Consider the following 56,360-nt stretch of genomic DNA (forward strand, 5'->3'; position numbering starts at 1 on the left):
GTACGCCACCTACCGCGCTACGCCGCTGGAAGACGACGAACGGGCAGCGGGAGACAAGCTTGACCTGCTCTGGCCCAGCTACATCAGCAACTCCGAAAGCATCATGGCGATGCTCGACGGCGGCCAGGTCGATCAGGCCCGCACCCAACTCAACACCAGCAATAATGAACTCTTCCGCCAGGCACGCGAGCTGATCCGCGTGATGATCGAGTCCAACAACCGCCAGATCAAGGAAGGCGCCATCGCTGCCGAGGAACTGCGCAACAGTGCCTTGACCTGGATGATCAGCGGCATTGTGCTGGCCTTCATCATTGCGGTCATCATCGGTGTGTTGATCACCCGCCTGATCACCCGCCCCATCGCTCAAGCCGTGCAGAACGCCCAACGCATTGCCCAGGGCGACCTGACCCAGGCCATCGTCACCGAGCGTACCGACGAAGCCGGGCAACTGCTGATGGCCCTCTCGGATATGCAGGGCGGCCTGAAAAGCACCCTGGTGGAAATCGCCAACGCGTCCGACCAGCTTGCATCGGCGGCTGAAGAACTGAGTGCGGTCACCGATGAAAGCAGCCGTGGCCTGACCCGCCAGAACGATGAGATCCAACAGGCGGCCACCGCCGTCAACCAGATGACCGCCGCCGTGGACGAAGTGGCCAGCAACGCCGTCTCGACCTCTGAAGCCTCGCGCCAGGCCACCACCGAAGCCGAAGAGGGTCGCCAGCAAGTGGAACAGGCCGTGTCCGGCATGAGCTCGATGGTGGTTGAGATCAATGACTCCACGCAGTCGGTGGCAGACCTCGCCGGGCAGGTACGGGAGATCGGCAAGGTGATCGATGTGATCCGTGGCATCGCCGACCAGACCAACCTGCTGGCGCTCAATGCGGCCATTGAAGCGGCCCGTGCGGGTGAGCAAGGTCGCGGTTTTGCCGTGGTCGCCGATGAAGTGCGCGCCCTGGCCCATCGCACCCAGACGTCCACGGTCGATATCGAAAAGATGATTGGTGAAGTGCAGACCGGTGCCGACGACGCCGTCGCGGCGATGAACAAGAGCCTGACCTGGGCTAACAACACCCAGACCCTGGCGCAGAACGCCGGCGAAGCGCTGCAACGGATCACCACCAGCGTGGCGAAGATCAATGAACGCAACCTGGTGATCGCCTCGGCCTCGGAGGAACAGGCCCAGGTGGCCCGCGAAGTGGACCGCAACCTGCTGAACATCCAGGACCTGTCCACCCAGACGGCCGCCGGCGCCCATCAGACCAACGCCTCCAGCCAGGACCTGTCGCGCCTGGCCACCTCGTTCAACGTGCTGGTCAGCAAGTTCCAGCTCTGAGTGGCCTGGGCGGGGACGGCCCTGTATCGTACAGGGCCTGGCGGAATCATCCGCAACCTTGCCCGAACCAGCCCATGACCACACCCACCCTTTGCCCCGCCTGCGGTGCACGCAACGACTGCAGCCTGGCTGACCCACGTACGGTTGACCAGGCCTGCTGGTGCTACAGCGTCACCATCGACCCGGCGGTGCTCCAGGCCCTGCCCGATGAACTGCGCAACCAGGCCTGCCTGTGCCCGCGCTGTGCCCAGGTCGATGAGCAACTGCGTAGGGTTGAGCCGACGTAATGCGGGTGGATCGTTTCCTCAGTAACCTGCCGCGCTTCAATCGCAAGCAAGTGCGCCTGCTGTTGGTTGAGCGGCGTGTGGCGGTGGATGGCGTGGCCGTCAGCGACCCCCATCACGAGGTGCGGGAATTCAGCCGAGTGAGCGTTGACGATGAGGTGCTGCAGGCAGGCAAACCGGCGCGTTACTTCATGCTGCACAAGCCCCGGGGGTGCGTGAGCGCCACCTCTGATCCGCAACATCCGACGGTTCTGGATTTACTCGATGAGCCGGACAAAGGCGAATTGCACATTGCCGGTCGTCTGGACTTCAACACCACCGGCCTGATGCTGATCACCAACGACGGCCAATGGTCGCGGCGCCTGACGCAACCGCAGACCAAGTTGCCCAAGGTCTATCTCGTCGAGACCGAACAGGCTATCGGCCCCGAATACGCAATGACATTTGCCAAGGGGATGTACTTCGCCTTCGAAGACCTGACCACCCAACCTGCCGAGTTGGAGTTGCTCGGGCCGAGACGCGCTCGCTTGAGCATCATCGAAGGGCGTTATCACCAGGTGAAGCGCATGTTCGGGCACTTTGATAACAAGGTCATCGGCCTGCACCGCGAGCGCATGGGCCCCCTGGTGCTGGATGCGACCCTTGCGCCTGGCCAGTATCGGGCGCTGACTGACGACGAAATCCGACAGGTCTGACGACCGTTCAGCCGCTGATAGCAAAAAACCGCCAGGTCACCTTGCGAGGTACCGACTCGACTGCTTGAATCAGGATCACCAGTTCAAATATGACTGGCGAGTCGCCTATAACCTCCAAGAAACACCTTGCCCCGCCCGCGCTTGATCTACGGGCCTTCCAGGCAAACAGCCCGTCACAACAACACCCGTCGGCCAGCCGTCATCGGATCGACATGGGCCCTCCTTTTCCAGGCGTATGCCTACCTGTCACAAAGCTCGTGCAGAGTGATCTGCGCGCCCTACCCGCTTGCCAGGAGTCTTACGACATGAGGCCAGAAATCGCTGTGTTGGATATACAGGGTCAGTATCGGGTTTACACGGAGTTCTATCGCGCGGACGTTGCTGCAAAGACCATCATCCTGGTCAACGGCTCCATGGCCACCACGGCATCCTTCGCCCAAACCGTGAAAAGCCTGTACCCGCAGTTCAATGTGGTTTTGTACGACCAGCCCTACGCCGGTCGCTCCAAAATCCATAACCACCATGAGCAGATGCTGACGAAGGAAGTCGAAGGCCAGATCCTGCTGGAGCTCATCGACCACTTTGCCGCTGAACATGTGCTGTCGTTTTCCTGGGGCGGTGCCGCCACCCTGGTCGCCCTCGCCCACCGGCCACGTCGCGTGGAAAAAGCCGTGATCAGCTCGTTCTCCCCAGTGATCAACGCGCCCATGCGCGACTACCTGGAACGCGGCGTCGACTACCTCGGCAACCTCGACCGCGATCGCGTCGGCCACCTGGTCAACAGCACCATCGGCAAACACCTGCCGTCACTGTTCAAGCGCTTCAACTACAAGCACGTGAGCAGCCTGGCCGAGCACGAGTATGGGCAGATGCACTTCCACATCAGCCATGTGCTCAACAGTGACCGCCTGTGCTACCTAAAGGCGGCCAGGCAGATCGACATCCCGGTGTTGTTTTTGAACGGTGAATGGGACGAATACACCAGCGCCCAGGATGCCAAGCTGTTTGGCCAGCATGTGGCAAAAAGCAGCTTCAGCACGATCCAGGCCACGGGGCATTTCCTGGACATGGAGCACAAGGCCGCCTGTCGGGACAGCCGGGATGCGGTGGTGGGCTTCTTGAAACCGGAGCGCCAGGTCAGCCGATTGCGTTATCAGACCGGCCCGGCACAACATGCCTTTGCACTCTGAAACACGCCCCCTTGCAAGAGCGGGCTTGCCCGCGAAGAACGTCAACGATAACGCTCGTCTCCTGAGAGAACGTGGCGCTCTTGAGTCTTTCGCGAGCAAGCTCGCTCCTGCAACGGGTTCGCTTGTCGATGTGTGAGACATCTGTAACCCACACATTTTTTTGAAGAAAAACTTCAAATCCCGGCGAACTTCTGGTACAAAGTCAGCCGCTCTGAGCGGGTATAGTTTAATGGTAGAACAGTAGCTTCCCAAGCTTCCGACGAGGGTTCGATTCCCTCTACCCGCTCCACTCAGACTCTCGTTCCGCGTCAGGTTGTCTCTGACGAGGGATGCAAAAAACCGGTCCTTTGGTGGCCGGTTTTTTTATGCGTTGAATTCGATGACTCGGGAGGGTGGCAACTGCACGCAGGCGAGTGAACCGGGTAGCTTTCGGGATACCGGCACACTTTATGCGTTGCGTGCAGTTGCCATCGAGCATGTAGCGGCTGACAAACCATAAATAGCCTTCCCATGGTGTACAACCTAACGCGTTCCGATGAGCGTGTAGGCAACTTCGCAAGATCAGACTTCAGCGGTCAACGCGTAGATGCACATTGTGTTTTTCGGCTTTCCTCCCCCGTGGTATGGGCGGCCTGGAGTCTGTACAAGGCGTTTTCTCCTGGAGCAACGCCGCCCGAGCTGGACGTACCGCCAGACACTCAATCGCTTGAGTGAATCCCCCTCTGCACCACCCACGCCAACGGCAACGTCACCCCCAACATCCCGGCCAGCAGCATCACCGCCACCGTCACGCCCAGCGCATCTCCCACCCCGCCGAACACCACCGGCGCCAGTGCCCCGCCACCAATCGTGCCGGTGTAGAACACGGCGAACGCCTGTTCGCGTTTCTCTGCTGGTGCCAGATCGGGCACCGCACCGTACAACACCGAAGACGTGCCGTTGAGCACCAGCCCCAGCACCGGCAACATCACCATCAACCCGCTCAACGGCAGGTACACCGCCGCCACGATCAGCAGTGCCGTGCTGCCCTCCGTCAACCACACCGTCTTCATCATGCCGATGCGTGCGCCCAGGTAGCCGCAGAATAATTTGCCGAACGCACCGCCGATAAACAGCAGGGTCAGGGCCAGGCCAATACCGGCGGTGCCGGCCCCCTTGGCCTGCAGCAGAAACGGCAGGAAGGTGAGAAAGCCCATGCGCACGGCACTGTCGAGGGTGCCGGTGAGGATCAGTGCGCGCAGGCCGGTGACGGAGCCTGTTCCGGTGAAGGGTTTGGCTTTTTTGGTCGAGGACGCTTCGGATGTTTGCGTAGGAATAAGCCACCACAGCAACCCCGCCGCCGCCAACCCCAGCACCCCCAGCAACGTGGCACTGGCGCGCCAACTGATCAGCGTGAGCAACAGGCCGACCAGACCGGGGATCAGGGTTTTGCCGATGTCGCCGGAGAAGTTGTACTGGGACAACGCCAGCTTGATTCCGCCACCGTCTTCGTAGGCATCGCTGATCATCGAAGACGCCAGCGGGTGTTGGCTACTGGCCCCCAGCCCACCGAGCAGCAGCGCCAGCAAGAGCATCACCAGCCCGGTGGCCTGGCTCACCAACAGGTAAGCCGTGCCGGCGAGCGCGGTTCCGCCGACCAGCATCGGCACTCGACCCCAGGGTTTTGCGGCGCGGCTGGCCATGAGCTGGAACACCGCCATCATCCCGGAATAGGCACCGCGAAACAGCCCGACCTGGGCGTAGGACAAGGCGAACTGTGTTTGCCAGATCGGCAGCAGCACGTAGATGACATCGGTCAGGCCATCATGCACGGCGTGGGCGCTGCAGCCGGCGATCAGCGTGCGACGGCGGGGTGGGATGGCATTCATGGCGTCGGGATCAGTTGGGGTTTGGCGGGCCTCCAGCCGGTCAGGGCGATCAGCAAGGTCAACACCTGGAAGGTGATAATCAGCGCCACACACCCGGCCCAGCCCCAGCGTTCCCAGATCAATGCCGGGACAATGGCGCCGCAACTGCCGCCCAGGTAGTAACACGTGAGGTACACCCCCACAGCGCCTGCCTTATTGTCACGGGCCGTTGCCGTGGTGAACGCGTTGACTGCCGACTGCGCGAGGAATACGCCGGTAGAACTGAGGGCCAGGCCCACCACGATGCACCACAAGGAAGGCACCAGCGTCAGCGCCGAGCCGCTGATGCCCAGTAGCGCAGCCACACTCAGCAGTTCGGAGTGGGGCCGGGATTTGCTGAGGCGCCCGGCGATGGGGATCACGATCAGCGCCAGCAAAAACACCATATACAGCGCGCCCAATGCCGCAGGCCCCAGGCTGAAGGGCGGTAATCCAAGGTACAAACCTGCGTAGGTAAACGCTGCGACCTGTGAGAACAACACACAAAATCCTACGGCGTAGGCAGCCAGCAAAGGCTTGCTAAAAACCGCCGAGAACGAGGGTTGAACCTTCTCTGATCGCGCACGACTCATCGGCAACAGAAACTGGATAAACCCACCCACCATCAGGCTCAGCACCGCCAGCCATTCAAAGGCTTCGCGCCAGCCGACATATTCAGTCACGACGCCGGTGATGAAACGCCCGGCGAACCCACCCAGCACGGTCCCTGCCACATACAGGCTGGTGACCTCCGTCAGCGTACCGCCACGCCAGCGGTCGCCGATATACGCCACGCTGGTGGCGAACACCACCGGGATCAACACCCCCGCCACACACCGCCACACCAACACTTCGGCAAAGCTGTCGGCCCAGGCGGTCATCAGTGACGGCAGCGCCAACAGCAAAGCCGCTGTGCTGATCACCGTGCGTGGTTCGAAGCGCCCGGTCAGGCGGCTGACGAACGGCGCAGTGATCGCCACGGCCAGCGTCGTCACGGTGATGCTCCACCCCGCCGCCTTGGCGCTGATGTGAAACTGCGTAGCAAATGTCTGGAGAATGCTCTGTGTGGCATACAGGTTGAGGAACGCCGCGCAGCCACACAGGAACAGGGCAAGACGGGCACAATGCAGGCGCGGTTTCATGAAACCTCTCGTTTTATTTTGTGAGGTCTTTATAGAATGGCCGGCAGGTCTTGAACCAATACCGATTTCGGACCGATCGATACCCAAGGACCAGGATGCTCGACCTACGCAAGCTGCGTTACTTTCTGACCGTCGCCGAAGAATTGCACTTCGGCCGCGCAGCCATTCGCCTGCACCTGGCGCAACCGCCGCTGACGCGACAGATCTCGGCGCTGGAAACCGAGCTGGGCTTCAAGCTGTTCGACCGCACCAGCCGCACGGTCACCCTCACCGCGCAAGGCCGCTCATTCCTGCCCTATGCACGCGGCGTACTGGAGCAGGTGGAATTGGCACAGGTGATCGCCGGCAAACTCGCGGCAGGTACGGCCGGGCAACTGGCGTTAGGCTATGTCAGCTCGATCGCACTGTCGGACCTGTTCAGCCAGGCGATCCAGGCGTTTGCCCAACGCTTTCCCGATGTGCAATTGACCCTGGTGGAATGCGCCTCGGGCAGCCTGGGTGCGCAGGTGGCAGATGGGCGGCTGGATATCGGCCTGAGTCGCCTGTTGCCCCAAGGCGAAGCGGTGCAAGCGCTGTCCCTGGGTGAAGAACGCCTGGTGGCCGCTGTGTCCAGCGACAGCCCGCTGGCCAGCCTTTCTAACGTCAGCCTGGCGCAGCTCTGTGCCTACCCGTTGATTCTGTTTCCAGCGGATTATGGCTCGGGGCTCAACCAGTCCATCGAACAGCTTTACCGGCACCACGGCCAGCCGCTACGCCCAGGCCCGACCGGGCGGCAGATCACCTCGATCATTGCGCTGGTGGCCGCCGGACAAGGCGTGGCGTTGGTGCCGGCGTGTACGCAGAGCCTGATGAATAAAGGCGTGACGTACAGGCCCTTGGTGGAAGCGGATGCGTGTGCGCAGCTGTTGGTACTGACCCGGACAGAATCAAAAAGTGTACTGGTTGATGCGTTTCTCGCAGTCATTGCACAGACGCTAAAGGTCCGGTAACGCCGCTGCAAAACCTCGCAATACCTCCTTGCGGCGCCATTCCGCCGCGCTCATACACTCTCTTGACCACCTGCCAAAACGCCGGTCATCGACCACTGGTAGGTAGAGTGTTGATAATTTCATTTCAGTGGTTATAGTCACCACCATCACACACCACAAGGAGGTGTTGTGGATAGCCGATATTTGATAGGTCACATCGTTGCGGACGGTTGGTATCTGGTACGCATCAGAGGCAGCCATCACCACTTCAAGCACCCGACAAAACCGGGGCTGGTGACGATTCCCCATCCAAAGAAGGACCTGTTGGACAAGACCGCCAAGAGCATTTTGAAACAGGCTCTGCTGAGTTAACCGTCCGTGGAGGACAACAGACATGCTTTACCCGATTGCAATTTCAACCGGCGACGACGACCACGCCTGGGGCGTGGAAGTCCCGGATATTCCCGGCTGCTACTCCGCCGGCGATGACCTGGACGACGCCATGGCCATGGCCCGCGAAGCCATTGAAGGACACTTCGAGATCCTGGCGGAAGACGGTGCACCGATTCCCAGCGCGCAAAAGGTCACCTTGCACGCCGCCAACCCTCAATATGCAGGTTGCACCTGGGCGGTGGTGGACATTGATGTCACCAAGTACCTGGGCAAGGCGCAGAAGCTGAACATCACGCTGCCCGGTTATCTGCTGAACCGCATCGATGAATATGTGCTGCACCACCCGGAAGAAAAAAGCCGTTCCGGCTTTCTGGCTTCAGCGGCACTTAAAGTGTTACAGCAGGACCACTGAACAAATCGAATTCAATCGCAAGAAACGTAGTTTCCAGTTGGGCGGCGTGGTCTAGATTCAACGCTACCCCGCCTACCCAGGAGCCCGCTCATGTCCTACGAATACAAGCTCATGCCTTCGCCTGTCGGCGTACTCACCCTCGTGGCGCGTGCTGGCAAACTCAGCGCCATCCTCTGGGCAGAAGAACGCGCCAACCGCGTGCGCCTGGGTGAACTGCACGAGGCCAATGACAGCCCGGTGTTGCTGGAGACCGAACGCCAGCTGCACGAGTACTTTGCCGGCAACCGCAACCAGTTCGAACTTGAGCTGGACTTTACCGGCACCGATTTTCAGAAGCAGGTCTGGCAGGCGCTGCTCACCATTCCCTTTGGCGAAACCCGCAGCTACAGCCAAATTGCCCAGCAGATCGGTAACCCTAAAGCCGTTCGCGCAGTGGGCGCGGCCAATGGACGTAACCCGATTTCGATCATTGCGCCGTGCCATCGGGTCATTGGCGCGTCGGGCGGCTTGACCGGGTTTGCCGGAGGGTTGAAAGCCAAGCAATATTTGCTCGCGCTTGAAGGTACTGGCCAGGTCGAATTGGCGTTTTAAGAAGCGTCGGTCAAATGTAAAAAGAAATTTCAAAGATTCCCTGCGGTCCATAACTTCATCACCCTTCCAAGGAAAACGGTCATGAAATTCTCCGCAGTCTCCCAATCCCTGTCCCGCTGGGCCGGCAGCCCGCGCACGTTCTACGCGGCAGTGGCGCTGATCCTGGCGTGGAGCTTGAGCGGGCCGTATTTCCACTACAACGACACCTGGCAACTGATCATCAATACCTCGACCACCATCATCACCTTCTTGATGGTGTTCCTGATCCAGAACACGCAGAACCGCGATAACGACATCCTGCATATCAAGATCGACGAGCTACTGCGTGTGTCCAAGGATGCACAGAATGCGGTACTTAGCCTGGATGGGCTGGATCGCAAGGAACTGGAAAAACTGCGCCAGGAATATCGCAGCATCGGCAACGCCGGCACGGTAAGCCTGAACAGCAGTTGTGGTCATGCCGCCGACGATGCGGCAGCGACCAAGACCGATTTGAACCAGGCATGAAAAAACGGCGGTTGGAGAAGATCCAGCCGCCGTTTTTTCAGTTCAGGAGACAGGCTCAACCGTCGCCTTGATGACCTTTGCCATAGGTCGACGCCAATTCACGGGCTTTTTGCAGACGCTCCTCCAGCTTGGGCAGCGTCTCATCGACCAGGGCTTTGATTTCCGGCACATCCGACGCCGCACCTTCCTGCTTGAACAGGGCGATGGCGTCTTCGTTTTCCTTCACTTGCTGCGCAGTGTAGGCCGCATCGAAGGAGTCGCCGTCCTTGAGTTCGGGCATCAGGGTTTCGGCTTTATCGACAATCTTTTCGCGCGGTGCCACGGGCAGGTCGAGCTTCTTGGCGATGGCCGCCAGGTGCTGGTTGGCCAGGGTGCGCTCGTTGATCACCTCGATGGTGTAGTCCTTGATTTCCTGGGACGAGGTCTTGGCGTGGGCCATGCGGCTGGTTTCGATATCGGCCATGCCTTTGGCCGAAGCCTGCTCGATGAATTCAGCAGGCGACTGGGCGAAAGCATTGCTGGCGCCGAGGCCCAGCAGCATCGCGAAACTGGCGGTGCGTAACCGGATAGCCATGCGGCTCATGATGGGTTCCTCCAGGGCAAAAATAGGGGCGGGGAATACACCCCGCCCTCATTTCGAATTTTGAGGGCGGTAAAGGTTTAGAAAAAACTTGTCAGTGCGACGAACGGTCATCACCGAATCAGGCGGGCTTGCCACCGTTGCAGTGTTCGCCCTCAATGGGCCGATCAGCCTTTATCGAGGGTGCGCAACTTCTGCGGCAGCCCCCACAGCAACAGCGCCGCCGCCAACAGCGCACACACACCGATCACGTAAAGCGCCGGGGTGGTGCTGCCGGTGAGGTCCTTGATCCGCCCTACCATCACCGGGCTGACAATGCCGCCGAACTGCCCGAGGGTATTGATCACCGCAATGCCTCCCGCCGCGCCTGCACCGGCGCCGGCCAGCAACTTGGGTGGCAGGGTCCAGAAGGTCGGGATCGAGGCGATGATACCCGCGCCCAACATGCCCAGGGCGATGATCAGGAAGGTGGTGTGGTCGGCAAAAATCCCGGCACTGAAAAAGCCTATCGCCCCCAGCACCACCAGGCCGCAGACAAACTTGCGCCGCTCGCCGGTGGCATCCGACAGCCGCCCGATTACCACCATGCTGATGGCGCCGCACACATAAGGAATCGCTGTGAGCAGGCCGATCATCACCGGGCTCTGGGTGCCGGCGCTGCGGATCAATTGCGGCGCCCAGAAGTTGAGGCCGTAGGACGCCACCTGAATCAGGAAGTAGATAAAACCGAGCATCAGGAACCCGGGGATGCGGATCGCCGACAGCAGCGAACCGCCGTGCTGGTTCGGCTCGTGCTTGGCGATACGGCTTGCCAGCAACGTCTTCTCCGCCGGCGTCAGCCAATGGGCGTCTTCGATGCGATCCTTGAGCAACGTCAGCACCAGCAAACCCAGGCCAATGCAAGGCAAGCCGCCGAGCAGGAACAGCCAGTGCCAGCCGCGCATTTGCAACACGCCGTCGAGGTGTTCCAGCACCAGGCCGGAGAACGGTGCACCGACCAGACCGGCAAACGCCGAGGCCAGGAACAACATCGACGTGATACGCCCACGGAAGTGCTGCGGGAACCATAAGGTCAGGTAATACAGCACGCCTGGCGCAAAACCCGCCTCCATCGCGCCGATGATGAAGCGCAGGCCGTAGAACTGCCACTCGGCCGTGACAAACACCATGGCCGCCGTCGCCAGCCCCCACGACATCATGATCCGCGCAATCCAGCGCCGGGCGCCGACCTTGTACAGCATCATGTTGCTCGGCACTTCGAAGATCACATAACCCACCACGAACAGCCCGGCGCCCAGGCCATAGGCGGTGTCGCTCAGGCTCAGGTCGGCTTGCAGCTGGAACTTGGCGAAGCTGATGTTGATCCGGTCAAAAAACGCGAACAGGTAGCACACCATGATCAGCGGCATCAGGCGCCAGGCGACCTTGCTGACCAGGGCTTTTTCGGCATTGATTTCTGCGGCCGGGCACGCGCCGGCCTGCAACGTATGAGTGCTCATGGTTTCTCTCCAGCGGGCTGCTCAGCGGCGCCCGATTGTTTTTGTTGTCTGGTACGGCGTTACAGCGTGGCGATGTAGGCCGGCGGCGCATGCAGGTCGCCGTTGCGCCCGGCCTTGGCGACCTGGCCGGGCAGGTCGTGGCCCAGCAGGGCCGGCAAGCGGCGGGACATGTGCAGCAGGTGCGGCAGATCGATCCCGGTGTGAATCCCGACTTCGTCGCACAGGTTCACCAGGTCTTCGGTGCAGATATTGCCCGACGCCCCCGGCGCAAACGGGCAGCCGCCCAAGCCGCCGAGCGCCGCGTCAAAGCGACGGGCACCGGCCTCATAAGCGGCCAGCACATTGCACAAACCCAGACCGCGAGTGTTGTGGAAATGCAGGGTCAGGTCACGGGCGGATACGCGCTGCAACACGCGCTTGACCAGGCGTTCGACCTGACGCGGATTGGCCATGCCCGTGGTGTCGGCCAGGCTGATGCCCTGGATGCCCAATTGGAGATAAGCGTCAACGATGCGCAGCACGCGGTCTTCATCGATCCTGCCCTCGAACGGGCAACCGAAGGTGGTGGCGATGCTGCCGTTGAGCCTTACCGGATGGTCGGCGGCAAAGCGCGTGATATCGCCAAACGCCGCCAACGACGCTTCACAACGCATACGCATATTGGCCAGGTTGTGGGTCTGGCTGGCGGACATCACCAGGTTCAATTCATCGGCGCGAGACGCGACGGCACGCTGCGCGCCCTTGAGGTTGGGGATCAGCGCCACGTAGATCACACCCGGTTTACGGTCGATGCCCTGGAACACCTGCTCGCCATCACGCAACGCCGGGATGGCCTTGGGCGACACGAATGAACCGGCTTCGATCCGTGAGAAACCAGCGAGGGAAAGCTGATCGATCAAGGCGATCTTGTCCGCTGTTTCGACCCAGGTCGGCTCGATTTGCAGGCCATCGCGCGGGGAGACTTCCTGCACGATCAGCGGGTCGCAATAGTCTGAAATCATTGCACCACTCCCGAGGTTTTCAGGCGTTGGATATCGGCACCGGCCAGGCCCAGGCTGCCAAGAATTTCGTCGGTGTGCTGGCCCAGGGTCGGGCCTTGCCAGTTCACGCCGCCTGGGGTTTCCGACAGTTTGGGTACGATGCCCGGCATCTTCACCGATACACCGCCGGGCAGCTCGGCATTGAGCAACATCTCACGCGCCTGGTAATGCGGGTCGCTGACGATATCCGCCACGGAGTAGATGCGTCCGGCCGGCACTTCGGCGGCTTCCAGGGCGCTGAGCACCTGCTCGATGGGCAGGTTGCTGGTCCAGTGGGTAATCGCGGCGTCGAGCAAACCGCTCTTGGCGGCGCGGCCATCGTTGTGGGCGAACTCGGGCGCTTCGGCCAGGTCGGCGCGGCCGATGGTGTGCATCAGGCGCTTGTAGATCGGGTCGCTGTTGCCGGCGATCACCACGTAGGCCCCGTCGGCGGTCAGGTAGGTGTTGGACGGCGCAATGCCCGGCAAGGCGCCGCCGCTGCGTTCACGCACATGGCCGAGCATGTCGTATTCCGGCACCAGGCTTTCCATCAGGTTGAACACGCTTTCGGCCAGGGACACATCGACAATCTGCCCATCGCCCTGGCCGGTCTTGACCCGCAGCAGCGACATCAGTGCGCCGATCACGCCGTGCAGTGAAGCCAACGAATCCCCCAGGCTCACGCCGACCCGCGCCGGTGGCGAGTCCGGGTTGCCGGTGGTGTAGCGGATGCCGCCCATGGCTTCGCCGATCGCGCCGAAACCCGGACGGTCGCGATACGGGCCGGTCTGGCCATAGCCGGAGATACGCACCAGGGTCAGCTTCGGGTTGAGAGCGTGCAGCACGTCCCAGCCGAGGCCGAGCTTTTCCAGGCCGCCGGGGCGCAGGTTTTCGATGAGCACGTCGGCGTCGCCGAGCAATTGCTTGATCAGGTCCAGGCCTTCCGGGGACTTGAGGTTCAGCGCCAGGGACTTCTTGTTGCGCGATTGCAGGTACCACCACAGCGACGTGCCTTCGTGCAGCTTTCGCCATTTGCGAAGTGGGTCGCCCTGGCCCATGGCTTCTATCTTGATCACCTCGGCGCCAAACTCGGCCATCAGCCGGGCGGCGAACGGCGCGGCAATCAGGGTGCCGATCTCGATCACCTTGATACCGCTCAGGGGAGCCGTCATCGGGTGTACCTCTTATTCTTGGAATGTGCGGCCAAGACTAGAGGGCCGATGCAGGAGAAATCCAACCGTCAGTTGGCAAGCAGCGTTCGCTAAACGCGAACGCTCAAATAATCGAACAACAATCGACTGACCGGTGACAGCTGGGTTTCATCGCGCACCACCAGGATCAGGCTGCGATCCGACCAATCGTCCGTCAGCGGTACGGCATGCAAACCCAGTGCGCGACCAAATAATTCATAGGCTTTCTGCGGCAGGATGCCGATGCCCATATTGGCCTGCACCATCCGACACATCGCATCAAACCCCGGCACGTGAATGCGCAGGCGCAGCAGCTTGCCCGCCTCGCGTGCAGCCGCGTGGGTGCGCATATTGATGGAGCTGGCGGCGTGCAGGCCGACGTAGTCGCTGTCGAGGGTTTCGGCGAAGGCCAGGCTTTCGCGGCTCGCCAGTGGATGATCCTTCGGCATCAGCACCACCAGTTTGTCGTGGCGATAGGTCACGCTGGGCAGGCCTTTGGTGTCGGTGTCACTGGAGCAGATCCCCAGGTCCGCGACGCCATCCAGTACGCCCTGCACCACGCCTTTGCTGGGGCGTTCTTCCAGATCGGTTTTGACTGCGGGGTGCAGTTCGGAAAAGTCCCGCAGGTCTTCCGGCAGGAACTCAATGATCGCCGACAGATTGGCCAACATCCGCACATAGCCGCGCACGCCATGGCTGTGTTCGCCCAGTTCCAGGCCCATCTTCTCGACGTTGAACAGCATCTGCCGCGCATGGTGCAGCAGGGTTTCACCGGCGGCCGTCAGGTCCATGCCCTTGGCCCGCCGCACGAACAGGCTCACGCCCAGCACCTGCTCCAGTTCCATCAAGCGCTTGCTGGCGGCGGACACGGCGATGGCTTCGCGGTTGGCGGCACGGGTCAGCGTGCCTTCCTCGAACACCGCGACGAACAACTGCAGCGTGATCAGGTCCAGCCGACGCACCAGACTCTTGTGCAGCATCAGCGACGCTCGCTGGCCAGCCGGTTGATCCCGGCCTGTTCCACCACCGGCTGCGGTGCGCCGTGGCTGGCCGCCTGCAACATGGCCCGGCCCACCGTCTCGGTACTCACTACCCAACCCGGTTTCAGCCGCCGTACAAACGACAGCAACGGCCCAAGCACGGAATAAAACCACTGATACAACGGCGTCTTCGAGCGCACGCCATGCAGCGGCTGGATCACCCCCGGCCGAAACACATACACCGCCTTGAACGGCAGGCGCAGCAAAGCGTTCTCGGTCTTGCCCTTGACCCGTGCCCACATCGACTTGCCCGCCTCGGAACTGTCGGTACCGGCGCCGGACACATAGATAAAGGTCATCTGCGGGTTGAGCCGCGCCAGGGTGCTGGCGGCGACCAGGGTGAGGTCGTAGGTGAGGTGGGTGTACCTGGCTTCATTCATGCCCGCCGATGAAACGCCGAGGCAGAAGAAACACGCATCAAAGCCTTGCAGCAGGTTTTCCAGGGGTTGGAAATCCAGCATGTCGCTGTGCAACACCTGGTGCAGCTTGCCGTGTTCCTGGGTCAGGGGCGTGCGACCGACGGCGACCACTTCCTGCACGTCGGCGGCCAGCAGGCACTCCCGCAGCACGCCCTGGCCGACCATGCCGGTGGCACCGAATAACAGAACTCTCATCCACTACTCCCTTCATCCCGCTGGTTTTGACTACCTGAGAGACAGGTCTTCGGAGGCTATCGTCACATTAGGCCCTTGCACTACCACCTTACTCAATATGGTGACAGGTGACTTCATCAAATCGTACGACGCCTCTGGGTATAGCTCGAAACACCACGATAAAAAACGCCTTGATCTCGTTACCCATTCAGTGCAGATGAATACACGCCAATGAAAATGGTAGGAAGTTACACACATCAAAATATCCGCCGACTGTCACCTCAAAAAGAAAGTCCTGACTTAACCTTCAAAAAAATTCCCATTAGTGTTATTTCTCTCCATCGCCAAGGACAGAAAAATGGAAAGCTCCAGGTCAACCAACAAATTCTCAAACTATAAAAAATCATTCAAACCTCCAACCAAGACTGGGAATCGGCCAAAGAAGGACTAACCTGTGAACTTAATGCAATCATCAAAAGCAACAACTGCTTTGTCGACCAATACGGCCGTGAACTTCAACATTTCTGCACCACCTCCTACCTCGGACTTGATTACAACCAGCAAATACTGGATGGCGCTATCGAAGGGATACTCAAAGCCAAGACCCTGCGAGTAGCGAACTCAAAAAATAGATGCAAGCTGGACATGCTCGAACAATATGAAACAGCGCTTTCAACGCTTTTCGACTCAATCTGTCTGAGCACCTTATCTTGCAGCGCGGCCAGCGCTGGATTACTGCCCTTACTTGCCAGCGGAGCGTTTACCAAAAACGTCCCCCCTACGATGATATTCGACAGACATTCTCACTATTCAATGAACTATATGAAGGCCTCCTGCGCGGATGAAACAGAAGTAATAACAGCGCCGCATAATGACATAGACTTCATTGAAGAATCATGTAAGAAACACAAGAAAGTCGCCTACGTAGCCGATGGCATCTACAGCATGGGTGGAAAAGCGGATATTGACGGTTTGATCTACCTTAAATCCCGCTATGGTCTATTTTTATATCTGGACGACTCGCATGCTCTGTCGGCTTTTGGGGAGAAAGGAAAAGGCTTCATCCGCCCTAATTTTCAAACGCTAGACGATCAAACCTTAATCGTTGCAAGATATGACCCATGAAACAATACGTTTATTTTGCTCAAGGTTCCTGAGTCTGATAGAAGAAAATAAACGTGCTCGCTGAATTACACACGTTTCAAAAATGAAGAGTTTCAAACGGCACGATTCATATAACCCGACTTCCGACGATTTGTTCAGAACTCACGCTGGCGGTTTCCTCGTCTTGAAAAATACCACCACCCTTGTCATAGCCTGCAGTGCCGCCTTCCTCGCCCAAGTCGGCATCAGCAGCTACCTGCCCGCCGTCCCCACGATTGCACATGCACTCCCCGCCGCCGAAGACCACGTCGCGCTGGCGCTGGCGATCTACTTGGTCGGCATGGCATTGCCGATGTTGCTGTGGGGCAGCCTGGGCGAACGCTTTGGGCGTAAGCCGGTGCTGTTGGCGGCGCTCTGCGTGTATGCGCTAGCGAGTGCGGCGATTCCCTCGGCGTTCAGCGTTGAAGTCTTCTTGGCGTTGCGGCTGGTTCAAGGGTTGGGGGCAGGCGGTGTTTCGGTGATGGCGCGGGTGTTGGTGCGTGACAGCTTCAGCGGTGCATTGCTGGCAAAAGCGTTGTCATGGCTGGGCATGACTTTCGTGATTGCTTTGGGCATCGGTCAATTCGTTGGGTCGTTGTTGCAGGTGGTCTTCGGCTGGGAGGCGATCTTCTACGGATTGGCGATTGGCGCAGTCGGTTTGATGCTGGTGTTGAACCGGGTGATATTCCCTGCACGGGTAAAGGTCGATACATCGGCATCTGCCTGGCGTATCTACGCCATGATCATGCAGCATCCGCCGTTTCTGCACGTGGCGTTGGTCGGTGGCCTGGGTTATGGGGTGATCATCGCCTTCAACACCTGCGCACCGTTGATTCTGCAAGGGCGTTTCGAGTGGAGCGCGGCGCAATATGGCTGGCTGGGTTGGCCAATCAGCGTGGCGTATCTGGCGGGGGCATTAATGGTCAATCGCTTCGTCGCTCGCACGGGGCGGCTGAAAATGATGGGTTGGGGCATGACCCTGGTTCTAACGGGAACGGCTGTGATGTTGCTGAGCAGTGTGTTTGCTGGCGGAATCGCTGTCTTGCTGTGGCTGCCTTACTGCGTGGCGGTGCTGGGGCAAGCGATGAGTTACCCGATCAGTTTGTCCCTGGCCAACGATGCCTCACCGGTGAGCGGCTCCTACGCCATGGCGTTGAGCGGCTTCATGCATCAGTTGATGGCCGCGTTGATCGGCGGCGTGGCGAGCCTGCTGGTGAGTCAACAGGCCTGGCCGTTGGCGGTTTTATGTGTGGTGTTGGCGGGCGCCGCATCGATATGCGTCGCCCGTTGTCGGATGGATTAAAACGCGCTGCGAAAGATCTCCTCGATCTGCCGCTGGTCCGCGCGGCGTGGGTTGGTGAGGCCGCATGCATCCTTCAACGCGTTGGTCGCCAGCAGTGGAATGTCCTGCAGTTTGGCGCCGAGTTCGCGCAACCCCGCCGGGATTTCGACGTCGTGGGCCAGGCTGCGAATCGCGGCGATGGCGGCCTGGGCGCCCTCTTCATCGGTGATGCCCTTGATGTCCGCACCCAACGCTCGGCCTACGTCGCTCAGGCGTTTGGCGCTGACGCTGGCGTTGAAGCTTTGTACGTGGGGCAACAACACCGCGTTGCACACGCCGTGGGGCAGGTCGTAGAAACCGCCCAGTTGGTGGGCCATGGCGTGTACGAAACCCAGGGATGCATTGTTGAACGCCATGCCGGCGAGGAACTGCGCGTAGGCCATGTTTTCCCGTGCGGCCTTGTCGGTGCCGTCGCGAACAGCCAGGCGCAGGTTGGCGCTGATCAGTTCGATGGCCTTGATCGCACAGGCGTCGGTGATCGGTGTGGCGGCGGTGGACACGTAGGCTTCGATGGCGTGGGTCAACGCGTCCATGCCGGTGGCTGCGGTGAGGCCCTTGGGCATGCCGACCATCAGCGCCGGGTCGTTGACCGACAGCAGCGGCGTGACGTTGCGGTCGACAATGGCCATTTTCACGTGGCGGCTTTCGTCGGTGATGATGCAGAAGCGGGTCATCTCGCTGGCGGTGCCGGCGGTGGTGTTGATGGCCACCAGCGGCAGTTGCGGTTTGCTCGATTGGTCGACGCCTTCGTAGTCGCTGATATGCCCGCCGTTGGTGGCGCACAGCGCAATACCCTTGGCGCAGTCGTGGGGCGAGCCGCCGCCCAGGGACACCACGAAATCGCAGGCACTCTGCTGCAACAGCGCCAGGCCTTTCTCGACGTTGTCCACATTGGGGTTGGGCTTGGCGCCGTCGTAGATCACCGAATCGATGTCCTGCATCGCCAGTTTCTCGGCGATCATGCTGGCTACGCCGGCCTTGGCCAGACCGGCATCGGTGACGATCAACGCCTTGCGAAAACCATAGTTGCGGATGGCGATCATGGCTTCGTCGAGGCAGTCGGTGCCCATGATGTTGACGGCGGGGATGAAGAAGGTGCTGCTCATGGTCAATCCTCAGAGGCTTTATGCCTACAGAATCAACCGATCACGCGGTCTGCATCTTGATCAGGATCAACGCTCGCTCGTGATAAAGTCACCGTCCAGCCGATTTCGAGTAGACCCGCCCCGATGAAGGATTTCCAGGATATAGACGCCCACCTTGAAGACTGGAGCGCACTGCGCGCGAGCCTCGACTTCAGCGGGATTCTGATCGGCAACGGCGCCAGCCGCACGATTTGGGAAGACTTTGCCTACGACTCGCTGTTCGAAAACGCTCGCACCGTCGAAGAAAAACCCCTCGGCCAATCCGAACTCAGCGTGTTCGATGCCCTGCAAACCCGCAGCTTCGAGCAGGCCCTGGGCGCGTTGAAGACCACCAGCCGGGTCAACAAGGCCCTGGCCGTCAGTTCGGCGGCACCGCGCAACCGCTATTACGCGATCAAGGAAGCGTTGATCAATACCATCCACGCCGTGCATATCCCCTGGCGCCTGGTGCAACCGTCGACGCTGGCGACCCTCAACACGGAGTTGCAGCACTACGCGACGGTGTTCACCAGCAACTACGACTTGCTCAACTACTGGGCGACCCTGCACGCGCCGGGCATCGACGATCTGTTCCGCAGCGCCGACGCCAGCTTCGACCTGCGCAACACCCGTACCGACGCCACGCGTATTTTGTACCTGCACGGCGGCCTGCACCTGGTGCGCAACCTCGACGGCACCGCGCGCAAACTGCCGACCACCGACAGCACCTTGCTCAGCAGTTTTGCGATCAACAACACCATCAAGACCCTGGACGATGTGCCGCTGTTCGTCAGCGAGGGCAAGGTGCAAGAGAAGCTCAAGACCATCCGCAGTTCGGATTACCTGTCGTTCTGTTATGAGCAACTGCTGAACCACCAGGGCGCGCTGTGCATCTTTGGCCACGAGCTGGGGGCGCAGGATCAGCACTTGGTGGATGCGATTCGCCAGGCCGATGTGACAACCCTGGCAATCTCGGTGTCGGGGCGCAGCGATGGGTTTATTCGTCAGCAGAAGCGGCGGTATTCGCAATTGTTCGACGGGGCTGGAGTGGCGCTGAAGTTCTTTGCGGCGCGTACCCATCCATTGGGTAATCCGGCGCTGTCAGTCCCTGTCGAACGCTGATCACTCTTCGCCGCTGTGCACCACCACCAATAGCTGCGCCTGCACCGGCCCCACCGAACGCAACCGATGGGGCTTCTGCGCATTGAAGTGCAATGCATCGCCCCGCTCCAGGATCACCCGTTCATTCATGAAGTCCACCTCCACCTGGCCTTCATGCACGAACAGAAACTCTTCGCCCAGATGCTCCTTGAAGGTCTTGTCGGTGAACTCCGCCGGCGGATAGATGATGAACGGCAGCAGGCTGCGTTCACTGACCTGATGGGCCAGCACCGCATAACCGGGCGAGGTGTCGGGCCGCTCATGGCTGCGCACCAGGCTGTAGCTGTCCAGGCTGACGCTGTCTTCGCTGAACAGTTCCTCGACCTTCACGTTCAATGCCTTGGCCAGTTTCAGCGCGGCGGCAATCGATGGCGTGTTGAGCCCGCGCTCGACCTTGGACAGATAACTCTTGGTCATCCCGGACTTTTCGGCCAGGGCCTCCAGGGTGACGCCAAGTTTTTTTCTCAATAATTTCAAACGGATAGACATGCGCTGCGGTTAATCCATGCAGTAAGCGATGAGCTGTGCTTGCCAATGACACAAAGTGTCATATAGCATCTTTAGTGTCATTTGCCTTCACCCAACGACCTTGCGAGCAGCGGGAGACAGCAAATCCGACGTCCATTGAACCCTCCAAAGGACACCGATATGGCCAAGACATTAGCACTCCCGAAAGACCAACTGGTCAAGCAAGCGCTGACCCAGATGCAAAACACCCTGGCGGATAATACGTGGACCGACCGGCAAAAGCTGGCGCTCACGTGTCGCATCCTGTTCGAGAACGGCCACGACTCCGGCCTGGCCGGGCAGATCACCGCGCGCGGGCCGGAACAGGGCACCTATTACACCCAGCAACTGGGCCTGGGGTTTGACGAGATCACCGCCAGCAACCTGTTGCTGGTGAACGAGGATCTTGAGGTGCTGGAAGGCCACGGCATTCCCAACCCGGCCAACCGTTTTCACAGCTGGGTGTACCGTGGGCGGCCGGATGTGAACTGCATCATCCACACGCACCCCACGCACATCGCCGCGCTGTCGATGCTGGAAGTCCCGTTGCAGGTGTCCCATATGGATCTCTGCCCGCTGTACGAAGACTGCGCGTTCCTGGAGACCTGGCCGGGTGTGCCGGTGGGCAACGAAGAAGGTGAAATCATCACCACGGCTTTGGGTGACAAACGCGCGATCCTGCTCTCGCACCACGGCCAGTTGTCCACCGGGGCGAGCATCGAGGAAGCCTGTGTGATCGCGCAGTTGATCGAGCGCGCGGCCAAGTTGCAGTTGCTGGCGATGGCGGCCGGCACCATCAAGCCGATCCTGCCGGCGCTGGGTCGCGAGGCCCATGCCTGGATTTCCCGGCCCAAGCGCCATGGCGCCGCGTTCAACTACTACGCACGGCAGAACCTGCGCCAACACGCCGATTGCCTGAACTGATCTGCCCTTTTTCGACCGGAGACTTTCCATGTCCAGCCCAACCATCCACGGCATCATCGGCTACACCATCACCCCGTTCAGCGCCGACGGCCAACGCATCGACCTCGACGCCCTGGGCCGTTCCATCGACCGCCTGATCGCCAGCGGCGTACACGCCATCGCGCCGTTGGGCAGCACTGGCGAAGGCGCCTACTTGAGTGATGCCGAGTGGGATGAAGTCAGCGCCTACAGCCTGGCCAAGATTGCCCGGCGCATACCGACCATCGTCAGCGTGTCCGACCTGACCACCGCCAAGGCCGTGCGCCGCGCGCGCTACGCCGAGGCCAATGGCGCCGATGCGGTGATGGTGCTGCCGGCGTCTTACTGGAAGCTCAGCGAAGCGGAAATCCTCGCCCACTACGCCGCGATCGGCGACAGCATCGGCGTGCCGATCATGCTCTACAACAACCCGGCCACCAGTGGCACGGACATGTCGGTGGACTTGATCCTGCGCATCATCAAGCAAGTGGCCAACGTGACCATGGTCAAGGAGAGCACCGGGGATATCCAGCGCATGCACCAGTTGCATCGCCACAGCGACGTGCCGTTCTACAACGGCTGCAACCCGCTGGCGCTGGAGGCCTTCGTGGCGGGCGCCAAGGGTTGGTGTACGGCGGCGCCGAACCTGATCCCACAGCTGAACCTGGACTTGTACGACGCGGTATTGAGCAATGATCTGACCCGGGCCCAGGCGCTGTTTTACCGCCAGTTGCCATTGCTGGAGTTCATCCTCAAGGGCGGGTTACCGGCGACAATCAAGGCCGGGCTGCGGTTGACCGGGCTGGAAGCGGGTGATCCACGGTTGCCGGTGTTCCCATTGGCTGAAACAGCACGCAATCAATTGAAGGCGCTGCTGGACGTCGCCTGAAAAAACGCCCCGGTTCTTGCGAGCCGGGGCATTTTGGTTTTCGCGACACTTTCAAGTCTTGTCTTTGATCGTGGTCGTCGGGCCATTGGCCTTTACGCTTGCAATGCCATTGTCCCGTGCCGCTGTCGAGGAATACTGCTCGCTGGTACCAATCACTTGGTGATTGGCAGCCTTGAGGTTAAAAAACGGCTGGCCATTGCTGGCCACTTTTTTCTCATAGCGCTCGTCATGCGGGCTGTTGGTCTGCACGGAAGCAATACCGTTTTCGGCTGCGTTGCGGGTGACGTAAAGCTCGCTGGTCAAAATGGTTTCTGCGTTCGCCGCCTTCAACTCGAAACGGAACTGCCCGTTGCCGCTTTTGCTCAACTCATACCATCCAGCCATGACTCTCTCCTTATCAAGTGGGATTTTGTTCACCTGCTTGTAGGATTAAGGTCATACCCGGCTGATTACCAGCCATGAACTCAGTGAACTGTCATTTATCCGAATGACAAATGACAATAGTTCTCGATATCATTCGCGACTTTTCCACGTCGTGCTTCGTCAAGAAGGATATCCATGTCTCGTCCCAAGCCCGACCCGTTGTCGGCCGATGCCTTTCGCGGGTTTTATACAGACATCCTGTATTTCCTGCGCAAACGCACGGGCAACGCCAGCGACGCGGCGGACATGACCCAGGATGTCTTCACACAGTGGCTGGACTACCGCGACCGGGCCAAGGTCGAGCAGCCACGGGCGTTTCTGTTCCAGATGGCGCGCAACCTGCTGCGTGATCACTGGCGCAAACAGAAGGTACGGCACACCGTCCACTCTGATCAGGCCGAAATGGATGCGGAGCCTGTCACCGACGAGCAAAACGACCCCATGGCCGCCGCGCAACGCTTGCAACGCCTGGAACAGTTGAAAGAAGTCCTCGCCGAACTCTCGCCCCGCAGGCGAGAAGCCCTTATGCTGCACCGCTTCGAAGGCCTGAGCCAGGCGCAGATCGCCGAGCGCATGGGCATTTCGACCAGCATGGTGGAAAAGCACATCGCTTTTGCCCTGCTGCATTGCAAGCGACGCCTTCAACACGAACCGGGCACGGAGCAGCCAGAATGAACCGCCTGAGCGACACTGAAGTGCAGGACATCGAAGACAGCGACGCCATCGATGCCCAAGCCGCCAGCTGGTTTGCGCGCAACCGCAATGGCGTGGGGCGTGCCGAGCGAAAAGCCTTTGCCGCCTGGCAGGCCGAGCCCGCCCATGCCCGCGCCTATGCCGAATTCGAGCAACTATGGGCAGACCTGGCCCAATTGCAGCAACTGAACAAACCCATGGCGCTGCCCAAGCGCAAACCGTCGGTGTGGCGCCCTGCCCTGGCCGTGGCAGCCGCGTTGCTGTGCGCGGTGTTGGCTACCCCTATCGGCGCCCCCCGCGAGCTGTATCACACCCAGGTCGCGGCCCATGCCAAAGGCATGCGCCCCCTCAACCTGCCCGATGGCAGCACCTTGTATGTGAATGCCAACACCCGCGTACGCGTGGATTTCACCGCGCACCAGCGCATCCTGCACCTAGACAAGGGCCAGCTGTACATCGAAGTGGCCGCCGACAAGGAACGGCCGCTGTTCGTGCAAGCCGGCGAGGCCAATGTGCGCGTGGTCGGTACCGGCTTCGATGTGCGCCGCAGCCAGCAGCAACTGGTGGTCAGCGTCGCCCATGGCCAGGTCGCCTTCGAGCCGGACGCGAAAAGCCCCATCACCCTGCTGGGCGCCCGGCAACGTGCGATCTTCAGCTACGCCAAGGGCACATTGCAGCAGCAGACCCTCGCCCCCGAAGAGGTCGCCGACTGGCGCAGTGGTCACCTGGCGTTTCGCAACCGCGAGCTGGCCAGCCTGGTCGATGAGTTGAGCCTGTATCGCCCCCAGGCGCCACTGCAGGTCAGTAACACCGTGGCGCATCTGAAAGTCTCGGGCAATCTGGATGTGAATGATCCCGACGCCCTGCTCAACGCCCTGCCCGCCTTGCTGCCGGTGAAAACGGTGATGTCGACCGACGGCATCGTGAGGATCGAACCGAGCAAATAAACCCACTGAATTCTTATTTGAGAATATTTTGCATTCGCAGGTGTGGATTTTTTCAGCTGCACCGTCTTCCTCCGGTCTGAGTTCGATACGCACACCTTTTCGGCCAGTTGGCCATACCGGGGGATTTCATGTTTCGCGCGCCTTGCCACGCTTCGCACCTGTTTCTTCGACCGACCCTCATCGCCAGCTGCCTGGTATTGAGCCTCAGTGCCCAGGCCGAGGCATTCACGCTGCCAGCCCAGGCGCTGGCCACATCCCTGAGCCAGGTGGCGCAGCAGGCTCAGATCCAGTTGCTGTTCGACGAAGAGCTGCTCAAGAACGTGCAGGCGCCCGCGCTCAACGGCGACTTTACGCCGGAAGTGGCGATTCGCACCCTGCTGAAAAACGGCGAGTTCACCCTGATCAAGGTTGGCAGCACTTATGTCGTGCGCCCCGATGAGGGCAAGACCACCAACAGCGGCGCAATCCAACTGGACGCCTTGAGCGTGATAGGCACTGGTACCGAGGTCGACTCCAGCACCGTCGGCCGCTCGACCCTGAGCCAGGAAGACATCGACCGCTACCAGTCCAACAACATCCCCAGCCTGCTGCAGACCCTGCCCGGCGTGAGCCAGGGCGGTTCGCTGAAGCCTGGCGGCCAGACCATCAACATCCGTGGTTTTGGCGATGCCGAAGACGTGCCGCTGACCGTCGATGGCGCCACCAAGAGCGGCTTTGAGCGCTATCAACAAGGCACCGTATTCATCGAGCCCGAGCTGATCAAAAGCATTGAGGTGGAGAAAGGCCCCAACTCGCCATTCACTGGCAACGGCGGTTTCGGCGGCACGGTCAACATGACCACCAAGGACGCCCCCGACCTGCTCAAGGACGGCCGCAACAGCGGTGCGATGCTCAAATACGGTTACTCCAGCAACGACCACGAGCAGGTCTACAGCAGCGCCGTGTATGGTCGCACCGACGACGGACGCTTTGATGCCCTGGCTTACCTGACCCAACGCGACGGCGACGACATGAAGGTGGCCGCCAAATTACCCAACGAGAACAACCAATACCCGATCAACCCCCAGCGCCTGCCGAACTCCGCCCAGAACGTCGACGGCAAGCTGTTCAAGGTCAACGCCCACTTCACCGAAGAGCACGCCGTTGGCTTGTCCTACTCGCGTTCACACAGCGACCGTTGGACACCGTTTTCTGCCGCCAGCTATCCCACGCCACCCACCCAGGCGAATATTGACCGCTATGGCTACGAAGCGGCACTCAAGCGTTTTCTGGCCCACCGCGACACCGTCGACACCACCTGGTCCGGCAAATATGAATACACCCCGCTGGACAACCCGCTGGTGGACCTGACCGTCAAGTACTCCCAGTCCAACACCGACCAGACCGACGAACGCGACGCCACGGCGTTTTTCCAACTGGCCACTGGCGGGCGCAAGATGGACACCGCCTACACCGACAAGAACCTCGACATACGCAACGTCAGCCTGTTTGATACAGGTCCCTTGCAGCATGCCGTCACGGTCGGCGGCCAAATCCGCAAGCACATCCGCGAAACCGAGATGTGGATGCCGGGTACCACGTACAACACCCCACGCTATAACTATGGGCATTTCCAGCCAGGCTTCATGCCCCATGGCAAGGTCGATACCAACAGTTTCTTCGTACAGGATGCCGTCACGCTGGGCGACGTCACCATCACGCCATCGATGCGCTACGACCATGTCCGCAACCGTGGCGAAGCCAACGATGCGCCGTACTACAGCAATCCCGACCCGTCCTTCGGCCACGATTACAGCGACCGCACCTACACCGGCTGGTCGCCGCGCCTGGCGGTGTTCTGGACCGTCAACCCGAACCTGGGGCTATTCGCCAACTGGAGCAAGACCTGGCGTGCGCCGGTGATCGACGAGCAGTACGAAGTTCAAGGCCTGGGCAACCGCACCGCCACCAGCGTCGACCTCGACCCGGAACGCATCACCTCGATCAGCGTGGGCAGCGTCAGCAGCTTCGACAACCTGATCGCTCATGACGACAACCTGCAGCTGCGCACCACCTTCTTCCACAACAAAGTCGAAGACGAGATTTTCAAGGCCACGGGTGTCGGCTGCCAGAACCAGGCCATCAATGGCGGGACCATCTCCACCGCCTGCCCGCCGGGGGCCATGTCCAACTACCGCAACATCGGCGGGCTGACCATCAAGGGCTTCGAGCTCGAATCGTTCTACAACTCCACCTACCTGTTCGGCTCGGTATCGTTCGCTTATGCCAAGGGTGACCACGAAGGTGCGTACACCAACCCGTGGGGCCCGGACGTGGCCGCGCGCGATATTCCGCCGACCAAATGGGTGCTGGTGGTGGGCACCAATATTCCGGCGTGGGATGCCCAGGTCGGCTGGACGGGCCAGTTCATCGGGGCAACCACACGTTTGCCCAGTGATAAATACTCCGGCGGCCCTGGCAGTAGCGTGGGGGATCTGTTCTACGACCAGTACGGCAACAAGCGCTACAACACCCAGGGCCTGTTCGCCAAATGGAAACCCCAACAGGCTTATCTGAAAGGCACCGAGGTGAACTTCACCGTGGACAACCTGTTCAACAACAACTTCCGCCCGGCACTGAGCGGCGACCGCGCCTACACCAAGGGCCGTGATGCCAAGGTCAGCATCACCCGCTTCTTCTGAAAAACTGTACGGATAAATCCGCACTCAGCTGTAGGCCCGCAACCGGCGGGGGATGTGGCTAGATGGGCTTCCCTTGAAGCCCTCTCGTTTTGGTTGCCCCATGAGTTCGCGCGAAAATACCGGCATGGCCCTCGGCCTGCTGGGCGTCATCATCTTCAGCCTGACCCTGCCCTTCACGCGCATCGTGGTGCAGGAAATCCACCCGTTGCTCAACGGCCTGGGCCGAGCGCTGTTTGCGGCGATCCCGGCGGCGGCGCTGTTGTTGTGGCGCCGCGAACGCTGGCCGACCTGGCGCCAGGTGCGCGGGCTGTGCCTGGTGATCGCGGGGGTGATCCTCGGTTTCCCGGTGCTGTCGGCCTGGGCCATGCAGACCTTGCCGGCGTCCCACGGCGCATTGGTCAACGGCCTGCAACCGCTGTGCGTGGCGCTGTATGCGGCGTGGCTGTCCCATGAGCGGCCATCGAAAGCCTTCTGGGCCTGCGCAGCGCTGGGCAGTGGATTGGTGTTGAGTTACGCGCTGATTACCGGCGCCGGTAGCATCCAGGCCGGTGATTTGCTGATGCTCGGTGCGATTGCGGTGGGCGGCCTGGGGTATGCCGAAGGCGGTCGATTAGCCAAGGAAATGGGCGGCTGGCAGGTGATCTGCTGGGCGCTGGTGCTGTCGACGCCGGTGCTGATCGGCCCGGTGTGGTACCTGGCGGCGCAGCATCAAGGCGCGATTTCGATGCGCGCGTGGTGGGCGTTTGGCTATGTGTCGCTGTTCTCGCAGTTCCTGGGGTTCTTTGCCTGGTACGCCGGGTTGGCCATGGGCGGGATAGCGCGGGTCAGCCAGATCCAGCTGTTGCAGATCTTCTTCACCATCGCGTTTTCGGCGCTGTTTTTTGGTGAACACATCGAGCCGATAACCTGGCTGTTTGCGTGTGGGGTGATCGTGACGGTGATGCTGGGGCGCAAGACGGCGGTGCGACCTGCGCCCGTAGCATTGGCCGATCAGGCCAGGTAACCCTCCGCGCGCAGCAGGGTTTCCAGGCAGTGTTCGGTGATGTGGTAGAACGCCTTGAGTTGCTGGATCTTCTCCAGCAACTGCGCGTTGTCCAGCGGCTCTGAGCGCTTTACGGCCAGGATCATCTTGTTCTTGTTGGTGTGCTCCAACGAGATGAACTCGAACACCTTGGTCTCATAACCGCAGGCTTCGAGGAACAACGCCCGCAAACTGTCGGTGACCATTTCGGCCTGCTGGCCCAGGTGCAGGCCGTATTGCAGCATCGGCTTGAGCAGCACCGGGCTCTGGATCTGCAGGCGGATCTGCTTGTGGCAGCACGGCGAGCACATGATGATCGACGCGCCGGAACGGATGCCGGTGTGGATCGCGTAGTCGGTGGCAATGTCGCAGGCATGCAGGGCGATCATCACCTCCAGTTCGCTGGGGGCCACGCTACGCACGTCGCCACACTTGAACACCAGCCCAGGGTGCTCAAGGCGGGCGGCGGCGGTGTTGCACAGGGCCACCATGTCTTCGCGCAATTCAACGCCGGTCACTTCGCCCTCGGCCTTGAGGGTGTTGCGCAGGTAGTCGTGGATGGCGAACGTCAGGTAGCCCTTGCCCGAGCCGAAGTCGGCAACGCGCACCGGCTGGTCCAGCTTCAGCGGTGACGAGGTCAGCGCATGGCTGAACACTTCGATGAACTTGTTGATCTGCTTCCATTTGCGCGACATCGACGGGATCAGCGCCTGCCTGGCATCAGTCACCCCCAGGTCGGCGAGGAACGGCCGGCTCAGGTCAAGGAAGCGGTTTTTCTCGCGGTTATGCTCAGCCGATGGCGCTTCGCGCAGTTGCTGCGGCTTGCTTCTGAACAGCGAGCTTTTGTTCTTCTTGCTGTATTCCAGCTGGGCTTCGTCGGTCAGCGACAGCAGGTGCGCGTTCTTGAACCGGGCCGGCAGCAACTCGGCAATCGCTGCCACACCCTCGGCCACCGGGAAGTTCTTGGTGATATCGCGGGTCTTGTAGCGGTAGACGAAGGACAGGCACGGCTGCTCCTTGACCGTTACCGGCTTGATGATCAGCCGTTGCAACTCGGCTTCATCGCCGACGTACTTGGCCAGCACCAGCTTGATAAAGGCATTCTGCGCGAGGCTTGCGCTCAGCAGTTCGATGAACTGGGCATGATGATCCGGTTGAGCAGTGACAGACATGAACAAAAACGCCTCGGGCAGGGAATGCCGGGCATTTTAGGGGGGATAGTGATTCAGGGCACGGGGTTATTTGATCAGTGGTCATTGGATGGAACACCACAGAACCCAATGTGGGAGGGGGCTTGCCCCCGATAGCAGTAGATCAGCCAATGAATCGGGTGACTGACACACCGCTATCGGGGGCAAGTCGAACCGTCGCACCGCCCCTCCCACATTTTTTTGCCCAGCACTGAGTTTTATTCGAGTACGACCAGGCGATTGGGCAGTTCATTGCGGGTTTGCGTCACCGGCACATGCACCTTCAACAACTCGCCACAGGCCTCGATGCACGCCACAAACCCCGCCAACGTCTGCCCCTGCTTCACCTGCTGGGTAAACGCCTTGACGATCCCATCCCAGTTGCTGTCATCCAGGCGACTGGAAATGCCGTCATCCACCAGGATCTCCACGTACCGCTCGGCCTCGCTGACAAAAATCAGCACACCGGTGCTGCCCAGGGTGTGATGCAGGTTCTGCTCGAGGAACTGGCGTCGCGCCAGGTTGGAGGCGCGCCAGTGGCGCACCGAACGCGGGATCAACCGTGTCGTCACCTTGGGCAGGCGGAACACCAGGCACAGCACGATGAAGGTCGCCCATTGCGCCAGCAGCAAGGTGTACATGGTCAGGTAGCCCGACAGGTAATGCACCACTCCCGGCACCACCAACGCGATCAGGCTGGCCCACAGCAGCGGGATGTAGGCGTAGTCATCGGCGCGGGCGGCCAGCACGGTCACCAGCTCCGCGTCGGTGGTCTTTTCCACGCGGGCGATCGCCTCAGCGACTTGGCGCTGCTCGTGTTCAGTCAGTAATGCCATGGTTGTGCTTGCTCTCTCATTATTATCATCACCAGCCGCCTGAAGCCCCGCCACCGCCAAAGCCGCCACCGCCGCCGCGGAAACCACCGCCGCCGCCCCCGCCACCACCGCCGCGTCCGCTGCTGCTGAGAATCGCCAGCAGGATCGCGCCCACCGGCAGGCCCAGGCGATTGCACAGCCACAACACGCCGATCAGCAGGATAAACAGGCCGATGGAAAACCCGGGATTATCCTTGGCAAAGTTGGCGTCCGCCACATGGGCCGGCACGGCCAGCGGTTCGCCGCTCACCACCTGCACCATCGCCGCCACACCGTCGCTGATGCCCTGGCTGAAGTTGCCGGCCTTGAACTTGGGTGCAATCACCTGGTTGATGATCACCCACGACTGCGCATCGGTGAGCACACCTTCCAGGCCGTAGCCGACTTCGATGCGCAATTTGCGCTCATCGCGGGCGACGATCAACAGCGCGCCGTTGTCCTTGCCCTTTTGGCCGATGCCCCACTGGCGGCCCAGTTGATAACCGAAGTCCTCAATCGGCACGCCCTGCAGGTCGGGCACGGTGACCACCACGATCTGGTCGCCGGACGTCTGCTCCAGCGCCTGCAATTGCTGGGTCAGTTGCGCACGCGTGGCCGGGTCGATCATCTGGGCGTTGTCCACCACCCGCCCGGTCAGCGCCGGGAAAGTCAGCGCAGCCTGGGCCACGCCCACGCAGGCCAGAAGCCACAGCGCCAGGCCTATCCGTAATAAACGCATCGACACCTCAGCGCAGCCTTATTTGAACTTCACTTGCGGCGCTTTATCGGCATCGGCACTGGTGGCTTCAAACGTGGCGCGGACCGGCAAGTCGCTGTACATCACGCTGTGCCACAGGCGGCCAGGGAAGGTGCGGATCTCGGTGTTGTAGGCCTGCACCGCCTGGATGAAATCGCGACGGGCCACGGCGATACGGTTTTCGGTGCCTTCAAGCTGGGATTGCAGGGCCAGGAAGTTCTGGTTGGCCTTCAGGTCCGGGTAGCGCTCGGAGACCACCATCAAACGACTGAGCGCGCCGCTCAAGCCGTCCTGGGCCTGCTGGAACTGCTTGAGTTTTTCCGGGTTGTCGAGGGTGCTGGCATCCACCTGGATCGAGGTGGCCTTGGCCCGCGCTTCGATCACGGCGGTGAGGGTGTCCTGCTCATGGGCGGCATAGCCCTTGACCACTTCCACCAGGTTGGGGATCAGGTCGGCGCGGCGTTGGTACTGGTTCTGCACCTGGCCCCAGGCGGCCTTGGCCTGTTCGTCCAGGGTCGGGATGTTGTTGATGCCGCAACCGCTGAGCACCGTACCGATCAATAGCAAAACCGCGGCTTTCAAGCCCCAGCGGTAACCTTGTGCTGCTTGCATGGTGTTTCTCCTGGCGAACCTTGATGGAATTGGGCACCGGTAAGGCATAATCCGCTGCCACGACTGGATTGCATCGAATCAATCAGCTAAAAAGATGCCCACCGCTAATAAGAGTTCCGAAGTGTGCGGCATTTGTCGGTATAACACTCGAACAACAACATTACGTTCCCCACATTTTGGCAGAACAGCGCATTTTCGCTGTGCAGTGAGCCGAAAAAGGATATTCATGAAGAAGCTGTGTTTGCTCGGCCTTGTTGCCACGCTGGCCACCCACCCCGCCTGGGCAGAAACAAAGCCTGCTGCGCTCAAGGACAAGGACGCCTTCGTCAGCGACCTGCTCAAGCAGATGACCCTCGATGAGAAGATAGGCCAATTGCGCCTGATCAGCATCGGCCCCGAAATGCCCCGCGAGCTGATCCGCAAGGAAATCGCCGCCGGCCGCATCGGTGGCACGTTCAACTCCATCACCCGCCCGGAAAACCGTCCGATGCAGGACGCGGCCATGCGCAGCCGCTTGAAGATCCCGATGTTCTTCGCCTACGACGTGATCCACGGCCATCGCACCATCTTCCCGATCAGCCTGGCCCTGGCCTCCAGCTGGGACATGGACGCCATCGGCCGCTCCGGGCGCATCGCCGCCCAGGAAGCCGCCGCCGACAGCCTCGACATCACCTTCGCGCCGATGGTCGACATCTCCCGCGACCCGCGCTGGGGGCGTACCTCCGAAGGCTTCGGTGAAGACACCTATCTCGTTTCGCGCATTGCCGAAGTGATGGTCAAGGCCTTCCAGGGCGTCAGCCCCGCGAACGCCGACAGCATCATGGCCAGCGTCAAGCACTTCGCCCTGTATGGCGCGGTGGAAGGCGGCCGCGACTACAACGTGGTCGACATGAGCCCGGTCAAGATGTACCAGGATTACCTGCCGCCGTACCACGCGGCGATCAAGGCCGGTTCCGGCGGCGTGATGGTGGCGCTGAACTCGATCAACGGCGTGCCCGCCACCGCCAATACCTGGCTGATGAACGACCTGCTGCGCAAGGACTGGGGCTTCAAGGGCCTGGCCGTGAGCGACCATGGCGCGATCTTCGAGTTGATCAAGCATGGCGTGGCCAAGGATGGGCGTGAAGCCGCCAAGCTGGCGATCAAGGCCGGCATCGACATGAGCATGAACGACACGCTGTACGGCAAGGAACTGCCCGGCCTGCTCAAGTCCGGCGAGATCGAACAAAGTGACATCGACAACGCCGTGCGCGAAGTGCTCGGCGCCAAGTACGACATGGGCCTGTTCAAGGACCCGTACCTGCGCATCGGCAAGGCCGAGGATGACCCGGCCGACACCTACGCCGAAAGCCGCCTGCACCGCAGCGAGGCCCGCGACATCGCGCGCCGTAGCCTGGTGTTGCTGAAAAACCGGGACAACACCCTGCCGCTGAAAAAATCCGCGACCATCGCCCTGGTCGGTCCGTTGGCCAAGGCGCCGATCGACATGATGGGCAGCTGGGCCGCCGCCGGCAAACCCGAGCAATCGGTGACCCTGCTCGACGGCATGAACGCGGTGATCGGCGAAAAAGGCAAGATCATCTATGCCCGTGGCGCCAACATCACCAACGACAAGGCGGTGGTCGACTACCTGAACTTCCTCAACTTCGATGCGCCGGAAGTGGTCGATGACACCCGACCTGCCCAAGTGATGATTGACGAAGCGGTCAAGGCTGCCAAGGATGCCGATGTGGTGGTGGCCGCCGTGGGCGAGTCCCGTGGCATGTCCCACGAATCCTCCAGCCGCACCGACCTGAACATCCCGCAAAGCCAGCGCGACCTGATCAAAGCCCTCAAAGCCACCGGCAAGCCGCTGGTATTGGTGCTGATGAACGGTCGCCCGCTGTCGATTCTGGAAGAGAACCAACAGGCCGACGCCATCCTGGAAACCTGGTTCGCCGGCACCGAAGGCGGCAACGCCATCGCCGACGTGCTGTTCGGCGACTACAACCCGTCGGGCAAGCTGCCGATCACCTTCCCGCGTTCGGTGGGGCAGATCCCGACCTACTACAACCACCTGACCATCGGCCGACCATTCACCCCAGGCAAACCGGGCAACTACACTTCGCAGTACTTCGATGACACCACCGGGCCGCTGTTCCCGTTTGGATATGGCTTGAGCTACACCACATTCGGCCTGTCGGACATGGCGCTGTCGTCCACCACCCTGAACAAGACCGGCAAGCTCGACGCCAGCGTGACGGTGAAGAACACCGGCAAGGTCGATGGCGAAACCGTGGTGCAGCTGTATATCCAGGACGTGGCCGGTTCGATGATCCGCCCGATCAAGGAGCTGAAGAACTTCCAGAAGGTCATGCTCAAGGCTGGCGAAGAGCGCACCTTGCACTTCACCATCACCGAGGAAGACTTGAAGTTCTACAACACCCAGCTCAAGTACGCGGCGGAGCCAGGCGAGTTCAATGTGCAGATCGGGTTGGATTCCCAGGACGTACAACAGCAAACCTTCGAACTGCTGTAAACATGTGGGAGGGGGCTTGCCCCCGATAGCGGTGGTTCAGTCAATATTTTCAGTGACTGACACCCTGCAATCGGGGGCGAGCCCCCTCCCACATTTGCCTCCCAGTGAACTGGCTAGCCACGTCTATCCAGCAGGTTCACCACCAACCGATCAATCCACCCCCACACCCGCTGCTTCACCCGCCGCCACAACGGCCGCGACTTCCACGCCTCCAGGCTCACCGCCTGGCTCTGGGCAAAATCCCGCTCGAAACTGCCCGCCACCGCCCGCGTCAACTCAGGGTCCAACGCCTCCAGGTTGGCATCCAGGTTGAAGCGCAGGTTCCAGTGATCGAAGTTGCACGAGCCCACACTGACCCAGTCATCCACCAGCACCATCTTCAGGTGCAGGAAACACGGCTGATACTCAAAAATCTGCACGCCCGAACGCAGTAAACGTGGGTAATAACGATGCCCGGCATAGCGCACGGACGGGTGATCGGTACGCGGGCCGGTGAGCAGCAAACGCACTTCCACACCCCGCCCCGCCGCCCGGCGCAGAGCACGACGCACGCCCCAGGTCGGCAGGAAGTACGGAGTCGCCAACCAGATACGTGTCTTGCTGCTGTTCAAGGCACGGATCAACGATTGCAAAATGTCCCGGTGTTGGCGGGCATCGGCATAGGCCACACGACCCAGACCCGGTCCGGTGGCGGGCATCCTGGGTAACCGTGGCAAGCCGAAATGGGTGGCGGGTTTCCAGGCGCGGCGCGCGTTGTTGGCGTGCCATTGGCGGTCGAACAGGGCTTGCCAGTCGAGCACCAGGGGGCCGCTGATTTGCACCATCACTTCGTGCCAGTCGGCACTGTCGTTGCCCGGCGTCCAGAATTCATCGGTCACGCCGGTGCCGCCGACAAAGGCGATGTCCTGGTCGATCAACAGCAGTTTGCGATGGTCGCGGTACAGGTTGCGCATCCAGCGGCGCCAGCGCAGGCGATTGTAGAAGCGCAGTTCCACACCGGCATCGGTCAAGCGCCTGCGCAGCCCGAGGGTAAACGCCAGGCTGCCGTAATCATCGAACAGGCAGCGCACCTGCACACCGCGTTCGGCGGCCAGCACCAGCGCCTGCACCATGGCTTCGGCGCAGGCGCCGGCTTCCACCAGGTACAACTCCAGCTCGACTTGCCGCTCGGCGCGGGCGATACCCACCAGCATCTGCGGGAAAAAACTCGGCCCGTCGATCAACAACTCGAAACGGTTGGCGCTGCGCCACGGGAACACCGCGCCACTCACGTCAGCGCGCCGTAAAGATCAGCACCGCACCCACCGGCACCGACAGACTGATCGACTTGAGCCCCGCCGCCTTGCGCAGTGCGGCCACACCCGGCGCCAGGTCGAAGTCCTCGGCATGCACCACCAGCGGCTCCAGGGTGACCACCTGGAAACGCCGGTCATCCAGGCGCGTGGCCAGCAGCTCGGCGCTGTAGGTCTGGGTCTTGCCGTGCAGCGTCACCGATAACGGCAGGCGCAATTCAAGCTGCGCGCCGGGGGCCAGGTCGTTGATGGGTTGCAGGTTGATTTGCGCGTTGACCAGCGCCTCGGGGAACGTCTTGATCTCGAACAGCTGATTGCGCATGCGCTCGTCGCGCAGCGGGATGCCGCTGTTGACGGACTCCAGCTCCACCTCAAGCTGCGCCGCGCCCTTGCTGTCGACCTTGCCGTGCAACACCAGGAAGCGATGCACTTCGGTGATTTCGGTGTTCTTGGTGGTGACGAACGACAGCCGCGAGGACTCGTTATCCAGGTACCAGTCGGCATGGGCAGGCACGGCAGCGGCGGCCAACAGGGCGAAAGCCAGGGGTTTGATCACAGAAGCGTTGAACATTGAAGACTCGTGGGGCGAAAAACCTGGACGAACCTTAACCGGATCGCGAGGGTTACGCCAATGCGCGCTGCACTTCGCGCACCGTCTCCTCCAGGCTGGCCATGTGCAGGTTCAACACCCGCTCAACCGGCGCCTGATGCATCGGCCAATGCAGCGCCATGCTCCCAACCAAGCGACCATTGGCGCGCACTGGCAAGGCCACGGCACGAATCAGAAACGGCAGGCGCACCGGATACTCCCAATACCCCTCAGTGCGCTGGCCGAAGCCCTGATGCTGGGTTTGTTCGCAGGCCTGGTACTGCTCGTCCGCCGCCACCCGGTCACGGCCCGCCAAACGTTGAACCTCTTCGGCCGGCAATTGGGTCAGGCAGGCCTTGCCCATCGCTGAATGAAACAGGCTGGCGTGCTGGCCGACGATCTGGCAATTGTTCGGGTAGAGCTTGCGCAACACACTGGGAATCGCGCTTTCCATGACCTCCAGGCGCTCGCCATCAAAACAGGACAAATCCACCACCAACCCGGTGCGCTCACTGAGCTCCAGCAGCCAAGGCGCTGCGCTTTCCACCACCTGGCGCTTGAAGCGTTGCTGGGTGTCGCCGAACAAACGTTGGGCACGCAGGCGGTAACGACGATCGCTCAAGCCGCGATAGACCCAACCCTGCTCCTGCAACGTCAGCAACATGCGCGACACTGTGGCCTTGGGCAGACGTGTGAGGTAATGCAACTCCTCCAGCCCCAGGGCCTGGTGCTCGCCCAGCAACTCGACGATTGCCAGTGCGCGCTCGACCGAGCGTACGGTGCCTGTCTCCATGTTCGATCTCCCTGTTGCCGATGGATGATCATTGTTCACAGCAAGATACAGGCCCGGTCGTGGCTCAACCCGTCGATTCAAGGCACGTCGGCGGTCGACGCTGCACCCATTGCGTCAGCTGTTCATGAGCATAGGCCAATTGCAACACCGCCCGATCCGCCTGGGCCGGGCCGATGATCTGCAGGCCCATGGGCAGGCCCTGGGGGTTGAAGCCCACCGGGATGCTCATGCTCGGCAGCCCCGCCAGGGTCGGGCCGATTACCACTTCCATCCAGCGGTGATAGGTGTCCATCTCACGCCCGCCAACGTGGCGCGGCCAGGGTTGTTGTGCCTCGAAAGGGAACACTTGGGCAGTCGGTAACAGCAGGAAATCGTAGTGCTCGAACAGTTTGGCGAGGGCGCGATACCACGCGCTGCGGTCCACCGACGCCTGGTACACCTGCTGGGCCGTCAGATTCAGGCCGCCCTCGACTTCCCATTGCGCTTCGGGCTTGAGCCGCGCACGTTTCTGAGGGTTGGCGTAGGCCGCGCCGAGGTTGCCGTGCACCAGCCAGTGGCGATGCACCAACCAGCTGCGCCACAGCCGCGCCATGGAAAAGTCCGGCTGACAGCTTTCCACCGTGCACCCCAACGCGATGAAATCATCGAGGGCTGATTCGCACAGGCTCAGCAGACCGTCGTCCATCGGCAGGTAGCCGTTGTAATCCCCCAGCCAACCCAGGCGTGCGCCCTTGAAATCACGCTGCAAGGGCTGGCTGAACACCGTCGGATCGTCCTTGGACGACAATGGCACCCGAGGGTCATAACCCGCCTGGATACCCAGCAACCGCGCTACATCCGTCACGCTGCGGCCCATCGGGCCTTCGGTGCCCAACTGTTGCACGAACACTTCAGGCATAGGCCCGTGAGGTACGCGGCCTTGTGACGGACGCAAGCCAAACACATTGTTGAACGCCGCCGGGTTGCGCAGCGAGCCCATCATGTCGCTGCCATCGGCCACCGGCAGCATGCGCAGCGCCACGGCCACGGCCGCCCCGCCGCTGCTACCGCCGGCTACCAGGCTGGGGTCGTAGGCATTGACAGTGGTGCCGAACAGCGTGTTGTAGGTCTGCGAACCCAGGCCGAACTCCGGCACGTTGCTCTTGCCGATGATGATCGCGCCACTGGCACGCACCCGAGCCACGCTGATGGCGTCTTCAGTGGGCACGTGCTCGGCGAACAAAGGCGAACCCAGCGTCGTACGCAAGCCTTTGGTAGCCGCCAGATCCTTGATCGCCTGGGGCATGCCGTGCATCCAGCCACGTGACTGGCCCTGGTCCAACTCGCGATCACGTTCCCGCGCCTCGGCCAACACGTCATCGGCATCGCGCAGCGACACCAGCGCATTCACCCTCGGATTGAAGCGCTGAATCTGCGCCAGATAGGCCTGCACCACCTCTACGCACGACACTTGTCGCGCGTGGATTGCCCGCGACAGTTCGGTGGCATCCCAATCAACAATACTCAAGGCTTCACCTCTTTGGAAAACGGCAGTGGTCGCTTGGCCCGCGGTGCCTCATGCATGCAGTAAGTGCCCAGCAGCGTCAGCACGCAAGCGAACAAGACATAGAAGGATGGCGCGACGGGCGTGCCCAGCACTTTGGTCAGCCACGTGACGATCAACGGTGCGAAACCGCCGAACACCATGACCGCCACGTTATAGGCGACCGATACACCGGTCGAGCGAACTTCGATGGGAAACTGCTCGGCCAATGCCGTCGGTGCCGGCCCGAAAAAACCACCGATGGCTGTGCACAGCAGCACCTGCATCGCCAGCAGCCGCTCGATGGACGGTGCGGCGGCGACCCACACGTACAGCGGATAAACCATGACGAAGAATGCGAGGGTGAATGCCATCAACACCGGCCGCCGCCCCAGGCGATCCGAGAGCAGCCCGGACAGTGGAATCACCACGGTCATCAGCGCCACCGCAAACATCTGCACCATCAATACTTGGTCCAGTGGCAGACCAAGGCTTTTGTGGGCGAAGGTCGGCATGTTCACCAGCACCACATAGAACGACACCGTCGCACCACAGGCCAGGCCCATGGAGACGAGGATGCTGCGTCTGTGCTCGCGCACCACCTGCACCAGGCTCGGCGCCGGACCGCTCGCCTGTTTGCGTGCCTCGATGAACTCCTCTGGATCTTCCATGTGCCGCCGAATCCACAGGCCCACCGGGCCAATCAGCAAACCGAACACGAACGGCAAGCGCCACCCCCACAGGTCGAGGGTTTGCGGCGAAAAGAAATGCGTGACCGCCGCCACCATCGCTGCGCCGCCGAACACGGCCAGGCATTGCCCCACCAATTGCCAGGAGCCATATAAGCCCTTGCGATGGGCCGGAGCGCTTTCCACCAGAAACGCCGTTGCGCTCGCGTATTCACCGCCGGTGGCAAACCCTTGAAGCATGCGTGCCACCACGATCAACAACGGCGCGCCCATGCCGATGGCGGCGTAATTGGGCGCGAACGCGATCAATGCGATGGACACGGTCATCAGCCGGATAATCAACTGCATCGCGGCCTTGCGGCCTTTGCGGTCGGAATAGATCCCCAGCAGGATGCCCCCCACCGGGCGCATGAAAAAGCCCACGCCAAAAGTGGCCAAGGCCATCAACAGCGACGCGTACTCGTCATCCGAAGGAAAAAACTGCCGGGCAATGATGCTCGCCAGAAAGCCGTAGACAATGAAGTCATACCATTCCAGCGCATTGCCGATTACGGCCGCCACCACTTGGCGGGTGCGGGACACACCTGGTTTTGCAGTCTGCATGAGGAACACTCCATTCAACCGATCGAGGGAAAGGGTCCAGCGGCAGAAAAAGAAGATCGTCAGACAGGCTTGAGCCAGCTCTCGGCCAGCGCGCCCCAATAGGCGGCACCCGTCAGCAGGATATCGTCGTTGAAGTCATAGGCGGGGTTATGCACCATCGGCCGCGACACGCCATTGCCGATGAACAGATAGCTGCCGGGGCAGCGTTGCAGCATCCAGGCGAAGTCTTCGCTGCCCATCAGCGTGCGGGTGTTGCCGTCCACCGCATCGGCGCCTAGCAAGGCGACGCCAACCTGGCGAGCGAACTCGGTTTCTTCGGCGTGATTGACCAGCACCGGATAGGCCGGGCGGTGTTCGATCTGCGCCGTGCAGCCAAAGCTGGCAGCCTGGGTGTGGATGATGGCGAGCACGCGCTCCAGCATCTGTTCGCGCACCTTGGGGTTGAGCGCGCGCAGGCTCAGACGCAACAGCGCCTCTTGGGGAATCACATTGGCTGCCTGGCCCGCTTGCAGCGCGCCCACCGTGACCACGGCCGCTTCCTGAGTGTCGATATTGCGCGCCACCACCGTCTGCAACGCCATGACCAGACTCGCCGCCGCTACCAACGGGTCCACCGTCAGATGTGGCATGGAGCCATGGCCGCCAACGCCTTCGAGGGTCACCGTGAGCAAGTCCTGCGACGCCATCATCGGCCCGACGCGCAACCCCAGATGCCCCGCCGGCAGCCCCGGCATGTTGTGCATGCCAAACAATCCATCGCAGGGGAAGCGCTCCAGCAAACCATCGGCCAACATGGCTTCGGCACCACCCTGGCCCTCTTCGGCAGGCTGGAAAATCAGGTTCAACGTGCCGTCGAATTGCCGCGTCGCCGCCAGGTAACGCGCGGCGCCAAGCAGCATGGTGGTGTGGCCGTCATGCCCGCAGGCATGCATGCAACCGGCGTGCTGGCTGGTGTAGGCCGCGCCGGTAGTTTCGATGATGGGCAACGCATCCATGTCAGCGCGGATGCCCAGGGTGCGCGAGCTGCTGCCATTGCGCAGCACGCCCACCACGCCGGTCTTGCCGATGCCGGTGTGCACCTCATAGCCCCATTCCCTCAGGCACTGCGCCACGAGGGCCGAGGTGCGGTTCTCTTCGAAACCGAGTTCAGGATGGGCGTGAATGTCGTGGCGCACGGCGCGCAAGTCGCCGGCAACGTCGCTGAGCCAATCCAGGATGTGCTGGTGTGGGCGCATGGTGATTCTCCTCACAGGCGGGTGTTCCCGTTCTTGTTTGCTGCACATCGCCAGATAACCGCGAAGTGCGCAGGAGGACAATCAAAGGTGGTTCCACCCTGTGGAACCTCAGGGCTCCAGGCGACACCCCTGGCGGTCGCCCAGCCACCTCGCCGTGTGCGTGCGCCCCAACCCGCTCGCCGCTACCTCACTGCGCTCCGGGTTATCACTGAACGCACTGGTCGGCACGTACTGCTTCACATACCCGCGGCAATACGCCGCCGGATTGTTCTGCACATACCGGCACGAACAGTATTCCTTGGCCGTATACGCCGCGATGATGTCGGGGAAGGCTTGCAGGTTGACGCGTTCGTGCCAGCCCCACCCCAGCAAGGCGAGCAACAGCAACAGCAACAGGCTGGTAAACGGCCGACGACGAATCATGGTTGCACCGCCGCCAGCACGCGCTTGAGCAGTTCGTTATGGCGATAGCTGCCGTCGCGGTCATCGCCGTAGCGCACGATCACCAGGTGTTCATCGGGCATCACGTATAACGCCTGGCCCCAGTGGCCGAGGGCGGCGAAGGTGTTGGCGGGGGCGTCAGGCCAGGGTCTCGACGCGCCGGTATTGAGCCACCAATGCCCACCCGGGACGGCTTCATCCTGGCCGACCTTGTATTTGTCGAAGGGCTGGCGATTGAAGGCGACCCAGTCTTTGGGCAGCAGTTGTTGATCGCCCCAACGCCCGTCCCGCGCCATCAGCAGGCCGACCCGTGCCAGGTCGCGGGCGGTGAGGTAGGCGTAGGACGAGGCGACGAAGGTTTCGTCGGCGTCGGTTTCCCAGGTGGCGTTGCGAATACCCAGCGGCTTGAACAGCGCATCCCACGGGTAACTCATATAGGCCTTGTGGCCGAGCATGCCCTTGAGGGTGGCGGACAGGATATTGGTGTCGCCGCTCGAATAACGGAACACCTGGCCCGGCTCAGCCGTCGCGTCGGTGTCAGCGGCAAAGTCGGCCATGTCACCGCGACCACGGGTGTAGAGCATCGCCACCACTGACGATTTCAGCGGGGCGTATTCGTAGTCTTCCTGCCAGTCCAGGCCCGAGGCCCAGTTCAGCAGGTCGGCCATGGTCACCTTGGGGTGTTGTTTCATCGGCGGGTAAAAGCGCGCGGCGGGATCGGAGAGTTTGAAGCGGTTCTCGCCGTAGGCCACGCCGAGCACCGTGGCCATCAGGCTTTTGCTGACCGACCAGGTCAGGTGCGGGGTGCTGGCGGTGGTGGGCGCGGCGTAGCGCTCATAGAGGATCACACCATCGCGGATCACCAACAGCGCATCGGTGCGGATGCCTTTGCGGGTGGTGTCGTCACGCGGCGGGAACGCGTAGGCATTTAGGGCATCGACAGCAGGGCCTTCGAGCGGCGTGGCCTTGAGCCAGTCCTTGTCAGGCCAGGTTTCAGCATGGGTGGCAACAGTGACAAACAGCAGGGCAACATACAACAGGCCTCTGACCATGGACGCAGACTCAAGGAACGATCAAACCCGGGAGGCTAGTCAATGCCAATGACCGTTTGAAGACACCGCTCTGTTCTTGAAGGCATACGCCACGTCAATAACCTTTGTTGGTGAAGGCCCTCCCCGCTTGCCCCAACGCTCCTCTCGCCCCTTAAACACCAAAGCGGCGTGACCGTTTGATTCAAAGACGCCCATCCGACCCTGGGCCAACTGCTCAGGCGGCACAGCCTCCACCTCGTCCCAAACACCTAGCCGCCTGAATGCATATTCAAGGCGGCCGCCGCTATTCAGCACGTGCATCGCCTCGGTAAAGCTCGCCGGGCCAGACTCCTGATACCGTTTGGCGCTGACCGCGAACATGAAATTGGCATACAACACCGTCATCGGATCTTCGCCTTTAAGCTGCGCAACAGCTGCGGCCTGTTTCAATTCGTCCTTCGTCAAGAACGTCGATTCCCCGTTTCTCAGCGTGACATGGTAGCCATCGGCCGTTTCACGCACCGATTTGAATACGTCCGTAGGACGCTTGCCAAATTGCATCATCACCGCCTTGATCGCCGCAACAGTCGAGCAATTTGCTTTGTTCCACTGACTGAAATCGCCCCAGATATTTCCGACTTTCCCTCCACCGGTGGACGCCGCAGGTTTGTAGTCAAATAGTTTCTCTCCCGAAACATTGGGCTTTTGACTCATCTTTTCGCCGTAGGTACGACCATCTTTAACCCGTGTGCCGGTATGCCCTTCCAGAGGCGCAGGGACTGAAAAGGAAGTCGGCGGGAAGGCCGATGGTGTCGTGTCAGGACGCGGGGGAAACTGCGTAGCAACGGGATTTGGCATAGGTGAGCGCTCTGAAAAGCGGAGCCTGTCTGAAGCTCCTGACAGCTTGAAGGCCCAACTGCCTTCAAACCCGGCCACTGGGTGACCAATACCCCTCATTGGGTTCCCGCGGTCTTCTGCCCTGCGGCTTGCAAGGCGCTGTCATCCAAGCGTCACCATAACTTCATGGAGATGACACCGAGCCTACATAGCCTGACTTTGGACAAACAAGTCGACCGGCCGAAAGGTGGCTGGCACTCGGAGATTCGCCATGACTCAGATCGCCCGCATCAGCGACACCGGCAATGAACGCCGTCTGCAAGCCGAACGCCTGGTTGGCGCGCAGGCGTTGCAGGAAGCCCAGGCCCTGCGGTTCAACGTGTTCAGCGGCGAGTTCAACGCCAAGCTGAAAGGCGCGGAACTGGGCCTGGACATGGATGACTATGATGTTCACTGCAGCCACATCGGTGTGCGGGACTTGAACAGCGGTCGACTGGTGGCCACCACCCGTTTGCTGGACCATCAGGCGGCCAGCACCCTGGGCCGGTTCTACAGCGAAGAAGAATTCAGCCTGCATGGCCTGCTGCACCTGCAAGGCCCGATCCTGGAGATCGGCCGCACCTGCGTCGACCCCGCTTACCGCAACGGCGGCACCATCGCGGTGTTGTGGGGCGAATTGGCCGAAGTGCTCAACCAGGGCGGCTACAGCTACCTGATGGGTTGCGCGAGCATCCCGATGCACGACGGCGGCATCCAGGCCCACGCGATCATGCAGCGCCTGCGCGAACGCTACCTGTGCAACGAACACCTGCGCGCCGAACCGAAAAAACCGCTGCCGGCGCTGGACTTGCCGTCCAACGTGATCGCCGAGATGCCGCCGTTGCTCAAGGCTTACATGCGCCTGGGTGCGAAGATCTGCGGCGAGCCGTGCTGGGATGAAGATTTCCAGGTGGCCGACGTGTTCATCCTGCTCAAGCGCGATGAACTGTGCCCGCGTTACGCGCGCCACTTCAAGGCTGCAATGTGATGAGCCGCCTGCGGGTTTACGGGCGCATTGCCCGCGTGCTGGTGGTGGTGGCGCTGGGCCTGAGCATGGCCAGTGTGTTTGGGGTGTTCGAGCGCTTGGGGATCGCCAATTCGATGGTGCGGCGCCAGCGTTGGTCGCGGTTTTTCATGGCGCGCCTGACCAACGCCCTGCCCTTTCGCGTGACGGTGCACGGCGAATTGCCAACGCAGCCGATGCTATGGGTGAGCAATCACGTGTCCTGGACCGATATTCCGCTGCTCGGTGCCGTGGCGCCGATGTCATTCCTGTCCAAGGCCGAAGTGCGCACCTGGCCGGTGGCGGGCTGGTTGGCGGCCAAGGCTGGCAGCTTGTTTATCCGCCGGGGTTCGGGCGACAGCCAGTTGATCCGCAAGCAGATGACCCGCCACCTGGAGCAACAGCACCCGCTGTTGATGTTCCCGGAAGGCACCACCACCGATGGGCGCAGCCTGCGTACGTTCCACGGGCGCCTGCTGGCCAGTGCGATCGATGCGGATGTGTCGCTGCAACCCGTGGCGATCCGTTACCTGCGTGATGGGCAAGTGGACCCGCTGGCACCCTTTATTGGCGACGATGATTTGCTCTCGCACTTGATGCGCTTGTTTGCCAATGACCAGGGCGATGTGGAAATCCATGTGCTCACGCCGATTGCCTGTGCCGGGCAGGAACGTGCGGCGCTGGCGTATCAAGCGCAGCAGGCAGTGCAGAAGGCGTTGTTCGCGCCGGTGCCGGAAGCGGAACATGTGGATGCTCGACCAGCATTCGCTGCCTGAACTCAAGTGAACACCGTTCAAATGTGGGAGGGGGCTTGCCCCCGATTGGGGTGTGTCAGTCACTGCATGCTTTGACTGAACCATTGCTATCGGGGTAAGCCCCCTCCCACATTCAGCTTTACCTTGTCAGTTGGATCTGTGCGAATGCTTGCAGCTCGGGGTAGAACCGTCGGAAATCTTCACTCAGCGGCTCGTACAACTCTCGCAACTCGTGCATGGCATGCCCCAGTTCCTCGGGTTGTGTCAGCCGCCGCGAAATCCCCCGCAACACCTGATCCATCACCGCAAACTCTCGGTACGAACCCAGCCAATCATCCGCCGCCATATACGGCGCAATCTGCGCCAGTCGCCCCGGCAATTGCGGTTCGGCGGCAAGCACGCGGTACACCTGCGAGGTGAAGTGTTCCAGTGGCTGGTCGGCATACAGCGCCCAATCCCGCGCCAGGCAGTGGTCGAAAAACACATCGAGGACGATCCCGGCATAACGCCTGCGGGTCAGGCTGAAGCGTGACAACGCCTCCCCCACCAGAGGGTGGCTGTCGGTGAAGCGGTCGATGGAACGATGCAGCTGGATCGCCGATTCGATTTGGGGGCTGAACTGGCCCTGCAGGCGGCCTTTGACAAAGTCGCCATAGAGGCTGCCCAGCAGTTGCGCAGGAAGTTGGCCGCCCAGGTGCAGATGTGCGAGATAATTCATGGCGCGCAGTCTACCACTGCCGTCAACGTATCGTTATAACCCGATATACCGAATGAGCCTAGGCTCAGACCAAAATCATATTGGTATATCGGGATAGACCGATTTAAAGTTCGCCTCATCGCGATATAACGCTGTACGCAACCGAGCACCTGCCATGTCCATCGACCTCGACGAAATAATAAAAGCCCTGGCACACCCAGTACGACGAGACATCCTCACCTGGCTGAAAGACCCGAAAGTGCAATTCCCCGAGCAACTGCACAACCACGAATACGGCATCTGCGCCGGGCAGATCGACCAGCGCTGCGGCTTGTCCCAGTCGACGGTATCGGCCCACCTGGCCACCCTGCAACGCGCCGGGTTGATCAGCAGCCAGAAGGCCGGCCAGTGGCACTTTTTCAAACGCAACGAGGACACCATCCAGGCCTTCCTCGCGGCGCTCACCACCGAACTCAACGCGCACGACAGCGCCGCGTTGTAACAAGGAAACGCCAATGCCCCTCTCGCTCCTCATACTGGCCCTCAGCGCCTTCGCCATCGGCACCACCGAGTTCGTCATCATGGGCTTGTTGCCCGATGTGGCGACGGACCTGGGTGTGTCGATTCCCGGCGCCGGCTGGCTGGTGACCGGTTACGCCCTGGGCGTGGCCATCGGCGCGCCCTTCATGGCATTGGCCACCGCCAAATTGCCAAGCAAGGCGGCGCTGGTAGCGTTGATGGGCATCTTCATTATCGGCAACCTGCTCTGCGCCCTGGCCAGCGACTACAACGTGCTGATGTTTGCCCGTGTGGTCACCGCGCTGTGCCACGGTGCGTTCTTTGGGATCGGTTCAGTGGTGGCGGCCAACCTGGTGCCGGCCAACAAGCGTGCTTCGGCCGTGGCCCTGATGTTCACCGGCCTGACCCTGGCCAATGTGCTCGGCGTGCCGCTGGGCACCGCGCTGGGCCAGGCAGCCGGCTGGCGCTCGACCTTCTGGGCAGTGACGGTGATTGGTGTGGTGGCGTTGATCGGCCTGATCCGCTTCCTGCCGGCCAGGCGTGACGAAGAAAAACTCGACATGCGCGCCGAACTCGCCGCCCTCAAGGGCGCCGGCATCTGGCTGTCGCTGAGCATGACCGCGCTGTTTGCCGCGTCCATGTTCACCCTATTCACCTACGTCGCGCCGCTGCTCGGCGATGTCACCGGCGTGTCGCCCAAGGGCGTGACCTGGACCCTGCTGCTGATCGGCCTGGGCCTCACCGTGGGTAACATCATCGGCGGCAAGCTGGCGGACAAGCGCCTGGCGGCCACTCTGATCGGCGTGTTCATCAGCATGGCGGTGGTCTCCACGGCACTGACCTGGACCAGCGTCGCCGTGATCCCCACCGAAATCACCCTGTTCCTGTGGGCCACCGCCTCGTTTGCCGCCGTGCCTGCGTTGCAGATCAACGTGGTGACCTTCGGCAAGGCCGCACCGAACCTGGTGTCCACCCTGAACATCGGCGCGTTCAACATCGGCAACGCCCTGGGTGCCTGGGTAGGCGGCAGTGTGATCGCCCACGGTTTCGGCCTGACCAGCGTGCCCTTGGCCGCAGCGGCCCTGTCGATTCTCGCGCTGCTGGTGACGCTGATTACTTTCCGTCAGGGCGGCGATGCCGACCTGGCCCTCGCTACCCACCGATCAACCACTTATTAGAGAAAGGTGTTATCCCATGACGACTATTTTCGATCCGATCAAACTGGGCGACCTGGAACTGTCGAACCGCATCATCATGGCGCCGCTGACCCGCTGCCGTGCCGATGAAGGTCGCGTGCCCAACGCGCTGATGGCCGAGTACTACGTGCAACGCGCTTCCGCCGGGCTGATCCTCAGCGAAGCCACTTCCGTGACGCCGATGGGCGTGGGCTACCCGGACACCCCAGGCATCTGGTCCAACGACCAGGTGCGCGGCTGGGCCAACGTGACCAAGGCCGTGCACGGCGCGGGCGGCAAGATCTTCTTGCAACTGTGGCACGTGGGCCGTATTTCCCATGAGTCGTACCTGAACGGCGAAAGCCCGGTAGCCCCGAGCGCGATCCAGCCTAAAGGCCACGTCAGCCTGGTGCGTCCACTGGCGGACTACCCGACCCCACGCGCCCTGGAAACCGCGGAAATCGCCGACATCGTCGATGCCTACCGCACCGGTGCCGAGAACGCCAAGGCCGCCGGCTTCGACGGTGTGGAAATCCACGGCGCCAACGGTTACCTGCTCGACCAGTTCCTGCAAAGCAGCACCAACAAGCGCACCGATCAGTACGGCGGCTCCCTGGAAAACCGTGCACGCCTGCTGCTGGAAGTGACCGACGCCGCCATCGACGTCTGGGGCGCTGGCCGCGTGGGTGTGCACCTGGCACCGCGCGCCGACTCCCATGACATGGGCGATGACAACCTGGCGGAAACCTTTACCTACGTTGCCAGCGAACTGGGCAAGCGTGGCATCGCGTTTATCTGCTCCCGTGAGAAAGAAGGTGCGGACAGCCTTGGCCCACAACTGAAGAAAGCCTTTGGCGGCACCTACATCGCCAACGAGCGCTTCACCAAGGACAGCGCCAATGCCTGGCTGGCCGAAGGCAAAGCCGATGCCGTGGCGTGGGGTGTGCCGTTCATTGCCAACCCGGATTTGCCAGCGCGCTTGAAGGCTGATGCGCCATTGAATGAAGCCCGCCCAGATACTTTCTATAGCAAAGGCCCAGTGGGTTACATCGACTATCCGACGCTGGCTCTGTGATGTAATCGAGCGAAACGAAAAGCCCCGCGCATGAGTGCCGGGGCTTTTTTCTCGTCAACTGAAAACACGCTGTGCCATTTGAAATGGGCGACCTACAGCGAGATCAACCCTTGCGCCAACGCCACACCGACGGCTTGCCGACGACTGAAAGACCCCAACTTGCGACTTGCATTCGCGATATGAAAGTTGATGGTTCGTTCCGAGCAACCCAGGATGCAGCTCATTTCCCACGTCGTTTTACCCACCCCGGTCCATTTCAACACCTCGGACTCACGCAATGTCAGGCTGCTGGGTGGTTCGCCCACAGTTTTCAAGTGTTTCTGCGAGCCTTCCAATAAAAACGGAATCAACATAAACAACATGCCCAACGGGCCATTCAGATCATCGGCAAGTTCATCTGTGTCGCTCACACATTGGGCAACATTGAGTGATCCGGCCATCTCGTTGAACCGCAGGGGAATACTCACGCCTCGTAATAGGCCATACCCCTCCCGCTCTTTCCAGAATCGGTTGGAACAGCCTCTCGCCTGTAGGCGCGCGCGCCCCCAAAACAGCGGGGCAAAGTGATGACGGCAATGCCTGATGATGGGGTCCACTTGAATGAAGTTTTCATCCTTGTACCGCTTCAGCCAGTCAGAAGGGTAAGTCGTCATGATTCTGTTGAAGGGATCATGGGTTGTCGAAGGCCCCAAGCTCAACAAGTAGCGTTCATAGCCGATGCGCCGCAGGATTTTACGCAGGTGACGCTCCCAGTCACGACGATGCAAGTCATTGGCGAGTAGGGAGAAATCATCCAACACGTGCTTGAAGTCTACCTTCGGCTGTACGCCTTCCTTTCTATACTTAAATAAGTCATCCACGATGAATCCCTGCCATCCATAGAAGCTTTCTGACATAACTTAGTGTTGAAAACGGGTCGAGCACTGTCGACCCGGTGCCCGTCATTTATGACCCTGATGGGCGGCAATGCTGCTCTATGAAGCTTCTGAATATGCCAAGGCCGTTCTCCGTCAAAATGCTCTCGGGATGAAACTGGACACCCTCGATCGGATACTCCAGATGCCGGACACCCATGATGTATCCATCATCCGTCGAGGTGGAGGTCACGGCCAATTGCTGCGCCAGACACTGATGATCAATGATCAGCGAATGGTAGCGGGTCGCTTTGATCGAGCGCCCTTGGGTGTGGGTGTAGACGCCACAACCATCGTTCTCAATGGTGCTGATCTTGCCATGCATCACATGGTCGGCCCGAATGACCGAACCGCCGAATGCCAGACCGATGGCTTGGTGTCCAAGGCATACCCCCAAAATCGGCAGGCGCCCTTTGAAGTGCTGGATGACTTCGATATAGCCGGCATCCTTCGGATGGCCAGGGCCAGGCCCCAGGACGCAAAAATCTGGAGCATAGGCTTCGATACGCTGGATCAGGTCCGGAACATCATTGCGCTCCACATGGGTTTCCAACCCCAGCTGCTCAAGGTACTGGCTGATGATGAACACAAAACTGTCATAGGCATCAATCAGGAAGACTTTCATTGCAGCATCTCCTTTCCGGTAACAGCACGGTATACGGAACCCATCTTGTGGAAAGTTTCAGTCCACTCGTTATCCGCCACCGAGTCGGCGACCACGCCCGCCGAAGCCCTCAGGTAGTACGTCCCATCCTTATGGACCGCTGAGCGAATACAGAGCGCTGTATTGATACTGCCGTCGAAGCCAATCAGACCGACGGCTCCGGCATAGATGCCACGGCGGTTTTTTTCCATGCTTTCGATAATCTGCATGGCACGGATCTTCGGTGCTCCAGTCATGGTTCCAGCAGGAAAAGAGGCCTTGATCACGTCAAAGGCATCAAAGCCTTTTCGCAGTAACCCTCGCACGTTGGACACCATGTGATAGAGGTGGGAGTACTCCTCCACCAACATCAATTCGTCCAACTCAAGTGAACCTGGCTGGCAAACTCGGCCGATATCATTGCGGCACAGGTCCACCAGCATCAAATGTTCGGCCCGTTCTTTTTCAGAACGCGTCATGCTCAGGATCAGTTCGCTGGACGGTATGCCCGGTGTCTTGCCCACGGTACCGGCGATAGGCCGCATTTCAATCAGTTCGTCTTTGATACGAACGAATAACTCTGGGCTTGCGCCGATCAGATCAACGCCCCCCAGGTTGGCCAGATACATGTAGGGCGAAGGGTTGTTCTTGCGTAACGCGCGATAGACGTCGAACGGCTTGACCGGCGTATCCACCTGCACTTCATGACCCAGCTGGATTTGATAGATGTCACCTTGGCGGATGTGCTCCAGCGCCTTATCGACCCATCCCAGGAACTGCTCCTTTTGCACCGTATCGCGGGCGACCGTGACCGACGGGTAACTGATCGGTGTGTCATCCGCCGGAATCCCGGCCGCATCCGCCAGCAACGCGACGTAATCATCGGTGCTGCGAGACGCCCACAGGGCACTGTTGTTGACCATGACATCGACTGTTGCATTGGCGTGGAAATACATCAGCGTCTGAAACACGGTCAATGCAATGATCGGATAATCATTGGTTCGCTCGGTGAGGTCAGGAATATCTTCGACAAACCGAACGCAGTCGTATGACAGGTAACCAAAAAAGGCCAGGCTGGGATGAGTCTGGCGTGGAACGTTAAAAGGCGCTTGTAACGCACGCAATAAATCCCAGGTGGAATCGCTTGAATCAATCGCTATGCACCCGGCGGCGTCCACAACTATTCCGTTTTCCGACAGTGCATTTCTCAGGTAATTGATCAGCGGTTCATCGCCTTCAAGCGTTGCACGGCGCTCGTAGATTTTGACGGCCAGCAGAGGCTCTATTCCGATGATCGTCGCCTTGCGATCGCGGCTGGGGCCAGAGAGCGATTCGAGAATAAACGTCTTCTCCGCTCCCACTACTTTCGCCGCCGACTCATACACGGCAAGCGGGTCACATTTCATACGCTCACTATGCAGTTGGACACTGACGGGGGTGGTTATTCCACGCATGACATCACTCCTTGTTCTTGATAGCAGCCCATACAACAGAGATTCGAACGCACAGGGCGACGTTTCAAACTGTTGGGCAGTTCAACTTTCTAAGTATTGATATGAAGGACTCATTAACCACACGCCCACTCAAGGCCGGCAAAAGTTGAGACTCAAAAAAGAGACACAACTTCAGCGCACCCTTCGCGTATTACGATTTCCATGGGAACAGCCACGAAAGATCGAATAACAGCGTTCGGTTATTAATGAATCACTCTTGGGGGGTGTTTGACTGAAACAGACAGCAAGACACCGGCGGTCGCTGGATTAGCGACGCCAGATATTGCTTTTGAAAACCGAAAGATGGGCAGTGTTGGATTCGGAGCAAGATCCGAGGGTGTTATTCAGCACTGATAGTCGGTAGTACATTTAAGACTTCCTGTGTCTTGAGGGCATTGCAGGGTTAATTCCCGAATGCCCGTTGGATACTACTCATAGGATTATTAAGGGTCAACCTCTATTACCTACGTTTTATAAGTACTCACACCGGCGTGCGGGCAACGCTCATCAGACAAGAAACGCTTGAGCGCGTCCACAGTTTGCTCGGCACACTCCAGGTACGGAACATGCCCTGCCTCCTCGATGATACAAATGCTTGCCTGCGGTAAAAGACTGTAGGCCGCGTGCAGGCACGAAACATCAAACACGCGATCATTGCGCCCCCACACTATCAGGGTCGGGGCTTCAACCTGCTTCAATCGCAGCTGCAGCGGATACAGTCCGGCCACCTGAAAGTCCCTCAGTATTTTCCCGACCCTCGCATAACGCAGCGCCCCCTTGATGGCCAGCGCCCTTGCCAGAAACGCCGGAACCTTGGGTGGCCGAGTAAACACGGTCGCCCACAAGCCCTGCAGTTCGTCCACCGTTCGGTAGCCGAAGGGATGTCGCCCGGACTCAAGAAACTCGCTCATCGCCGGGCTCAGCTGTGCCGCCGGCAACCCTGCAGGCGCCAGCGCAATCAAGCGGGAAACGTCTGCCGGATAGCAGGCCGCGTAAAGACAGGCAATGCAACCCCCTATGGAACTGCCTATCAATACAAGATCGTTGAAGCGCTGTGCATCGAAAAACGCCTTCAGACGCTCGACCTGAGCCTCTGGACAATAGCTGTGTGAGTTATCGAACCACGACTCACCTTCGCCCGGCAGGTCCAGGAACACACAGTTGTGCGTGCGCACCATCGAATAAATGTGCGGCCCCCACTGATCCTTGCTGGCACCCAGCCCGTGCAGGAACACCAGGGTAGGCCCGGACCGCTCGCCGCTTGACTGCAAGTAGGGAACATCGTAACCACGCCCCTGCCATCGCCGAGCCTTGAGTCTGTAACGGAATCGGTTGCACTCACACAGGGCGCGCAATACCCACTGACTTGGCCGAATCATCAGGTCTCACCTCTGCGCCGAGGTGTTCTCGGCGTGCGCCCGCCGTGCCGGTAGACGCACCTGGCACAGTGCAACACCCAGCAGCACGGCGACGCCACCCACGACCAGACTCAGCGATACCCCCTCCTGTAACAGCAATTGGCTGACGGCAACCGCAAACACTGGTACGAGTAACAGGAACGGTGTCAAACGCTGGACAGGATGCCGCCCCAAAAGCCAGTACCACAGGCCAAAACCGATCAGCCCGCCGCTGACTGCGGTATATACCATAGCGGCCCAAGCCTTCGGGCTGGCCGTCAATACCGAACCCCAGGCGTGCCACTCCACCGCCGCAGACACCATCAGTAACTCCGGCGCCGCAATCAAGGCGGTCCATGCGCTTATCGCTACGGGGTTGAAAGGCCCCCAGCGCTTGGTAAGCACCGTCCCCACCGCAAAAACAAAGGCCGCCGCAATTACCAGCAAGACACCTGACAACGCACCTCCCTGGCCAACACCACCCAGTACCGTCAGCACGCCAAGCAGTGCAATGACAATCCCCGCCACCACCTGCAGGCCAATGTGTTCCTTCAATACAGCGAACGCCAGCAACAGTGTAAATGGCGTCGAAAGTTGATAGGCAATAGCGGACGTGGATGCATCCACCCGCGAAATGCCGCAATACAACAGCCCGAAATGCACGGCCCCAACCAACGAGGCAATCGAAAAGATGGGCAGCCATTCCTGGCGCTTGGGCACTCCGCAGAACGGCACCAATGCAACCGCCATCATGAAAAAGCGCATGGCAACCATCAGAATCGGTGGGAGCTCCTCGCCCCCGATTTTAACCGCAGTCACCTGGGCGCCCCATAAAAAGGCCACCAGTACGGCTATCAGTGAATCGCGAATAGGCATGTATCCCTCATCCCGTTTGAAATTGGACTTGTTTGAGCAGGCGCAGACGCTCGACGCGTTGGCGCGGCCGATCATGTAATTTGTGAAAGTGCTCAAGGAGGCGGTCCAGAGTTTCTCGTAACGCTTGTTCCGCTTCGGGGTCTTGAACCAATTGCGTGTTGAAGGTGGCCGGAAACCCGGAGCCAACCAGTACCATTTTGTTCAACAGCACGTTGAGTACCACCTGACCAAAGACGGCAGTGTGTCCGTAGCGGCGCCCCACCACGGCCACCGCGGCGAGTTTGTCCCTTAGCGGACGCTCTCTGGGACGCATGAAGCCGTACCCCACCCGCTCCAGGAATGCCTGGAAGCGACTGTTGGTGCCATAGGCATGCATAACGGGCAGGTAAAGGATGGCGTCTGCCTTGGCCATTTCATCGACAATAGCGGCGACATCGTCCTGCACCCCGCAGTCGGTGTGCGCGCACGCGTTGTCGGCATCGCAGTAGTCGATACGGTAATCACGCAACCAAAGGTCCTGGACCGTCGCTCGTCCCTCCAGATGGCGTCGAACCAACGACACCACCTGGCTGCTGACCCCGTGCGAGCGGCTTGAACCGACGATGACGATCAGCTTCATCAGTTCAGGACGCCTTGGCCAACGGCGCCTGGGCGAGACGTTCGTATTCCAGCAACGACTCTTCCAGCAACTGACCGGTGAGGTACAAGGTCACTCGCGTCACTTCTTTGATCAACGCCCGCTCTTCATCGGTTTTCACCGAACGCTGCATCGCCAGACGCACTTCTTCGGAATGTTTTTCGTCAATGGTCGAATGGGCAACGAAAAAGGTCATTTGCTCATCCTTGAGCCCCAGGTCAGTGCGAAACTTATTCAGGATAGGCTGAATGTGCTCGTACACCTCTTCTGCCCAATAGCTGTAACCAAGGCGGGCAACCGGCCCTAGACGAATGGAAACGTCGTTGAGATAAGCGATCAGTGCCTGGGTGGGGGGCAGCGGTGCAGGCAGTGTGTCAGGCAGGGCGCCAATCGATTCCAGGTCACGAATGACCATTTTTTCGTGGCCCAACTCTTCAAGTGCATGCTTGTAGACGAAGCGCAACAGCGTGGTCTGGCTGGGGTCCGCGCTGAACGCGCAAGCCGCTTGGTTGATAGAGTTGAATCGGGTGTAGTGGTACACCTGGAGCATTACCTGCTGATACAACTCCCGCGTAATCGGCTGCTCAAGGCTAGACTTCCAATAACGGCCTTGCTTGATCTTGGCCCAACCGCTATCAACAATCGCATCCAGTTCGTTGAATAACTTATCCATGAGCTACTTTTCCTTTGATGGTGTTAAAAACGGTATCCAGTTCCAGGTAAACCAGACTGTAATCACGTGATGATTGGCGGTTAGTCCAAGTAATGTCGTTGGCCAGCACATGGCCGCCTATATCGACATACAAGGCGGCCAAGCGCCCTCGGCATAACGCCGAGATATATTGAAACTGCGTATTGGCTTTCAACCAGATGGCGGTATGCAGAAGAAACACCCTCAGGTGCACACCTCCTCTGTATCGTTCATCCAATACCAATCGATTGGCATCAAACGAGTCCATCGGATGGGCAAAATAGTTTTCCACTTGAACAACACGCTCTACAAAACTCATGCCATGGCCCAACGGCGTTATACGGATAGCCCCGACTATCTCATCGCCATCCAGATAAGCCATATGGTACGAACAGGCATCGCGTAATGCCTCAGTATCGGAATAACTTTCTTCATTGGCCGGGTTGTCACCGATGTAACGAGCTCTCAACGCGCGGACCTTCTGGAACAGTTCACCTCTCGCCGAAACGATTTGCACGGACATGCTCATTCGCCGCCCTCGCCTATCGATTGCGCTGATCGATAATTCGCGCTTCTTTCCAGCTGAACCAACTGCCCAGGTTCACGTGGTCATCCAGGTCGTCGACCACCATGATGGTCGCATCGACACCCAGGCGCTCACGTACACGCTCACGAATCAACAAGGTCAATTGGCTGCGATCACCTTCATAGAACTTGGACATTTCCATCTTGGCAATCACCGTGTCCCTGCCGTTCACGCAGTTGATAACGATTTGATAGCCCAGGCATTGCTCTACGCCCTCAAGCAGCGCCTGCTCTATATGACCCGCTGTGAACGCCTTGCCATTGAGGGTCATCGCATCTTTCACGCGCCCGACGACCTTCATGACCTGTGCCTGGGAGATCGGATTTTTCGGATTTTTTTGAATACAGACCAAATCGCCCGTGCGGTAACGGATCAACGGTTTCACGCCGGCGATCAGCATGGTCACGCACAGTTCGCCTTCCCCACTGTCGCCCAGGCTTTCACCCGTCTGCGGGTTCAGCACCTCGATGATGTAGTTGAGGCGGTGCGGCATCAGTTGGTCGCTGGCGTTGGCAGCAGCAATGATCATTGCCTCCTGCGAGCCATACAGACTGTTGTAGGCTTCACCCCCCCAGAGGCTGTACAAATTGTTTTTCAAAGCGGGCGTACACAGCTCGCCACTCATCATGAACGCACGCAGATGAAAGTCCTCGCGCGGGTTGAAACCCAGCCGTTCGGCCTCCTTGGCCAGCGCCAGTAGCA

The 56,360-nt window shown here is 60.4% G+C and carries 57 protein-coding genes, 1 tRNA gene and 1 pseudogene (2 of these 59 cut by a window edge); 25 read left to right on the forward strand and 34 right to left on the reverse strand.

From position 1 onward, the window contains the following. The 5 genes from BM110_RS01405 to BM110_RS01425 all read left to right on the forward strand — a co-directional run. On the forward strand, window positions 1-1,333 hold the 3' portion of the coding sequence (locus tag BM110_RS01405; RefSeq protein WP_092241366.1) for a methyl-accepting chemotaxis protein. Its footprint begins 290 nt before the window's first position; 1,333 of the gene's 1,623 nt are visible here — the last part of the coding sequence; its start codon lies beyond the left edge, outside the window; the stop codon is at window positions 1,331-1,333. Window positions 1,334-1,407: 74 nt separating this feature from the next. Beyond that, entirely contained in the window at window positions 1,408-1,620 is a 213-nt protein-coding gene (locus tag BM110_RS01410) for a cysteine-rich CWC family protein (protein WP_071488921.1), read from the forward strand. Then, entirely contained in the window at window positions 1,620-2,312 is a 693-nt protein-coding gene (locus BM110_RS01415) for a pseudouridine synthase (protein WP_092241364.1), read from the forward strand. Before BM110_RS01410 ends, BM110_RS01415 begins: the two co-directional genes overlap by 1 nt. A 305-nt stretch (window positions 2,313-2,617) precedes the next feature. Continuing rightward, the gene (locus BM110_RS01420) at window positions 2,618-3,502 is read left to right on the forward strand and encodes an alpha/beta fold hydrolase (RefSeq protein ID WP_092241362.1); all 885 of its coding nucleotides are present in this window, start codon (window positions 2,618-2,620) and stop codon (window positions 3,500-3,502) included. Between the two features lie 215 nt (window positions 3,503-3,717). Further along, window positions 3,718-3,791, forward strand: a tRNA-Gly gene (locus tag BM110_RS01425). Window positions 3,792-4,200: 409 nt separating this feature from the next. Here BM110_RS01425 and BM110_RS01430 read toward each other — a convergent pair. Together BM110_RS01430 and BM110_RS01435 are read right to left on the reverse strand one after the other, a co-directional pair. Next, the gene (locus tag BM110_RS01430) at window positions 4,201-5,370 is read right to left on the reverse strand and encodes an MFS transporter (protein ID WP_093512091.1); all 1,170 of its coding nucleotides are present in this window, start codon (window positions 5,368-5,370) and stop codon (window positions 4,201-4,203) included. After that, complete coding sequence (locus tag BM110_RS01435) at window positions 5,367-6,530, reverse strand: MFS transporter (protein ID WP_093512093.1); 1,164 nt, start codon at window positions 6,528-6,530, stop codon at window positions 5,367-5,369. Before BM110_RS01435 ends, BM110_RS01430 begins: the two co-directional genes overlap by 4 nt. Before the next feature lie 95 nt (window positions 6,531-6,625). On the opposite strand from BM110_RS01435, the gene BM110_RS01440 reads away from it, so the two are divergent. The 5 genes from BM110_RS01440 (at window position 6,626) to BM110_RS01460 (ending at window position 9,401) form a co-directional block, all read left to right on the forward strand. Beyond that, the gene (locus tag BM110_RS01440) at window positions 6,626-7,519 is read left to right on the forward strand and encodes a LysR family transcriptional regulator (protein WP_093119191.1); all 894 of its coding nucleotides are present in this window, start codon (window positions 6,626-6,628) and stop codon (window positions 7,517-7,519) included. 168 nt (window positions 7,520-7,687) lie between these two features. After that, a complete protein-coding gene (locus BM110_RS01445) occupies window positions 7,688-7,870 on the forward strand; it encodes a type II toxin-antitoxin system HicA family toxin (protein ID WP_003189411.1) in 183 nt (60 codons plus the stop codon). 22 nt (window positions 7,871-7,892) lie between these two features. Beyond that, a complete protein-coding gene (locus tag BM110_RS01450; RefSeq protein ID WP_071488915.1) occupies window positions 7,893-8,303 on the forward strand; it encodes a type II toxin-antitoxin system HicB family antitoxin in 411 nt (136 codons plus the stop codon). A gap of 90 nt (window positions 8,304-8,393) precedes the next feature. Further along, window positions 8,394-8,894, forward strand: coding sequence for a methylated-DNA--[protein]-cysteine S-methyltransferase (locus tag BM110_RS01455; protein ID WP_092241352.1), 501 nt, complete (start codon window positions 8,394-8,396; stop codon window positions 8,892-8,894). A gap of 81 nt (window positions 8,895-8,975) precedes the next feature. Further along, window positions 8,976-9,401, forward strand: coding sequence for a low affinity iron permease family protein (locus tag BM110_RS01460; protein WP_092241350.1), 426 nt, complete (start codon window positions 8,976-8,978; stop codon window positions 9,399-9,401). 55 nt (window positions 9,402-9,456) lie between these two features. Here the strand turns inward: BM110_RS01460 and BM110_RS01465 are convergent, their stop codons facing one another. From BM110_RS01465 to BM110_RS01490, 6 genes are all read right to left on the reverse strand, one after another. Beyond that, a complete protein-coding gene (locus tag BM110_RS01465; protein ID WP_071488912.1) occupies window positions 9,457-9,984 on the reverse strand; it encodes a DUF4142 domain-containing protein in 528 nt (175 codons plus the stop codon). A 164-nt stretch (window positions 9,985-10,148) separates the two neighbouring features. Further along, the gene (locus tag BM110_RS01470) at window positions 10,149-11,480 is read right to left on the reverse strand and encodes an MFS transporter (RefSeq protein WP_093512095.1); all 1,332 of its coding nucleotides are present in this window, start codon (window positions 11,478-11,480) and stop codon (window positions 10,149-10,151) included. A gap of 59 nt (window positions 11,481-11,539) precedes the next feature. Continuing rightward, entirely contained in the window at window positions 11,540-12,481 is a 942-nt protein-coding gene (locus BM110_RS01475) for a hydroxymethylglutaryl-CoA lyase (protein WP_093512097.1), read from the reverse strand. Then, entirely contained in the window at window positions 12,478-13,671 is a 1,194-nt protein-coding gene (locus tag BM110_RS01480) for a CaiB/BaiF CoA transferase family protein (protein ID WP_093512099.1), read from the reverse strand. Before BM110_RS01480 ends, BM110_RS01475 begins: the two co-directional genes overlap by 4 nt. Window positions 13,672-13,760: 89 nt before the next feature. Continuing rightward, window positions 13,761-14,669 carry a LysR family transcriptional regulator gene (locus tag BM110_RS01485; RefSeq protein WP_092241342.1) on the reverse strand — a complete coding sequence of 303 codons (909 nt, stop codon included), beginning with the start codon at window positions 14,667-14,669 and terminating at the stop codon, window positions 13,761-13,763. Beyond that, on the reverse strand, window positions 14,669-15,343 hold the full coding sequence (locus BM110_RS01490) for an NAD(P)H-binding protein (RefSeq protein ID WP_093512101.1): 675 nt from the start codon (window positions 15,341-15,343) through the stop codon (window positions 14,669-14,671). The genes BM110_RS01485 and BM110_RS01490 overlap by 1 nt, the downstream gene beginning before the upstream one ends. Before the next feature lie 337 nt (window positions 15,344-15,680). Between BM110_RS01490 and BM110_RS29710 the strand changes: the two are divergent. Next, window positions 15,681-16,432: pseudogene (locus BM110_RS29710) on the forward strand (2-amino-3-ketobutyrate CoA ligase); the annotation flags it as partial. A gap of 178 nt (window positions 16,433-16,610) precedes the next feature. Continuing rightward, window positions 16,611-17,768, forward strand: a complete 1,158-nt coding sequence (locus tag BM110_RS01500; RefSeq protein WP_093512103.1) for an MFS transporter — start codon at window positions 16,611-16,613, stop codon at window positions 17,766-17,768. Here BM110_RS01500 and yiaY read toward each other — a convergent pair. After that, complete coding sequence (yiaY, locus tag BM110_RS01505) at window positions 17,765-18,913, reverse strand: L-threonine dehydrogenase (RefSeq protein WP_093512105.1); 1,149 nt, start codon at window positions 18,911-18,913, stop codon at window positions 17,765-17,767. The genes BM110_RS01500 and yiaY overlap by 4 nt on opposite strands. A gap of 123 nt (window positions 18,914-19,036) precedes the next feature. Between yiaY and BM110_RS01510 the strand changes: the two genes are divergently transcribed. Then, window positions 19,037-20,053 (forward strand): DUF4917 family protein, encoded by a 1,017-nt coding sequence (locus BM110_RS01510; protein WP_092241332.1) that lies wholly within the window; start codon window positions 19,037-19,039, stop codon window positions 20,051-20,053. On the opposite strand, the gene BM110_RS01515 is transcribed toward BM110_RS01510, so the two are convergent. Next, a complete protein-coding gene (locus BM110_RS01515) occupies window positions 20,054-20,581 on the reverse strand; it encodes a helix-turn-helix domain-containing protein (protein ID WP_071488902.1) in 528 nt (175 codons plus the stop codon). A gap of 159 nt (window positions 20,582-20,740) precedes the next feature. Between BM110_RS01515 and BM110_RS01520 the strand changes: the two genes are divergently transcribed. Further along, window positions 20,741-21,523: an aldolase gene (locus tag BM110_RS01520; protein WP_071488901.1), complete on the forward strand. Its 783-nt coding sequence runs from the start codon at window positions 20,741-20,743 to the stop codon at window positions 21,521-21,523. A gap of 28 nt (window positions 21,524-21,551) precedes the next feature. Continuing rightward, window positions 21,552-22,430 carry a dihydrodipicolinate synthase family protein gene (locus BM110_RS01525; protein ID WP_093512108.1) on the forward strand — a complete coding sequence of 293 codons (879 nt, stop codon included), beginning with the start codon at window positions 21,552-21,554 and terminating at the stop codon, window positions 22,428-22,430. 51 nt (window positions 22,431-22,481) lie between these two features. Here the strand turns inward: BM110_RS01525 and BM110_RS01530 are convergent, their stop codons facing one another. After that, window positions 22,482-22,814 (reverse strand): YegP family protein, encoded by a 333-nt coding sequence (locus tag BM110_RS01530; RefSeq protein WP_092241326.1) that lies wholly within the window; start codon window positions 22,812-22,814, stop codon window positions 22,482-22,484. Window positions 22,815-22,988: 174 nt separating this feature from the next. On the opposite strand from BM110_RS01530, the gene BM110_RS01535 reads away from it, so the two are divergent. From BM110_RS01535 to BM110_RS01550, 4 genes are all read left to right on the forward strand, one after another. Beyond that, complete coding sequence (locus BM110_RS01535) at window positions 22,989-23,528, forward strand: RNA polymerase sigma factor (RefSeq protein ID WP_093512111.1); 540 nt, start codon at window positions 22,989-22,991, stop codon at window positions 23,526-23,528. Then, the gene (locus BM110_RS01540; protein WP_093512114.1) at window positions 23,525-24,493 is read left to right on the forward strand and encodes a FecR family protein; all 969 of its coding nucleotides are present in this window, start codon (window positions 23,525-23,527) and stop codon (window positions 24,491-24,493) included. Before BM110_RS01535 ends, BM110_RS01540 begins: the two co-directional genes overlap by 4 nt. Window positions 24,494-24,621: 128 nt before the next feature. Beyond that, window positions 24,622-27,174, forward strand: coding sequence for a TonB-dependent receptor (locus tag BM110_RS01545; protein WP_093512115.1), 2,553 nt, complete (start codon window positions 24,622-24,624; stop codon window positions 27,172-27,174). A gap of 100 nt (window positions 27,175-27,274) precedes the next feature. Further along, on the forward strand, window positions 27,275-28,177 hold the full coding sequence (locus BM110_RS01550) for a DMT family transporter (RefSeq protein WP_071488895.1): 903 nt from the start codon (window positions 27,275-27,277) through the stop codon (window positions 28,175-28,177). Here the strand turns inward: BM110_RS01550 and BM110_RS01555 are convergent. The 4 genes from BM110_RS01555 to BM110_RS01570 form a co-directional block, all read right to left on the reverse strand. Further along, window positions 28,165-29,367, reverse strand: a complete 1,203-nt coding sequence (locus BM110_RS01555) for a class I SAM-dependent methyltransferase (RefSeq protein ID WP_093512116.1) — start codon at window positions 29,365-29,367, stop codon at window positions 28,165-28,167. The genes BM110_RS01550 and BM110_RS01555 overlap by 13 nt on opposite strands. A gap of 236 nt (window positions 29,368-29,603) precedes the next feature. Beyond that, on the reverse strand, window positions 29,604-30,221 hold the full coding sequence (locus BM110_RS01560) for a TPM domain-containing protein (protein ID WP_071488893.1): 618 nt from the start codon (window positions 30,219-30,221) through the stop codon (window positions 29,604-29,606). Window positions 30,222-30,249: 28 nt separating this feature from the next. After that, complete coding sequence (locus BM110_RS29985; protein WP_092241318.1) at window positions 30,250-30,978, reverse strand: TPM domain-containing protein; 729 nt, start codon at window positions 30,976-30,978, stop codon at window positions 30,250-30,252. Window positions 30,979-30,996: 18 nt separating this feature from the next. Beyond that, window positions 30,997-31,608: a LemA family protein gene (locus BM110_RS01570; protein WP_058425190.1), complete on the reverse strand. Its 612-nt coding sequence runs from the start codon at window positions 31,606-31,608 to the stop codon at window positions 30,997-30,999. A 226-nt stretch (window positions 31,609-31,834) separates the two neighbouring features. Between BM110_RS01570 and bglX the strand changes: the two genes are divergently transcribed. Further along, window positions 31,835-34,126 carry a beta-glucosidase BglX gene (bglX, locus tag BM110_RS01575; RefSeq protein WP_071488891.1) on the forward strand — a complete coding sequence of 764 codons (2,292 nt, stop codon included), beginning with the start codon at window positions 31,835-31,837 and terminating at the stop codon, window positions 34,124-34,126. A gap of 113 nt (window positions 34,127-34,239) precedes the next feature. Here bglX and BM110_RS01580 read toward each other — a convergent pair whose 3' ends face one another. The 9 genes from BM110_RS01580 to BM110_RS01620 all read right to left on the reverse strand — a co-directional run bounded on the left by BM110_RS01580 (window position 34,240) and on the right by BM110_RS01620 (window position 43,035). Next, a complete protein-coding gene (locus BM110_RS01580) occupies window positions 34,240-35,397 on the reverse strand; it encodes a phospholipase D-like domain-containing protein (RefSeq protein WP_071488890.1) in 1,158 nt (385 codons plus the stop codon). A gap of 1 nt (window position 35,398) precedes the next feature. After that, a complete protein-coding gene (locus tag BM110_RS01585; RefSeq protein WP_093512118.1) occupies window positions 35,399-35,989 on the reverse strand; it encodes a YceI family protein in 591 nt (196 codons plus the stop codon). A 52-nt stretch (window positions 35,990-36,041) separates the two neighbouring features. Beyond that, window positions 36,042-36,800: an IclR family transcriptional regulator gene (locus BM110_RS01590; protein ID WP_092241314.1), complete on the reverse strand. Its 759-nt coding sequence runs from the start codon at window positions 36,798-36,800 to the stop codon at window positions 36,042-36,044. Between the two features lie 64 nt (window positions 36,801-36,864). Next, window positions 36,865-38,307, reverse strand: a complete 1,443-nt coding sequence (locus BM110_RS01595) for an amidase (RefSeq protein WP_093512121.1) — start codon at window positions 38,305-38,307, stop codon at window positions 36,865-36,867. Then, window positions 38,304-39,614, reverse strand: a complete 1,311-nt coding sequence (locus tag BM110_RS01600; protein ID WP_092241310.1) for a citrate-proton symporter — start codon at window positions 39,612-39,614, stop codon at window positions 38,304-38,306. Before BM110_RS01600 ends, BM110_RS01595 begins: the two co-directional genes overlap by 4 nt. 59 nt (window positions 39,615-39,673) lie before the next feature. Next, window positions 39,674-40,849, reverse strand: coding sequence for a M20 aminoacylase family protein (locus BM110_RS01605; RefSeq protein ID WP_092241308.1), 1,176 nt, complete (start codon window positions 40,847-40,849; stop codon window positions 39,674-39,676). A gap of 108 nt (window positions 40,850-40,957) precedes the next feature. Continuing rightward, on the reverse strand, window positions 40,958-41,272 hold the full coding sequence (locus BM110_RS01610) for an amidase (protein WP_092241307.1): 315 nt from the start codon (window positions 41,270-41,272) through the stop codon (window positions 40,958-40,960). After that, window positions 41,269-42,342 carry a serine hydrolase domain-containing protein gene (locus BM110_RS01615; protein WP_092241305.1) on the reverse strand — a complete coding sequence of 358 codons (1,074 nt, stop codon included), beginning with the start codon at window positions 42,340-42,342 and terminating at the stop codon, window positions 41,269-41,271. Before BM110_RS01615 ends, BM110_RS01610 begins: the two co-directional genes overlap by 4 nt. Window positions 42,343-42,381: 39 nt before the next feature. Beyond that, on the reverse strand, window positions 42,382-43,035 hold the full coding sequence (locus BM110_RS01620) for a hypothetical protein (protein WP_092241303.1): 654 nt from the start codon (window positions 43,033-43,035) through the stop codon (window positions 42,382-42,384). Window positions 43,036-43,429: 394 nt separating this feature from the next. Between BM110_RS01620 and olsB the strand changes: the two genes are divergently transcribed. Together olsB and BM110_RS01630 are read left to right on the forward strand one after the other, a co-directional pair. Then, a complete protein-coding gene (gene olsB, locus BM110_RS01625; protein WP_003172415.1) occupies window positions 43,430-44,185 on the forward strand; it encodes an L-ornithine N(alpha)-acyltransferase in 756 nt (251 codons plus the stop codon). Then, window positions 44,185-44,976 (forward strand): lysophospholipid acyltransferase family protein, encoded by a 792-nt coding sequence (locus BM110_RS01630; protein WP_093512123.1) that lies wholly within the window; start codon window positions 44,185-44,187, stop codon window positions 44,974-44,976. Before olsB ends, BM110_RS01630 begins: the two co-directional genes overlap by 1 nt. 118 nt (window positions 44,977-45,094) lie before the next feature. Here the strand turns inward: BM110_RS01630 and BM110_RS01635 are convergent, their stop codons facing one another. Then, window positions 45,095-45,673, reverse strand: a complete 579-nt coding sequence (locus tag BM110_RS01635) for an acyl carrier protein phosphodiesterase (RefSeq protein WP_093512125.1) — start codon at window positions 45,671-45,673, stop codon at window positions 45,095-45,097. Window positions 45,674-45,827: 154 nt separating this feature from the next. Between BM110_RS01635 and BM110_RS01640 the strand changes: the two genes are divergently transcribed. The 3 genes from BM110_RS01640 to BM110_RS01650 are packed head-to-tail and all read left to right on the forward strand — an operon-like array spanning window position 45,828 to window position 48,421. Next, entirely contained in the window at window positions 45,828-46,154 is a 327-nt protein-coding gene (locus BM110_RS01640; protein ID WP_092241301.1) for an ArsR/SmtB family transcription factor, read from the forward strand. 13 nt (window positions 46,155-46,167) lie between these two features. Then, window positions 46,168-47,349, forward strand: coding sequence for an MFS transporter (locus tag BM110_RS01645; RefSeq protein WP_093512127.1), 1,182 nt, complete (start codon window positions 46,168-46,170; stop codon window positions 47,347-47,349). 16 nt (window positions 47,350-47,365) lie between these two features. Beyond that, a complete protein-coding gene (locus tag BM110_RS01650; RefSeq protein WP_093512129.1) occupies window positions 47,366-48,421 on the forward strand; it encodes an alkene reductase in 1,056 nt (351 codons plus the stop codon). Window positions 48,422-48,513: 92 nt separating this feature from the next. On the opposite strand, the gene BM110_RS01655 is transcribed toward BM110_RS01650, so the two are convergent. The 9 genes from BM110_RS01655 to BM110_RS01695 all read right to left on the reverse strand — a co-directional run. Further along, complete coding sequence (locus BM110_RS01655) at window positions 48,514-49,281, reverse strand: LuxR family transcriptional regulator (RefSeq protein ID WP_093512131.1); 768 nt, start codon at window positions 49,279-49,281, stop codon at window positions 48,514-48,516. A gap of 85 nt (window positions 49,282-49,366) precedes the next feature. Continuing rightward, the gene (locus BM110_RS01660; protein ID WP_093512133.1) at window positions 49,367-49,960 is read right to left on the reverse strand and encodes an anthranilate synthase component II; all 594 of its coding nucleotides are present in this window, start codon (window positions 49,958-49,960) and stop codon (window positions 49,367-49,369) included. Then, window positions 49,957-51,432, reverse strand: a complete 1,476-nt coding sequence (locus BM110_RS01665; protein WP_093512135.1) for an anthranilate synthase component I family protein — start codon at window positions 51,430-51,432, stop codon at window positions 49,957-49,959. Before BM110_RS01665 ends, BM110_RS01660 begins: the two co-directional genes overlap by 4 nt. A 503-nt stretch (window positions 51,433-51,935) precedes the next feature. Beyond that, window positions 51,936-52,706: an alpha/beta fold hydrolase gene (locus BM110_RS01670; RefSeq protein WP_240039845.1), complete on the reverse strand. Its 771-nt coding sequence runs from the start codon at window positions 52,704-52,706 to the stop codon at window positions 51,936-51,938. A 150-nt stretch (window positions 52,707-52,856) separates the two neighbouring features. After that, a complete protein-coding gene (locus BM110_RS01675; protein ID WP_093512139.1) occupies window positions 52,857-53,744 on the reverse strand; it encodes a DMT family transporter in 888 nt (295 codons plus the stop codon). Window positions 53,745-53,751: 7 nt separating this feature from the next. Further along, a complete protein-coding gene (locus BM110_RS01680) occupies window positions 53,752-54,363 on the reverse strand; it encodes a flavodoxin family protein (RefSeq protein ID WP_046034490.1) in 612 nt (203 codons plus the stop codon). A 4-nt stretch (window positions 54,364-54,367) separates the two neighbouring features. Then, window positions 54,368-55,054 (reverse strand): iron-containing redox enzyme family protein, encoded by a 687-nt coding sequence (locus tag BM110_RS01685; RefSeq protein WP_093512141.1) that lies wholly within the window; start codon window positions 55,052-55,054, stop codon window positions 54,368-54,370. Further along, entirely contained in the window at window positions 55,047-55,601 is a 555-nt protein-coding gene (locus BM110_RS01690; RefSeq protein WP_093512143.1) for an acetyltransferase, read from the reverse strand. Before BM110_RS01690 ends, BM110_RS01685 begins: the two co-directional genes overlap by 8 nt. Before the next feature lie 13 nt (window positions 55,602-55,614). Continuing rightward, a protein-coding gene (locus tag BM110_RS01695; protein ID WP_093512145.1) for a phenylacetate--CoA ligase family protein crosses the window boundary here: on the reverse strand, window positions 55,615-56,360 show its 3' portion. 610 nt of this gene lie beyond the right edge of the window; the window shows 746 of its 1,356 coding nt (coding positions 611-1,356); its start codon lies beyond the right edge, outside the window; the stop codon is at window positions 55,615-55,617.

Origin of the sequence: Pseudomonas sp. NFPP28 (assembly GCF_900115535.1) — a bacterium.
Classification (GTDB): domain Bacteria; phylum Pseudomonadota; class Gammaproteobacteria; order Pseudomonadales; family Pseudomonadaceae; genus Aquipseudomonas; species Aquipseudomonas extremorientalis.

Excerpts from the sequence above, each read along its gene's own strand:
- BM110_RS01600 (WP_092241310.1), bottom strand. The coding sequence starts at position 39,614 with ATGCAGACTGCAAAACCAGGTGTGTCCCGCACCCGCCAAGTGGTGGCG.
- BM110_RS01680 (WP_046034490.1), bottom strand. The coding sequence starts at position 54,363 with ATGAAGCTGATCGTCATCGTCGGTTCAAGCCGCTCGCACGGGGTCAGC.
- BM110_RS01475 (WP_093512097.1), bottom strand. The coding sequence starts at position 12,481 with ATGATTTCAGACTATTGCGACCCGCTGATCGTGCAGGAAGTCTCCCCG.
- BM110_RS01645 (WP_093512127.1), top strand. The coding sequence starts at position 46,168 with ATGCCCCTCTCGCTCCTCATACTGGCCCTCAGCGCCTTCGCCATCGGC.
- BM110_RS01640 (WP_092241301.1), top strand. The coding sequence starts at position 45,828 with ATGTCCATCGACCTCGACGAAATAATAAAAGCCCTGGCACACCCAGTA.
- bglX (WP_071488891.1), top strand. The coding sequence starts at position 31,835 with ATGAAGAAGCTGTGTTTGCTCGGCCTTGTTGCCACGCTGGCCACCCAC.
- yiaY (WP_093512105.1), bottom strand. The coding sequence starts at position 18,913 with ATGAGCAGCACCTTCTTCATCCCCGCCGTCAACATCATGGGCACCGAC.
- BM110_RS01480 (WP_093512099.1), bottom strand. The coding sequence starts at position 13,671 with ATGACGGCTCCCCTGAGCGGTATCAAGGTGATCGAGATCGGCACCCTG.
- BM110_RS01510 (WP_092241332.1), top strand. The coding sequence starts at position 19,037 with ATGAAGGATTTCCAGGATATAGACGCCCACCTTGAAGACTGGAGCGCA.
- BM110_RS01435 (WP_093512093.1), bottom strand. The coding sequence starts at position 6,530 with ATGAAACCGCGCCTGCATTGTGCCCGTCTTGCCCTGTTCCTGTGTGGC.
- BM110_RS01650 (WP_093512129.1), top strand. The coding sequence starts at position 47,366 with ATGACGACTATTTTCGATCCGATCAAACTGGGCGACCTGGAACTGTCG.
- BM110_RS01455 (WP_092241352.1), top strand. The coding sequence starts at position 8,394 with ATGTCCTACGAATACAAGCTCATGCCTTCGCCTGTCGGCGTACTCACC.
- BM110_RS01585 (WP_093512118.1), bottom strand. The coding sequence starts at position 35,989 with ATGTTCAACGCTTCTGTGATCAAACCCCTGGCTTTCGCCCTGTTGGCC.
- BM110_RS01550 (WP_071488895.1), top strand. The coding sequence starts at position 27,275 with ATGAGTTCGCGCGAAAATACCGGCATGGCCCTCGGCCTGCTGGGCGTC.
- BM110_RS01525 (WP_093512108.1), top strand. The coding sequence starts at position 21,552 with ATGTCCAGCCCAACCATCCACGGCATCATCGGCTACACCATCACCCCG.
- BM110_RS01410 (WP_071488921.1), top strand. The coding sequence starts at position 1,408 with ATGACCACACCCACCCTTTGCCCCGCCTGCGGTGCACGCAACGACTGC.
- BM110_RS01535 (WP_093512111.1), top strand. The coding sequence starts at position 22,989 with ATGTCTCGTCCCAAGCCCGACCCGTTGTCGGCCGATGCCTTTCGCGGG.
- BM110_RS01620 (WP_092241303.1), bottom strand. The coding sequence starts at position 43,035 with ATGAGTCAAAAGCCCAATGTTTCGGGAGAGAAACTATTTGACTACAAA.
- BM110_RS01545 (WP_093512115.1), top strand. The coding sequence starts at position 24,622 with ATGTTTCGCGCGCCTTGCCACGCTTCGCACCTGTTTCTTCGACCGACC.
- BM110_RS01560 (WP_071488893.1), bottom strand. The coding sequence starts at position 30,221 with ATGGCATTACTGACTGAACACGAGCAGCGCCAAGTCGCTGAGGCGATC.
- BM110_RS01685 (WP_093512141.1), bottom strand. The coding sequence starts at position 55,054 with ATGGATAAGTTATTCAACGAACTGGATGCGATTGTTGATAGCGGTTGG.
- BM110_RS01460 (WP_092241350.1), top strand. The coding sequence starts at position 8,976 with ATGAAATTCTCCGCAGTCTCCCAATCCCTGTCCCGCTGGGCCGGCAGC.
- BM110_RS29985 (WP_092241318.1), bottom strand. The coding sequence starts at position 30,978 with ATGCGTTTATTACGGATAGGCCTGGCGCTGTGGCTTCTGGCCTGCGTG.
- BM110_RS01605 (WP_092241308.1), bottom strand. The coding sequence starts at position 40,849 with ATGCGCCCACACCAGCACATCCTGGATTGGCTCAGCGACGTTGCCGGC.
- BM110_RS01420 (WP_092241362.1), top strand. The coding sequence starts at position 2,618 with ATGAGGCCAGAAATCGCTGTGTTGGATATACAGGGTCAGTATCGGGTT.
- olsB (WP_003172415.1), top strand. The coding sequence starts at position 43,430 with ATGACTCAGATCGCCCGCATCAGCGACACCGGCAATGAACGCCGTCTG.
- BM110_RS01515 (WP_071488902.1), bottom strand. The coding sequence starts at position 20,581 with ATGTCTATCCGTTTGAAATTATTGAGAAAAAAACTTGGCGTCACCCTG.
- BM110_RS01415 (WP_092241364.1), top strand. The coding sequence starts at position 1,620 with ATGCGGGTGGATCGTTTCCTCAGTAACCTGCCGCGCTTCAATCGCAAG.
- BM110_RS01430 (WP_093512091.1), bottom strand. The coding sequence starts at position 5,370 with ATGAATGCCATCCCACCCCGCCGTCGCACGCTGATCGCCGGCTGCAGC.
- BM110_RS01690 (WP_093512143.1), bottom strand. The coding sequence starts at position 55,601 with ATGAGCATGTCCGTGCAAATCGTTTCGGCGAGAGGTGAACTGTTCCAG.
- BM110_RS01440 (WP_093119191.1), top strand. The coding sequence starts at position 6,626 with ATGCTCGACCTACGCAAGCTGCGTTACTTTCTGACCGTCGCCGAAGAA.
- BM110_RS01675 (WP_093512139.1), bottom strand. The coding sequence starts at position 53,744 with ATGCCTATTCGCGATTCACTGATAGCCGTACTGGTGGCCTTTTTATGG.
- BM110_RS01540 (WP_093512114.1), top strand. The coding sequence starts at position 23,525 with ATGAACCGCCTGAGCGACACTGAAGTGCAGGACATCGAAGACAGCGAC.
- BM110_RS01530 (WP_092241326.1), bottom strand. The coding sequence starts at position 22,814 with ATGGCTGGATGGTATGAGTTGAGCAAAAGCGGCAACGGGCAGTTCCGT.
- BM110_RS01635 (WP_093512125.1), bottom strand. The coding sequence starts at position 45,673 with ATGAATTATCTCGCACATCTGCACCTGGGCGGCCAACTTCCTGCGCAA.
- BM110_RS01490 (WP_093512101.1), bottom strand. The coding sequence starts at position 15,343 with ATGAGAGTTCTGTTATTCGGTGCCACCGGCATGGTCGGCCAGGGCGTG.
- BM110_RS01465 (WP_071488912.1), bottom strand. The coding sequence starts at position 9,984 with ATGAGCCGCATGGCTATCCGGTTACGCACCGCCAGTTTCGCGATGCTG.
- BM110_RS01665 (WP_093512135.1), bottom strand. The coding sequence starts at position 51,432 with ATGCGTGGAATAACCACCCCCGTCAGTGTCCAACTGCATAGTGAGCGT.
- BM110_RS01450 (WP_071488915.1), top strand. The coding sequence starts at position 7,893 with ATGCTTTACCCGATTGCAATTTCAACCGGCGACGACGACCACGCCTGG.
- BM110_RS01630 (WP_093512123.1), top strand. The coding sequence starts at position 44,185 with ATGAGCCGCCTGCGGGTTTACGGGCGCATTGCCCGCGTGCTGGTGGTG.
- BM110_RS01570 (WP_058425190.1), bottom strand. The coding sequence starts at position 31,608 with ATGCAAGCAGCACAAGGTTACCGCTGGGGCTTGAAAGCCGCGGTTTTG.
- BM110_RS01610 (WP_092241307.1), bottom strand. The coding sequence starts at position 41,272 with ATGATTCGTCGTCGGCCGTTTACCAGCCTGTTGCTGTTGCTGTTGCTC.
- BM110_RS01590 (WP_092241314.1), bottom strand. The coding sequence starts at position 36,800 with ATGGAGACAGGCACCGTACGCTCGGTCGAGCGCGCACTGGCAATCGTC.
- BM110_RS01660 (WP_093512133.1), bottom strand. The coding sequence starts at position 49,960 with ATGAAAGTCTTCCTGATTGATGCCTATGACAGTTTTGTGTTCATCATC.
- BM110_RS01485 (WP_092241342.1), bottom strand. The coding sequence starts at position 14,669 with ATGCTGCACAAGAGTCTGGTGCGTCGGCTGGACCTGATCACGCTGCAG.
- BM110_RS01470 (WP_093512095.1), bottom strand. The coding sequence starts at position 11,480 with ATGAGCACTCATACGTTGCAGGCCGGCGCGTGCCCGGCCGCAGAAATC.
- BM110_RS01520 (WP_071488901.1), top strand. The coding sequence starts at position 20,741 with ATGGCCAAGACATTAGCACTCCCGAAAGACCAACTGGTCAAGCAAGCG.
- BM110_RS01615 (WP_092241305.1), bottom strand. The coding sequence starts at position 42,342 with ATGGTCAGAGGCCTGTTGTATGTTGCCCTGCTGTTTGTCACTGTTGCC.
- BM110_RS01555 (WP_093512116.1), bottom strand. The coding sequence starts at position 29,367 with ATGTCTGTCACTGCTCAACCGGATCATCATGCCCAGTTCATCGAACTG.